The organism is Acinetobacter lwoffii, assembly GCF_029024105.1.
Classification (GTDB): Bacteria; Pseudomonadota; Gammaproteobacteria; order Pseudomonadales; family Moraxellaceae; genus Acinetobacter; species Acinetobacter lwoffii.
This window is the reverse complement of sequence record NZ_CP118963.1, coordinates 173,014-230,684: the sequence shown is the minus strand read 5'-3', so window position 1 is coordinate 230,684 and position 57,671 is coordinate 173,014. Positions and strand designations below refer to the sequence as shown.

Below are 57,671 nucleotides of genomic sequence, written 5' to 3'. Positions count from 1 at the left end.
AAAATTATATTTAGATCAAGAATTTTCATCTAATCAGATCATCAGGAGTTCAATCATGTCGAATTCAGTGCTGTATTCTGTGGTTTCAGTGACATCCCGGCTTGATCTGAAAGATCCTTTTATTTTTACCGTTCATCATCAAGATCATTATCCACAAGGCAATGCCGAATTAGGCCCAGTTTCCCCGCCACAGCAGCATGAATATGACATGTATTATGGCGAGAGTATTCCCGGTTTTCCGGAGCATCCGCATACTGGCTTTGAAACCATTACCATTGTCGAGCGCGGTTATGTCGATCATTTTGACTCGCTTGGAAATTCGGGACGTTATGCCGCAGGTGATGTGCAATGGCTGACCACTGGCAATGGAGTACAGCACTGCGAGATGTTTCCTTTGGTTCATCAAGATCAGGACAATCCGCTGGAGCTGTTTCAAATCTGGCTCAATTCCTCACCGGAGCAGAAAAAACAGCCTGTCGATTATAAAATGTTTTGGCGTGAACAGATTCCGCATGTATTTTCAGCAGATACGGCCGGACGTAAAGCGGATATCCGGGTCATTTCAGGACAATTTAAACAGACTCAGGCACTGGACCGCCCGCCACATTCATGGGCAGCCCTTCCAGAGAATCAGCTCAATATTTATTTAATCACTTTAGGGCCTGAAGCAGAATTAACCATTCCTGCCACTACTGCTACTGCAACGCGTTTTTGTTATTTTTATCAGGGCAAAAGCCTGGAACTTGAAGGACAGAAGATAGCGCCAAAGCATCTACTGGAACTTAAACCCGATGCAGATATTCAGCTCAAAGGTGGGCTGCTGGAATCACATATTTTATGGCTGGAGGGTGAACCGATCGGTGCACCAGTTGCCACACATGGGCCTTTTGTTTTGAATAGTGCGCAAGAGCTAGATACTGCTTTTCGCCGTTATCGCGAAACTCAGTTTGGGGGCTGGCCTTGGCCAAGTGCTGAACCGTCATTTCCACCAGAACACCCACGTTTTGCCAGTTATGAAGGCGGCAAACGTGAAGAATATCCAGACTAACCAAACAAAGAAGCCACTGAATAGTGGCTTCTTTGACATTAGATCGTATTATTTTTTCGGGCTTTTGACGACGACCAGTTTTTTCTGCACAAATTCTCTGAAACCATCAATCGACAGTTCATGCCCATAACCGGAATTTTTGATTCCACCAAATGGCAACTCAGGTGTGGTGTCAGTAAACCAGTTGATCCAGATCATGCCTGTTTCCACCCGTGACGCCAGTTTTTTGGCACGCTCGATATCCTGTGAATGAATCACGCCACCTAGGCCATAATTGGAATCATTGGCAATTTCGACAATCTCATCATCATTCTTCGCCACATAAATTTGCGCCACCGGACCAAAAAATTCTTCATACCAAGCTTCATTTTCACGCGTGATATTTTCCAGAATGGTCGGTGCATAGAAATTGCCTTGATGTTCTACAGCCTTACCGCCAGTAACTACGGTCGCACCTTGTGCTACGGCCTTTTCGACCTGCTTGCTGAGTTTTTCCAGTGCGTCTTTTGAAGACAGCGGTCCTAAAGTGGTTTCAGGATCGAGCGGATCACCCAGTTTTAACTGTTCAAAAGCTTTCAGCATGCCGGCCTTGAATTGTTCGGCAATTTTTTCATGCAAGATAAATCGCTTCGCCGCTGTACATACCTGCCCGGCATTATTGACACGCGCCTGACAGCCTAACTTGATCGCGCGTTCCAGATCTGCATCATCGAGTACGATAAATACATCATTACCGCCCAGTTCCAGCGTTGATTTTTTAAGATGTTTTCCGGCCTGTTCAGCGACTGCACTGCCCGCACCTTCTGAACCTGTGAGTGCTACACCACGCACACGCTTGTCTGCAATTACTTCAGCGACCTGATCACTGCTGATAAATAGATTGGTCCAGACACCTTTGGGTGCGCCTGCATCCAACACCAGTTGCTCAAAGGCTTCGGCACATTGCGGCACAATGCCGGCATGTTTTGCCAGAACCGGATTACCAATCGCACAGTTCGGCGCAAAGACCCGCATCAGTTGATAAAACGGGAAATTCCACGGTTCTACCGCCATGATAATACCCAGTGGATGATGCTCAACCCAGGCCTCACCCAGTTCCGTTTCATAGGATACGGGCGCTAAAAATTCTTTGGCATGATCAGCATAATATTCTGCAATTTTGGCGCAGGTTTCGATTTCACCTTCACTCTGCTTGATCAGTTTTCCCATATCCAGCGTCATGAGCTTAGCCAGTTCAGCTTTTTGCGCTCGCATATTGCTGGCCAATTTGCGCAGTACTTCAATACGGGTATCGACCTGTTGTGACCATTCTGACTTTAGGATTTTTTCTGCGGTATCGAGTGCATGTTGAATATCTTGATCGCTATGCGATGGGTAGTCTTTCAATTTTCGATTGGTAAATGGATTAATAGATTGATAAGCCATGGTTTTCCCTTTTTTCAATTATAAGTTTTGCCTGTTCTAAACTTCTATCGTATTAAGCTATAACAAGCGAAATCTGTTCGAATCATTTAACTTATCACTGATTTTTTTATGGCGTGTGCAGGTTTACAGATTGGTTCAAAACATTACTGAGAAAGGGTAAAAGTTATATCGAGTGGTACAAATTAAAATTTATTTAAGAATCGGAAATGTAAAACCAACACTCTCAAGATCGATACTTGCAAAAATTCCAAGCTAAAACAAATAATCTAAATCAGCTGTTTTAAGGTGATGCTAAAAATATAAATTTCAAATTTTCAGGTGTGTAGTACATTATTCTATATAGTAGAAAAAAGAAAATTCATAATGAGTCAAATACCATCTAATATCATTCAAACAGCAGAAAACTATTTTGATAATACAGTTTTAGAAACGACTGATACTATTTTTCAAGAAATTTTAAAAGCTTTTCCAATAGCATCTTCAGGTTTAGCGATTTATAAAGTTTTCAGAAGCTATAACGAAAAGCAAAAATTAAAAAATATCCTGGAATTTATAAAGGAAGGTGAAAAGTTAGCATCAGGAACATTACTAAAAATCTTCAAGAATCAAAACAACTTAGAAATAGGTGGTGAATTACTCAATGCTTTAGATAAAGTCTATTTAATCCATCAATCTAAAATGCTCGCTCGTTTAGCTCTTTTATATGATGCGAAAGAAATAAATCGTGAAAATTTTTTAAGATATGCTCATATTATTCCTCAATTTACATCGTTTTTATTAGAAGGGTTAGAAAAAGCCTACTTATCATTTGAAATGAACAAATCCAAGAAGGATTAGTACCTTACGAATAATGAATGTAACTTTTCAGCATCTGAATTAGAAAAGTTTGGTTTTTTGTACGTAGTAGCTACATTTGGTTCTGGCAATAATTATGGTAGAGAAAAAGACTTAATCTTTTTTTATGAACACATATATAAAAACAAACATGATAAGAACCTATGAACCATAAAAAAACCACCCTTTCGGGTGGTTTTTTCAATCTCAAACCGTCTCTTATTGAGCGCGGTTTTTGATTTTGCGGATCGTTTCCAACTGTGCAGCAGTTTCTGCAAGAGCAGCCAAAGCAGCAGCAGAGTCCAAATCGCTCTTTTGATTCGCAAGCAATGCTTCAGCGTGTTTACGCGCTTCAACAATAGCTGCTTCATCTAAGTTTTCTGCACGGACTGCAGTATCTGCAAGAACCGTAACAACATGCGGTTGAACTTCTAGAACACCACCAGATACATAGATCAACTCTTCTGTACCGTTTTCCAAAATAACGCGGATCGCGCCAGGTTGGAGCAAAGTTACCAACGGAGCATGGCCAGGCATAATACCTAACTCACCGCCAGCACCTTTTGCAATTAGCATAGTTATAGTGCCTGAGTACAAAGACTCCTGAACACTTACAACATCACATTGCATAGTCGCCATGAGAATCTCCTAAATTAGAGTAGCTAATTAAAGTTTCTCGGCTTTAGCAATAACTTCGTCAATACCACCAACCATGTAGAACGCTTGTTCTGGGATGTGATCGTATTCACCAGCTAGAAGACCTTTAAAGCCACGAATCGTTTCTTTAAGAGATACTAATTTACCAGGAGCACCAGTAAATACTTCAGCTACGTGGAACGGTTGAGAGAAGAAACGCTGGATTTTACGCGCACGGTAAACAACCAGTTTATCTTCTTCAGCAAGCTCGTCCATACCAAGAATCGCGATGATGTCTTTAAGCTCTTTATAACGTTGCAATACGTTCTGTACAGAACGTGCAATTTCATAATGCTCTTGACCAACAACTAACGGATCTAACTGGCGTGAAGTTGAGTCTAGTGGATCGATCGCTGGGTAAATACCAGAAGATGCGATGTCACGGCTCAATACAACAGTTGCGTCTAAGTGAGCAAATGTTGTAGCAGGCGATGGATCTGTCAAGTCATCGGCAGGTACGTATACCGCTTGGATTGACGTAATAGAACCAGACTTAGTCGATGTAATACGCTCTTGAAGAACACCCATCTCTTCTGCAAGTGTAGGCTGGTAACCTACTGCAGATGGCATACGACCTAGAAGTGCTGATACTTCAGTACCCGCTAGTGTATAACGATAGATGTTATCTACGAACAATAGTACGTCACGGCCTTTACCGTTTTCGTCTTTCTCGTCACGGAAATATTCAGCCATAGTCAAACCAGTCAACGCTACGCGTAAACGGTTACCCGGTGGCTCGTTCATCTGACCGTAGACCATTGCTACTTTGTCTAGAACGTTAGAATCTTTCATTTCGTGATAGAAGTCGTTACCTTCACGAGTACGCTCACCAACACCAGCAAACACAGATAAACCTGAGTGAGCTTTCGCGATGTTGTTGATCAATTCCATCATGTTTACAGTTTTACCAACACCGGCACCACCGAACAGACCAACCTTACCACCTTTCGCAAACGGGCAAAGTAAGTCAATGACTTTAATACCAGTTTCTAAAAGGTCAGTAGAAGCCGCTTGTTCTGCATAAGAAGGCGCTTGACGGTGAATTGGTAAACGCGCTTCAGTCGCAACAGGACCAGCTTCGTCGATCGGGCGACCAAGAACGTCCATGATACGGCCTAGAGTCGCTGTACCTACTGGTACAGAAATCGGCGCGTTAGTGTTAGTTACGTTCAAACCACGCTTAAGGCCTTCAGTAGAACCCATTGCAATAGTACGAACTACGCCATCACCAAGCTGTTGCTGAACTTCTAAAGTAGTTTCAGTACCATCTACTTGGAGAGCGTCATAGATCTTAGGAACGCTATTGCGTTCAAACTCGACGTCGATAACCGCGCCGATGATCTGAATGATACGACCGCTATTCATTGCTGTCTCCTCAATTCAAAATAATGTTAAACGGCAGCGGCACCACCAACGATCTCAGAAATTTCCTGAGTAATCGCGGCTTGACGCAGCTTGTTATAAATAAGTTGCAGGCTCTTAATGATCTCGCCTGCGTTGTCTGTCGCTGCTTTCATAGCGACCATACGTGCAGACTGCTCACATGCGATGTTTTCAATCACACCTTGATACACCACAGACTCGATATAGCGAACCAACAAGCCATTTAAAAGCTCTTCAGCTTCAGGCTCGTAGATATAATCCCAACCGTATTGACGGTTCAGATTCTTGTCTTCTTCAGCAGCAGCCAAAGGAACAAGTTGTTCGATCTTTTGATTTTGAGTCATGGCATTGACAAAGCCGTTTGACACTAGATAAATACGATCTAACTCGCCTTTATCATAAGCATCCAACATCACCTGTACAGAACCAGATAACTGCTCAAGACTTGGAGCATCGCCGACTTGCGTCGTCGCACCAAGCACTTTACCGCCGTAGTTTTTAAAAAACGAAACCGCTTTTTGACCAATTAAAGCAAATTGAACTTCAATTGACTGCTCTTGTTGCTGTTGAACGTGTTTAACCACTTTCTTGAACAGGTTAATGTTCAAACCACCAGCAAGGCCACGATCTGAAGACACAATGATATAGCCAACGCGCTTAACCGGGCGTTCAACCATATAACGGTGTTTATATTCAGGATTCGCTTGGACCAAATGAGCAATTACACGGTGCATATTTTCGGCATACGGACGGCCTTGAGCCATGCGCTCTTGCGCACGACGCATCTTAGAAGCTGCTACCATTTGCATCGCTCGAGTAATCTTCTGCGTGCTCTTGATACTAGCTACTTTGGCGCGAATTTCTTTTAAATTTGCCATACGCTTAACCTAGTATTCGAAAGCCCTTGCGAGCTTCCGAAGGTTGATTCCGTGAACCAAACCGACACTAAATTCAACAGAGGTTGAAATTAGTAAGTTTGAGTCGCTTTAAAGCTTTCAATACCTGCTTTGATTGCAGCTTCGATGTCTTTGTTGTAATCACCAGAGGCATCGATTTGTTGCATTAACGCAGCATGTTCTGAACGGAAGTAAGAAATCAACGCAGCATCAAAGTCTACGATTTTCTTAACGTCTACGTCAGCCATGTAGCCTTCGTTAGATGCATAAATTGAAACAGCTTGGTCAGCAATTGAGTAAGGAGCATATTGTTTTTGCTTCATTAACTCAGTTACACGTTGACCATGTTCAAGTTGCTTACGAGTTGCTTCGTCAAGATCAGAAGCGAACTGAGCAAATGCTGCCAATTCACGGTATTGCGCCAAAGCAGTACGGATACCACCAGACAATTTCTTGATGATCTTAGTTTGCGCTGAACCACCAACACGAGATACAGAGATACCCGCGTTCACAGCAGGACGAATACCTGCGTTGAATAATGATGTTTCAAGGAAGATCTGACCATCAGTAATCGAAATTACGTTGGTTGGTACGAATGCAGATACGTCACCCGCTTGAGTTTCAATAATCGGCAATGCAGTTAATGAACCAGTTTGGCCTTTAACTTCACCGTTAGTGAATTTCTCAACGTAGTCAGCAGATACACGAGAAGCACGTTCAAGTAGACGCGAGTGTAGATAGAACACGTCACCTGGATACGCTTCACGACCTGGTGGACGGCGTAAAAGCAATGAAATTTGACGGTAAGCAACAGCTTGCTTAGACAAGTCATCATAAATGATTAACGCATCTTCACCGCGGTCACGGAAGTATTCGCCCATTGTACAGCCAGAATACGGAGCTAGATACAGCATTGCTGCTGGATCAGCTGCAGCTGCAGCTACAACAGTTGTATACGCCATAGCGCCAGTTTCTTCTAGCTTGCGTACCACGTTAGCGATAGTCGATTGTTTTTGACCGATTGCTACGTATACACATTTAATGCCAGAGTTTTTCTGAGCGATGATCGCGTCGATCGCCATTGCTGTTTTACCAGTTTGACGGTCACCAATGATCAACTCACGTTGACCACGGCCTACAGGGATCATTGTATCTACTGATTTATAACCAGTTTGTACAGGTTGATCCACTGATTGACGCCAAATTACGCCTGGTGCTACTTTTTCAACAGCATCAGTTAATTTTGCATCAATAGGGCCTTTACCATCAATCGGGTTACCCAAAGCATCTACTACACGGCCTAAAAGTTCTGGACCAACCGGAACTTCTAATACACGACCTGTGCAACGCGCTTTTTGACCTTCTTGAAGGCTTAAGTAGTTACCTAAAACAACGACGCCCACTGAATCCTGTTCTAGGTTCAGTGCCATACCGTAAAGGCCGCCGTCGAATTCGATCATTTCACCGTACATAGCGTCAGCTAAGCCGTGAATACGCACAATACCGTCGGAAACCATAACAATGGTTCCTTCGTTCTTAGCGGTTGCGCTGGTGTCCAGATCGCCGATACGCTGTTTAATGAGCGCACTGATCTCGGATGGATTCAGTTGTTGCATTGCGCTATACCTCAATCTTTTTAAAGTTCAGTCTTCTAAATGCAATTAAGCAAGAAGACGAGTACGCATTTTTTCAAGCTTGTTAAGCGCAGAATCATCTATCACTTGGTCGCCTGCACGAATAACTACACCAGCAATCAGCGCTGGGTTAACTTCTACAGAAACATTTACCGCCGCTTCGAATTTTTTCTCTAATGCGTGAGTAAGAAGTTGTTCCTGTACAGAAGTCAATGGGAATGCTGATTCAATCACAACATCCACAGTATTGTTATTCTGTGATTTAAGCTGCTCATATTCTGCTGCAATCTCAGGAAGAAGAACCAAACGGTTATTCTCTGCAAGCAATGTCAGGAAGTTAGACACTGCTGCAGTTTGGTCTTCACCTAAAACTTTCGCAAAAAGAGCCACCTGCTCAGCAGGTGTAAGCTCAGGGCGATTTAGATAAGCTGAAAATGCTTCGTCTTGCACCGCAGCACTGAGCAATTCAAGTGCTGTTGACCAAGAGTCAGTTGCACTTTGCTCAGAAGCGTAAGCAAATGCTGCTTTAGCGTATGGGCGTGCCAACGTCAAGAGTTCAGCCATAATCCGCCTCTCTTAAAGTTTAGCAGCCAGCTGAGTCAGCATGGCATTGTGAGCTTCTGCATCAACTTGCTGGCTAAGAATTTTCTCAGCACCAGTTACTGCAAGAGCAGCCACTTGTTGACGCAATTCTTCGCGAGCAGCATTGATTTCAGTATCAACAGCTTCTTTAGCCTGTTGACGAATACGCTCACCTTCAGCCGCAGCTTGGGTACGCGCTTCTTCGATCAATTGTGCACCACGACGGTTCGCTTGTTCGATCAATTGAGCCGCTTGTGCTTTTGCCGCGTCTAACTCAGCTTTCACTTGTGCTTGCGCATCTGCAAGGTCAGCCTTCGCTTTTTCAGCAGCATTTAAGCCATCAGCGATTTTACGCTGACGTTCACTAATCGCATTGATTAGTGGTGGCCATACAAACTTCATGCAGAATGCGACAAAAATCGCAAACGCAATCGCTTGGCCAAACAATGTGAGGTTGATATTCATTGCAAATTCCTCAAATAGTGAATTTCGGAATTAAGCTGATTAACCTACAAATGGATTAGCGAAGATGAAGAACAAGCCAATACCAACACCGATCATAGGCACAGCATCAAGAAGACCCGCGATTAAGAACATACGAGTTTGAAGTTGTGGAGCCAATTCTGGTTGACGAGCTACAGCTTCAAGGAAACGGCCGCCTAGAAGACCAAAACCAATCGCAGTACCTAAAGCACCGAAAGCGATCAAGATAGCAGATGCAATTGCAACTAGACCTAAAGTGAGTTCCATGATAATTCCTCAGAGGTTAGGTTTTATACCAAATTAAGTTAAAAAATTGTGTGCCCAACCATCCGTTGACAGTTAGGCAATACCATTAATGCTTTTCGCTTGCCATACTCATGTACACGATAGTCAACATCATGAAAATGAATGCTTGTAGCGTAATAATCAAAATGTGGAAAATCGCCCAAGGCACAGACAACGCCCACTGGATCCAGAACGGTAATAACGCGATAAGAATGAAGATTAACTCACCCGCATACATGTTACCGAACAGTCGTAGAGCCAATGAAACTGGTCGCGCCAAGAAAGTAGTCAATTCCAACAATAAGTTGAATGGAATTAAAAGCACTTTAGCAACTGGATTACTTGGGTTAAATGGGTTCAGTGCTAACTCACCAACGAAGCCGCCAACACCTTTCTCACGAATACTATAGAAAATAATTAAGAAGAATACAGAAATAGACATACCGAGGGTAATGTTTGGATCTGTAGTCGGAACAATTTTAAAGTAAACCTGATGAGGGTCTACACCCAGCATAGAAGCAATCGCGTGTTGAGCTACATAAGGAATAAAGTCAACAGGGATCAAATCCATCAAGTTCATGAGGAAAATCCACACGAAAATGGTTAATGCTAAGGGTGCAATTAATCGAGACTTCCCGTGGAAGGTATCACGTACACTTGAATCTACAAACTCGATAATCATTTCAATTGCAGACTGGAACTTGGTAGGAACACCAGCATTAGCTGCTTTCGCAACCAACCAGAACAACAAACAGAAAATCAGACCCAGTCCGATAGACCAACCCATTGAATCCAAGTGAATAGCAGTGAACCCCATCTGTTGAGCTTCAGCACCGCTCTCGGCCAATTTCCATGTACCGTCCGGCATTTTGCCATAGGTCATGTTGGTCAAGTGATGCTTGATATACTCGGTCGAAGTAAGGGCATGTTCTTCAGCAGCCATAAATCACACCTGGTCAATGTCAAAAAACTAATAGAACAAACGAATATCGCGTGCTGCTTGATATCTCGCCTGCTTCTGAAAAACTTTTCAATTTCTTGTTGTGCTTATACTCATTTTTGTAGACGTGACGCCCAAAACGGAGCGACCCACGACATGGCTTGAACAAGTATAAAACCACAAAACAACGCCACCGCTGACAACGGTTTAACATTGCTTAAAATTAAAATGAAACCAACAATCACAATGGCAAACTTTCCCATCAAGCCTTTATACATGTTCGAAAGAACTTGTTTAGACGCGCGGGCTCCTGCTGCTCGAAACGATTGCCACGAAAAATAACAAGTCGCGAGCCAACATACCAGTGCACCTAATGCTGCACTCAAGGCTGCGGTTGAGTCTTTCACGACCCAGCCGATCAAGGCTGAAACAGGGATCATACAGGCTTGCAGGAGGACCAAAGCTTTCGCTAATCGTCGGTCAATCAAGCGACTAGTTCGGCTCATTATTTATTCACTCACAGCAATCATGCTTGACAAGTTTAACAGGTGATTATTTTTAATCGCAGGCATTATAGAGTTACACCCCTGAACATGCAATCTTTTCCCGACCTTAGTCGTGTTTTTTTAAATCGGGTCACTGCTGTTAAACTAATCAAAATCTGTCTATTTTTTAAATCATTAGCGTGCATTTAGTACACATTTCTGGGTTTCGGCGGCCAATTGCTGCCAAGCCTGCACAAAGTCCCCTGCCCCGCTCATGCTTTCATCGACATGCTGGAACAGTACCGGATTGAGTTTGCGGTACTGGTTTTCACTGGCATGACCTTCGGCCAGCAGACACATTTTGCGCTGTGGACGATGATCCTGTAAAAACTTGATTTGCGCCACCGTTGGTGAAACATGTGGATCATCGGTCAATGCCCCCATGAATTTTAAATTGAGTGGGCGCTCAAGATACTGGTAGGCATCGTGATAAGACCAATAAGGTTTGGCTTTGTTACTTGAACTATAACGCTGAGCCGTAGCAAACATGTTTTGTGCAAAGTCACGGGCATTTTTCCAGTAGCGTTCACGATGTTCCGGCAGTTGTTGCGAACGTAACGCCGCAATAAAGAAGCCAATCCGTACGGCATTATTCGGATCGAGCCAGACATGCGTGTCTACCGTATTTTTCAAGGCCTCGCCACGCGGATTACGCATCGGCAAGGTGGTCAATATCCCCGAGTCTAACAGTGCAATGCCTTTATTACTTTCATTCAGCACTTTGGCCAAGGGTGCTTCATGCGCCTGACCCAGCCAGATCACCAGACCTGCATTCTGAATAGTTTTTCGATGCGCCGGAGTCAGACTCACATCATGTCCACTTTGGTTGGCCAGCAATAAAGTCGGCTGTTCCACACCTTGGGTAATTTTCTTGGCAATCAGATAGATCGGCTGCGTAGACACCACCAGACTTTGTGACCAACTGAGTGTACTGAACAATGCCAGCAGACTGATTGCAAGGAGACGGAACATGAGTAGAAATCACTTAAAAACGATAAAATCAGGAAGTGTTATAATATAACAAAAATACAAAAATACCTATGCCTAATCGAAACTCAGAACGCTTCATGTTAAGATTTGAAATCTATTAATTTTCAGTTTCGCACTTGAGGTGAACTATGGGTTCCTGTTCGCACGAACACCACAACGCATTGCACGGCGTGCACGACCATCCCAATGTCGCACAACGTCTTGCTGAAGCGGAAAGTCTTTGTGCAGCAAGCGGCGCACGCCTTACACCTTTACGTAAAGAAGTGCTGGAACTCATTCTAAATGCGCATGGCCCGATGGGCGCCTATGATCTGCTGGCACAAATGAAAAATGCCAGTGATCGTCCTGCAGCCCCACCAACGGTGTATCGCACTCTGGATTTTTTATTAAGCAAAGGGCTGATTCATCGCCTGACCTCGATCAATGCCTATATCCCCTGTTGCCATCCGCGTGAAGGTCATCAGGCTGCTTTTTTAATCTGCACCGAATGTAAAGCCGTGAAAGAAGCGTCGGCTCAGGGCTTACTCGATCAACTCGATGCACTGGCCAGCTCGGACGACTTCACGGCACATCACAGCATTATCGAAATTTCAGGAATTTGTCAGCAGTGCCGCAACAAAGCTTAAGTGCCTCTCCCTTGATTCAGCTTTCCAAGATCTGGGTCAAAATCGATGAGCGCGATATCTTAAAAGCCATTGATTTCTCGTTACAAGAGAAAGAAATTGTCACACTGATTGGTCCCAATGGTGCTGGTAAATCGACCTTAATTAAAGTCATGCTGGGCATTTTGAAACCGCAATCAGGTGAGATCAAGACTGCGCGCAAACTCAAATTCTCTTATGTGCCACAGAAATTCAATCCCTCACATAGCTTGCCGCTACGGGTGAAAGATTTATTGGCACTAGAAAAGTGTCCGTCCGAGATTAAAACCGAAATTATTCGCGATACCGGCATTAGTAAACTGCAAGATTCTAAAGTGCAGCAGTTGTCTGGCGGTGAACGTCAACGGGTGCTACTGGCCCGCGCCTTATTACGCCAGCCGGATATTTTAGTCCTCGATGAACCGATGCAGGGTCTAGACATTCAGTCCGAAGCTGAACTGTATGAATATGTGCGTAACTTGCCGGAAAAATATGGCTGTGCCGTACTGATGGTTTCACATGACCTGCAATGGGTGATGCAAGGTACGACTCGGGTCGTGTGCCTGAACAAGCATATCTGCTGTAGTGGCCTGCCGGAAAGCGTGCAGCAACATCCCGAATATCAGGCGATTTTTGGCACCAATCGGGTGTTCTATCAACATCATCATGATCATTGCGCGCACGGCGATTCTGCCACCCCCTGTCAGCATGATTCACGCCCTCATATTCACCCCGAGCCGGAAGCTTAAACCATGATGGATTGGTTACAACTCCTTTTACCTGCATGGATCATGGGAACGCTATTGGTATTTCTGACTGCACCGCTGGGCTGTCTCATGCTCTGGCGGCGTATGTCATTTTTTGCCGATACCATGGCACACGGTACTTTGCTCGGTGTTGCCATCGCTGGGGCTTTAAGTTTACCTCTCTGGATGGGAGTCACTTTTATTGCCTTATTATTGGTAGGGGTTTTGTGGGTGCTGCATGATCCGCGCCTGCCGAATGATGCCTTGCTGGCGCTGTGTTCAGCAACACTGCTTTGCTCAGGTCTATTGTTCATTCAGCATTTACCGAGTTTAAGACCGGAACTTCTCAGCTATCTATTTGGTGATCTACTGACGATTTCTTGGACGGACTTACCCACCTTTGCTATCGTGATTATTCTGGCCTTAGCCGTCCTCTATAAGAGCTGGCAAGCGCAGATTCAAATCGCGATTGATCCGGACATGGCGGTCAGTGAAGGTGTAAATGCCAAATGGCAACGCCTGATCTTTATGTTGTTATTGGCATTGTTTACCGTGCTTGCCCTGAAAGCAGTGGGTTCATTACTCATGGGGGCATTACTGGTGATCCCTGCTCTGACTGCACGACTCCTTGCACATTCACCAAAACAAATGGTGATCTGGGCATTCGTGATTGCGCAAATTGGGGTGACCGTGGGCCTATGGTCGAGTGCAGGTCTCAATACTTCGACAGGTTTAACCATTGTCCTGACCATGGCGGTGCTATTTGCACTGATCTTCTGTGTGCAGAAGTTTAAAAAGCTGAATTAATCTTTCTGTTAAATCATGATGATTTTCTAATGATCTATTCAGCCTCTCTCCTTTAAGGAGAGAGCAAACACTCGTTATTGATGCACCAAACTCAATAAAAATGCAGCACCTGCAAATAAACCGGCAAAAGTCCGGTTCATGACTTTTTGTTGTTTCGGTGATTTTAGTAGCCTTAAAACTTTAGCAGCCAATCCGGTATAACCCGCCATCACAATCAGATCAATCGTCACCATTGTTGCAGCCATAATCAAATACTGAATCCATTGTGGTTTGGACAAATCCAGAAATTGCGGCAAGACGGCCAGTAAAAATACGATGGCTTTAGGATTAGTGATATTAACCAAGAAACCATGCAGTACCAGTTTTCCTCTCGATTTTCGCGTCAATTCATGTTTAATTTCGATGTTCTGTGCAGGTGCTTTCCATTGCAAAACTGCCAAATATAACAGGTAGCCAACACCAAACCATTTCACCACTAAAAATGCCCATGGGGTTGTCGCAAACAAAACTCCCACGCCTGCTGCAACCACTGCAATCTGTACCAGTAAAGCCAGTTGCAGACCCAGCGCATTCCAGTAACCATGCCGAAAACCATAATTCAATCCGCTCGACATCGATGCAATTGCACCAGCACCCGGAGAGACACTAATCACCCAGCAGGCCAACATATAGGCAAACCACATTTGATAGGACATGAATATTTAACTCAGCAAAACTTGCCCAATATTATATGAATTTTCCAATAAAATCAGGCTAAAAACTTGCTTAAATATAAGGCACTGCACTATTCACTCTGTCTAGCTTCAGGCACAATATGTACATTAAAAAACAGGATCTATCCTTATAGGAGCCATGAATGACAGCCCAATCGGTAATCTTGCCACTTCCTTCAGATCATGCTCGCTTTATTGTGTTACGTCTTAAAGATTTGAGTATTGAAAAATTAAAAGAACAACTCGAACATTTGTTTACTTCTCGTGATCGGCTGATCACGCAACACCCTCAAGCACAAATTAAAACAGGCGTAGCTTTTGGTCCTGAACTGTGGACAAAACTTTATGATCAAGCTCCTGCAGGCTTTAAACAGCTTGAACCCATTCATGGTTCGTTTGATATGCCGGTTGTTCCAGCAGATGTACTGATTCATATTGCCAGTGCCCGTGCTGATATCTGCTTTGCGCTCAGTCAAGCTTTTTTTGAAGGAATTCAGGACCAGGTTCAGGTGCTGGATGAGCGAGTTTGCTTCCGCTACTTTGATGGTCGTGATATTACCGGCTTCATCGATGGTACTGAAAATCCACAATTCCCGGATGATCGTGCTGAAGTCGCATTATTAGGTGAAGATTCAGGTATTTTCCAAGATGGTTCATTTATTTTTGCCCAGCGTTACGCGCATAACCTGGAAAAATGGAAAAAGCTAAAAGTTGATACTCAGGAACAGGTTATGGGTCGCACCAAGCTTGAATCCATTGAATTGGATGATGAAGTCAAACCTGAAAATGCGCACGTGGCACGTACTGTAGTTGAAGATGAAGAAGGCGAAGAAATGGAAATTCTACGTCATTCTCTGCCTTATGGTGACGGACGTGGTGACCAGGGTCTATTCTTTATTGCCTATACCAAAGACCTGAAAATTATTGATACTATGTTAGAACGTATGTTCGGTACCTCTGGCGATGGAATTCATGACGGTCTGCTGCATTTCGTAACACCTCTGGATGGTGCCTATTACTTTGCGCCAAGTGAGGAGCTGCTGGGAGAGGTTTTGGAAGGGTAAAAGAAAAAAGCCGGTGGAAGCCGGCTTTTTAAATTAATTATTCTTAGAATGAGAATTCTTTTTTATTATTTCCTTCAAAATATTTTATGTTTAAATCACCATCAATATTTACATTTTTTCCTGCATAAATATATTTTTCTGAAATTAAATTAAAATTTTTAACTTTCATAATCCTTAAATTAGCTCCCCCTTCATCAAAAAACGGAGATACTATTAAAAAGAAATCTTTTTCCCCTTTCAGAAAAACACTCATTCCATCTTGAGGGTTAATAAAATTATACTTATTTAATATTTTTTGCGAAGATATTAATCTCAAGTTATTACATTGATTTAATTTAATATTATTTATACACTTAAAATGAATATCAGATGAATAGGGCAACTTAGAAAATTCTTCAATACCATTTAATCTTAAGCCCTCTATTTTATTTACACGTCCTTTTTCAAACTTATAACATTCATTTTCAATATTAATATTATTATTTTCTAAAAAGTAGGTAGTCCCTGATAAACAAACTTTATTATCTTTTTTATTATATTTTATAATAGCAGGATCATCATTAATTTCCCTTAAATTACCATCGACAAAATTACCTACCATCTGAGGCACAGGAATTACTTTTTTTTCTAGAGGATCTAATATAACTATCAGCTTAACAACTCTACTTTCACCTTTACCTGTACTTCTATTATGATTTAAAATTAATAATATTTTATCATTTGAAAAATTAGGCAAATCTTTAATATGTTGATTATAGATTTCAATCTTGTTTCTAGAACAAAAATCAACAACTTCACTTTCAAAATAACATCTTGATACATTATTTGATGTTATTAATATATTTTCTTTTGGGTATGTACAACTTGAAAATAATAAACCATTAAAAAACAATGATAAAATTAATTTGGATTTCATATTTAAAACCTATTTATTTGAATGATAAGCATGAATTTTTTCAAATATAACTTTAACTTTTTCGGTAGAATGTTTATTTGCTTTATTCGTTTTAGATTCATGATAACCGATACTACCATCAGAAATAATTCCATATTTATTCTTTTCTCCCTTCGGTAAAGCAATTGAAGCCCACTCTTTCGAAGCATCAACCATGGCCTGCTCTACAGTTTTATCACCTTTAATAATCAAGCTGTAGATAGATGAACGACCTCTTAATAAATGCTCCTTAAAGACTCTTTCTTGCATAGCAGGATCATATAATTCATTACCACTCAAATTTAGTCTCGCTTTAGCTGCTGCTAAAGTAGAAGGAATTGTTTGATATTTTCCAGTGGCAAATCTTCTTCTATTGTCATCCCATCTATATTTTTTCGCAGCGTCTAAAATTTCATCAATAGTTTTTTCAGTGATTGTACCTGGCAAGTCATTCATTTTTCCGTATTTAACTCTTTTTCCTTCTGGAGCTCCTGCATTCCAAGCTTCATAGCTACCTTCACCACTAGCAATCGCATCACCTAATTCTTTTACCAGAGCCTCAATAGTTTGATCTGTTATTTTAGAAATAGTAGAAGTATTTACGATTATTCCTGCACAATTTAAAATAGAATTCATATTTAGTGATTTAATAATCTCAACTACCGGATTTCCATTGAGATCTTTAATTTCTTTTTTGAAGTATTCATCATTAAAGTAAATACTTGAGAATCTTGTCACATCAAAATGAACCCAAGTAGTTGCTCCATTTGCTCCACTCTTAAATTTTTTTGGTTCTAAATATATTTTATCAGAAGCCCTTTCTTCACTTGCTCTCATTTTTATAGTCATAATTTTTTTTCTAATAAACTCTATATCTTCTATAGCCTTAGTCCTCTTCCCATTTTTATTAATATGTATATCTAATGCTAAACCCATATGATTTACTGTAGTTCTGCCTTTTTTCTTATTATCATTTATACATCTATAACCAGATTCTATATAAGCCACTTCAAGACCTTTATATTTAAATTCATTTTTTAAATAAAAATTTAATGCTTTTAATATCCATATTAAAGATCTATGCAATCCTGGATATTCATTAGCAGTATTCAAACCAGATTTAATACCTCTTCTATTATTACCATAACCTGAACACTGACCACAGGGACAACTAGCTTTAGTCATAAAATTTGCAATTCCATATTCATCACGGAACTTATCTAAAGCTGCTAAAAAACTTCCGCATATTTTTCCAGTTTCAGGAACCCCCATATAATCCCGTTGAAATTGCTTTATACATTCCGCTGTTAAAGGAGTAAATTCATCTGTAGGTAATGCGCCACCAAAGCCTGCTAGCCTGATATTAACCTCTCTAATAAGTTCACTTTTGCCTTGAGATATACATTGAGGATTAGTTTTACATAAATTGGAAGTATCAGTTTTCGGTGTTCCGCCATCCTGACTGCGATCCTCTTTCATATCAATTTTTATTGCATCCGATAAAGCTTTCTTACCTTCTTCATACCATTCATTAAGCTGCTCTAATGCTTTCTTCTCATACTCTTCAACTGTATTCACAATTCCTTTATCAGCCTGTTTAGTCTCTTTTTTACTTTTCTCTGATGATTGAGACTTATTATTTTGAGAAGCATTTTTTTGAGGGTTTGGCTTTCTATCAATACTTGTATTATTTCCTGTAGCAGGCATATTAATTGGAAGTTTAATTACTTGTCCTATGCTGATTTTATTGACATCTTTTATCCCATTCAGCCTTTCGAGCACTCGGATTGTGGTGTGATACTGTTGTGCAATAGATGATAAAGTTTCACCTTTTTTAACCTTATGTGTTTTACGTTTATAACTTCCTTTATTTTCATTATTTTCTAATGTTTTTAAATCCAAGAGAATTTTAGGACTTATAACCGTAACCAGCATACGGTCTTTCGCCATTATGAAAGTCTGAACTTTTTTCATACCTCCACCTAAAAGGCTTTTGACATATATATCTAAAACCGTTCCTTTGTCTCTTTGAATTTCATAAAGGCACCCCTTGGAATTGGTAGAACCCCGTACTACATGTTGACCTGTCTTACTATTTTTGACTTCATATTGAACTTTAGGAATTGGATTTCCTAACAAATCTAGAATTTGTACTGTTGCTAAAGACTTATTTGTCATTTTTATTTTTATCTCCTATTTATTATTCTGCTCAATCAGGTCATCAACATCATAACCTTGGACACTTAATCCCCATTCATCATTGAGCCCTACCAAAATTTCTACTTTAGAGGAATCAGCTGTAGTAATTTTTCCAGTACGACCGTGCGCATCAAGCTGACCTGAAATATACGAATTAGTATCAGGAATAAAAGCTTTATAATTTATTGAACTGAAATCGGACTGCCAAAATAGATCATATATATCCAGCCTATTGCTATATAAAGCATTATTCGGAAGCTGAGGTATTTCATAAGAGACTTTAGCCCCTCCCATAAAATTATGTTGCCCCGCCTTACACTCAAATTTTCCGCCAGTCGTGAAAAATACCCCGCCACTATTTACCTTAATTTGAGACCCTCCAGCGGTCAGTACAATCTCCTTCAGACTAGTGATTTCGATTTTGTCTTCAGTCGAAATGAGCTTGATTACCTTACGAGCGATCGCTTCAATTGCATCATCTTGGGCTTGTAGTTCAATTTTGCCTTTAGCGGCATAGACACTTGCGCCCTCTTGAGCAGCGAATAAACTGATCCGGTCCTGTGCATGAGCAACTAAAGACTTCTGTGTGGAAAAATGAATATTGTCCCCGGCACTCTGATTGATTTGCTGATCAGCGGATAAATGAATATTTTCATTTGTGCTCAGTGCAATCGTTTGGGGGGCAGTTAATAACATCACGGCCTGTTTAAATGCGATGGCCTTGGCTTGATCTTCAGCTTCAATCTGACTCAGAAACTGTTTTAAACTATCAAAAAATTGCAGCGGATCTGTCTGCTGTTGTTCAGCAATATCACTCAAGGCTTTACTATGATCGAGATTCGATTCAATCTGCTCTTTGGCACGACTCGCATCCAGGTGATTGCCTGCTGCTGAATCTTGCCGATAAGTGGAGATTAATAAGCCTTTTCCTGCACGTATGGCACCCCACTGGTCTGTCCTTAGTTCAAAACCTTCTCCTCGACCTTCGCTGCTTTCACTTTCTTTAGGATGGCTTAGATTTCCCAGATTGAGCTGACTGGCTGCATGACTACTTTGCAGCTGCGCACTAATCTGTTCAGGGGTATCATCGAAACGCAACTGGTTAAAGCCATCCCCATCGACCTCCTGAGAACGGATGCCACTGAGTTTTTTGGTCGCAGGAAGTTCTCCTTTTGCATCAAACATGGTCGGATGCCGTTCTGCTTCATGAATCCGTCCCACCACAAAGGGCCGGTCGATATCACCTTCAAAGAAGTCAATCACTACAATTTCGCCAATTCGCGGATGCAACCTGATGCCATAACCCTCACCCGCCCAAGGGGTCAAAACATCCACCCAAGCAGAATCGCTATCATTGTCATTGCTACCTGCGCCGCCATCATGCTGATGATCCTCACTCCGGGTAAACAGAAAACGAACTTTCACCCGCCCCCATGCATCGACATGAATCGTTTCACCTTCAGGTCCGACCACTCGAGCCCGTTGCGGATATGCAGCAGCAGGCCGATGAATGAAGGGGTGGTACTCAGGAACAACCTGGATTTCACGGCGCACCATCTGTAGTTCATTGGCCTGTCGTTCCTCCTGTGTCATCTGCCAGCCGCTCTTCTCAAGCAAACTGTCCAGCTGAGATAAGATATCTTTGGGTAAATTGTTCTGGTTATAAAACCGCTTAGCTAAAATCAGAAATTCACGTTGATGGGCAGGATGCTGATCAATTTCAGGATGCTGTTGCAGTTCAAACCAGTATCCAACCTGAGCATCTCGTACGCTGCTACTGGCTTTAAAATATTTAGACTGTAAAGCATGATAGTCACTGAGCTGCTGATTGAGTCGATCCAGTTGGGCTATACCAGATGCTGTCACCTGATCCTCATGATTTAAGTCGCCGGTCCAGGCCGGACTGATGTTCCACGCATCTTCAAGGTGAAGAGTGGCATTTGCATGGATATCACTTTGCTGATGATTACTGAATAAAGGCTGGCTTTGATCCTGGGCAAGTTGCTGGGCATGCCAGCGCTGGGTCCTGGTACTATTCGGATTGAGCTGACGTACCGCAATCAGACTGTTCAGCGTGTCGAGCTGTTCGGTGGCATGACTGCAATGAAACCGGATGGAGCGGCGTTTTAAAGCTGAAAAATATTGGGAATGATCTACCAGTTTTAAAAACTGAGCTTGAATCTCGCTGGCTGATACAGGCACAGTTAATTGCTTTTCATCGATCAACCAGTTAATTCCTTCGCTACGCCATAAACGGGTCAGAAAATCATAATCCGATTCATTCGACTGCATTACAAAAGGTCGGACATCATAGTCCCGGCTGAGTCCTGTCAAATCCAGGCTGAGACTGGCCGCGAATAATGCACTTCTGTTTTGCCATTCACTGAACAGGATTTCACTGATCTCGCGCACCGTCTTATTCATAAAAACCCGACTGTTACGGCGCTTCTGCCAGAGTGCAGTCGGATCATTTAGCGTCAATTTATACAGGGTCAAAGCTCCATCATTCTGCCCTTGACTGGCTGCAGTAATAATGCCCGTAGTCCGGAAAAGTTCACCCCGGTCTGTGACCTGATCAATGGCCACCCGACAGCCGATAAACTGTTTCAAGGCAATATGAGCATGAGTGGAAAGACAGATCAGTTCAGCCTGCAGGCCTTGATTGATCTGATGCTGACCCTCAATACGCTGAATCAAAACCTGATGATTTAAAGGAGGATGTGAAAACTGTAAATGTAGCGCACGATGCTGTCGCTTAAGCCCGAGCTGCTCCACCAGCATATGGATAGGTTTTGGCATTTTATAGTTATAATTTTAAGCTTTATTATTGTGCGGCAGATTTTAGGAAAAGTTATCCATTTCGTCCAGTTCACGATGCATTTCACATAATTAGGCCTTTAATTTATGGCCCTTCAATTAAAAATCTTAAATTGCATGTGGTACATCTTAATTAAAAATATTGCTCAATATTCCCTATTTTTCCGATTATCCTATACGGAACTTGCTGCTACACTCATTCAGATCTCATTCTTCAAGGCCAAGGACATGCTGGAACTCCCTTCTAAATTACCCGATTTGGGCGTGACCATTTTTAGTACCATGTCGGCCTTGGCACAAAAACTCGGAGCCTTGAATCTTTCTCAAGGATTTCCGGACTTTGCAGCGCCTCCTGCCTTGATTGAAGCTTTAAACCGGGCCAGCCAGAATGGATTTAACCAGTACGCACCAGGAGATGGTCTGCCAGTCTTGCGAAGTCTGGTGGCAGATCTCTATCAGCAACGTGATCAACTGATTATTGACCCTGTCGAGGAAATCACGATTACCCCTGGGGCGACAATTGCGATTTTTTGTGCCATTCAAGCCACGGTACGTGCCGGGGAAGAAGTCATTATTTTCGATCCCAGCTACGACAGTTATGGACCTGCGGTACAACTGGTCGGGGCAAAGCCAGTGCATATTGCTTTGCAGCATCCTGATTTTTCTGTGGACTGGAATCAGGTCAAAGATGCCATTAATGACCGTACCCGCATGATTGTCGTGAATACTCCGCATAACCCGAGTGGGAGTGTCTGGTCCAAGGCAGACTGGCAGCAACTGATCGAACTGATTCGCGAGCGCAATATTGTGGTGCTGTCCGATGAAGTCTATGAACATCTGGTTTTTGACGGCGTTCAGCACTATTCGGCCTGGTCATTTCCAGAACTTCGCGAGCGTAGCTTCGTGATTGGTTCTTTTGGTAAAACCTTCCATGTCACGGGCTGGAAAACCGGATTTTGTATTGCTGCACCGGCACTGATGAGAATGTTCAGACAGATTTATCAGTTTGCCAGCTTCTGCGGTGTAACACCCGTTCAGGTCGCTTTGGCGGAATATATGCAACTGCATCCTGAGCATATACGCGAACTGTCCCAGTTTTATCAAAACAAACGGGATTTATTTAACTCATCCATTAAAACATCACGCTTTAAGTGGACACCTTCTCAAGGGACTTATTTTCAGAACTTAGATTATTCGGAGATTCGCCCTGAGCTTGATGATCTGTCCATGTGTCATTTTCTGGCAGAACAACATGGGATTGTCGCGATTCCAGTCTCCGCGTTCTACCAGCACCCTCCTGCCGATTTACGTCTGCTCAGGTTCTGCTTTGCAAAAAAAGAACAAACTCTGATCCAGGCAGGTCAAATTCTTTCAAAGGTTTAACTCACCTTTTAACTAAAACTCTCATAAAATAAATGCCTTAGTTACTTAAAAGCTAAGGCTTTTTTTTATATTCTGCCGAATAATAGCTACATCAATAAATAGATGATAATTCAATCACAGGATGTCGCATGGCACAGCACTCACTGATTCATCAACAGAATTTATGGAAAGCCTTTCTGGTTTTTCTGTTGCCATTAATTGCGACCAATATCCTGCAAAGTCTCTCCGGCACGATCAATACAGTTTTTGTGGGACAAATGCTCGGAGTGAATGCGATTGCTGCTGTTGCCGTTTTTTTCCCAATCCTGTTTTGTCTGATGGCCTTTGTAATTGGTTTGTCTGCCGGTTCTACCGTACTGATTGGACAGGCTTGGGGTGGAAAAAATATAGAAAAAGTGCGCTGTGTGGTCGGTTCAACTTTATTTATGACCTTGATTGGCGGCAGCTTGATTGCGCTTTTCGGGGTAATTTTTGCTGAGAATATTCTTTTGGCCCTTGGCACAGATCCTGATGTAATGCATTTGTCCTTGCCCTATGTACAATGGATGCTGGCGGGTAGTCCCTTAATTTTTATCTATATTATTTATACTTCCATCTTGCGTGGCGTTGGGGATAGTACCACGCCCCTGTTTGCTTCCGCACTTACCATTGGGGTCGGTTTGGTGGTGACACCGGTCCTGATTGCCGGTTATTTTGGCTTTCCTAAAATGGGCATTATCTCACCGGCGATTGCCACCATTCTGGGAAATCTGGCGGTTCTGTTGTTTTTAATCCTGTATTTGAACTATAGGCAACATCCGCTCAAGCTGGACTGGGCCTTATTAAAAAATATTCGTCATCAACCACAGTTGAGCAGAATGATCTTGAAACTGGGGGTTCCTACTGGTGTGCAAATGGTCACGACTTCAGTTGCCGGACTGGTAATTGTCGGACTGGTCAACCGCTATGGCGCAGAAGCAACAGCGGCCTATGGCGCAGTCAATCAGGTCTTAAATTATATTCAATTTCCGGCTTTGTCGATTGCGATTGCCGCATCTGTATTTGGTGCGCAAGCGATTGGCGCAGGTAAATCAGATCTGCTGAATAAAGTTACTCGGACTGCACTGAGTATGAATATCCTGTTTACCGGCGGTTTGGTGATTCTGGCCTACCTGTTCTCCAAATATCTGATGGCGCTGTTTATTACCGATCCTAAGGTTATAGTACTGGGACAACAACTGCTGTTTATTGTGCTGTGGTCGATTCTGTTCTTTGGTGCCAGTGCCATTTTTGCTTCGATCATGCGTTCAAGTGGAACGGTGACCATGCCAATGCTGATTAATATTTTTGCCATTCTCTGTATTGAAGTTCCCGCCGCTTATCTGTTTAGCCGGTGGTGGGGTCTGGAAGGTATCTGGTATGCCTACGCGTTGGCCTTTGTCAGCCTGTGTATTTTGCAGGGACTGTATTACCAGTTGGTCTGGAAGAAAAAAACGGTTGAAGCGTTGATTTAGATGCAGGTTTTTTTACGTGCCTAAAGCATTACAGGAGTTAATACTCTCATTTGCAAAAAATTAGCCCCTATCACAGCGATAAAAAAACCCGCTTTCGCGGGTCTGTTTTACAATTTCTTAAGCAGACTTTTTCTTTCTTTTACCAAATTGGGTCGCCAGTGCAGTGACATGCTGATAACCGGTCGGCAAGATTCGCTGAATCAGGTCTATCGCTTTGGCATCATTGCCGATGAGCAGACGGCGCTTGTCTTTTTGTACCGCCTCCAGAATTTGACGGGCAGCTTCTGCAGGTGGACAACGCAATAATTTATTAAAATTACGGGCCGATTTTTCCGGATTCATACCTAAAGTCAGCAGGCTGTTATTCATTTTTGCTGCATTGGCAATGTTGGTACGGATACCCCCCGGATGCACACACAGTGCACTCACGCCACAATTTTCCAGATCCAGTTCCTGACGCAGGGATTCAGTAAAACCACGCACGGCAAACTTGGTCGCATTATAAGCAGACTGGGTCGGCTGAGCTGTTAAACCAAACAGGCTGGAAATATTGATGACATGACCATCGCCAGTTTTCTTGATCAATGGCAGGAATTCTTTGGTACCGTAAACCACGCCCCAGAAATTGATTCCGACGATCCATTCCAGCTCTTCATAAGATGCCCCTTCAACGGTTGAACCCAGTGCAACGCCGGCATTGTTAAAGATCATATTGATACTGCCATGATCCTGTTCGACCTGTGCCGCCCAGTTACGCACCTGTTCCAGTTCAGCCACATTCACTTTTTGCATGGTGACACGAACATCAGTCCCTTGGAGTAATTCTACAGTTTGTGCCAGACCCTGTTCATTAATATCACTCAGTGCCAAATGACAACCCTGCTGGGCCAGTAATACTGCCAGTTGCTGACCAATACCTGAACCGGCACCGGTAATCGCAGCAACTTTATTGTTAAAATTTTTCATTCAATTTCCTTATGTAAACCACTGCCATTCCATGACAGCAGGATCTTGTTCTGTTGTTTCAGGAGCTAGCACAGATCCTCAATATAGTTTTGACAATATAGATTGTCAATAATTATCCCATGTCCTTAGAGGCCAAATTTCAGGGGAGCATTTCTATATAGGTCTAAGCGTGATTTATTGTTAAGATATTCAAAATCTTCATGCAGATGAGCACACAGGCCTTATGACCGATTCAATCGACTCAGCAGCAAAATCACGACCCGCCAAAACCAAGGAACGTCAGTTTAAAGGCCTGTCGATGGCTGAACGGCAGCAGGCACGTCGTGAAAAGCTCATCGAAGCCGGGATTGAAGCCTATGGTAGTTATGGTTTTTTTTCAGTTACTGTCAAAGATATCTGCAATGAAGCCAAACTGACTGAACGTTATTTTTATGAATCCTTCAAGAAAAGCGAACATCTGTTTCAGACCATTTTCCTAAAACTGATTGATGAACTGCAACAGAATGTGATGCAGGCCATGATGCAGGCATCGAGTGATCCGAAAAAAATGATCGAAGCCGGTTTGAGTGCGCTGCTCACTACCCTGCGTGACAATCCGCGCATGGCACGGATCATTTATATCGATGCCATGCTGGTACAGGAGCTGCATAATCAGGCCACTATTCATGAAACCATGTCACGTTTCGACCGCATGATTCATGCCTTTGTCATGTTGATGATGCCGCAATTAAATCGCAGCGAGCAGGAAATTTCATTGGTGTCGACCGGTTTAAATGGCTATGTCACCCAAATTGCCATTCGTTGGGTGATGAGTGGTTTTAAGCATTCGCTTGAGGAAGTTTTATCGTCGTGCAGTGTGGTTTTTTTGGCGCTGCTCGAGTCATTTTCCGAGAAAAAATAGCTGTTAAATCCTGTGCTTAATCGGCTTTCCTGCATTTACCAGTGAGTTGAAGATTTATGCTGTACTACGGAAATGAGTAAAATTAATTTATGATTTTTTAACAAGTTTCTGCGCTATATTTGTCACAAATTTTTGCGAATATCAGCAGTTTTTCCCTTTCTGCAATGATACTGTCATAATTAGTCTTTGTAATAAGCCTGTCATAAATATAAAACGGTTCACCGTTTACATGAAATAGGGTATTGCGTTGTGAAAGATGACTACATATTAATCGTCGATGACGAGCTCCCGATTCGGGAAATGATCCATACCTCTCTGGATATGGCCGGTTTTCAGTGCTTACAGGCAGAAGATGCCAAGCAGGCGCATCAGATGATTGTGGACCAGCGTCCGGCATTAATTTTGCTGGACTGGATGATGCCGGGTGGTGTGAGCGGTGTGGACTTATGTCGTCGTCTGAAACGTGATGAAAGCCTGTCAGAAATTCCGGTGATCATGCTGACAGCGCGCGGTGAAGAAGACCACAAGGTACAAGGTCTGGATGCCGGTGCCGATGACTACATGACCAAGCCATTCTCGACCCGGGAACTGGTCTCCCGAATTAAGGCGGTACTGCGCCGCGCCAATGCCCTGAGCGGTGAAAAAACTATTGATGCCAATGGCCTGATTCTGGATCCGGTCAGCCAGCGGGTGAATTTTGGTAACAACATTCTGGAAATGGGGCCGACTGAATATCGTTTGCTGGCATTCTTCATGACCCATCCGGAACGTGCCTATACCCGTGCGCAATTGCTGGATCAGGTGTGGGGCGGTAACGTCTATATTGAAGACCGGACCATCGATGTACATATCCGCCGTTTGCGTAAAGTGCTGGAACCTTATGGTGTAGACCGTTTTGTACAAACCGTTCGCGGAACGGGGTATCGCTTTTCGACCCGTTCAGATGTCGCTTTAGGTTAATATCTTTTAAGGTAAATCTTGTTTTATGTATGAACCCTACCCTGTCCCCGAACTGGCACGCGAACATAAAAGAATCCGTTACAGTAGCTTATGGGATTTTGCGAAACAGGATTTACGCTTACTGGCTTTTTTCCTGATTATCGCCAGCTTTATCGGTTTTGGGATTGGGTATTTCTGGGTTTGTATCGTAATTGCTTTCGTGGCGTTCTTTGCGACCCAAATGCGTTCCTTATATCTGGTCAATGAATGGATTTCCAATCGCCCTTATGATGTTCCACCAAATATTGGCGGGATTTGGGGTGCGCTACTTTTCAATGTTTACCGCGCCCAACGTCAGGAACGGATTGTTCAGGCGGAAATGGTCGAACTGATTGATCGTGCACAGTCTTCACTGGTGGCCTTACAAGAAGCTGTGGTACTACTTGATGAAAACCAACAGATTGAATGGTGGAATCCGGCAGCCGAACGTCTGCTCGGAATCTCCAGTGATGACCGTCGCCGTAATATCCTGACCTTGCTACGCCAACCGAGCTTTATCGAATACTATCACCATATTGATGAATCTCCCGACGGCCTAAAAATGCGTTCTTCGCTGTTTGAAGACCATTATGTGCAGGTCAAAATGACCCGTTTTGGCGGAGAAAGTCGGGTACTGGTCGCTTATGATGTGACCCGGATGCACAATCTGGAACAGATGCGAAAGGATTTTGTCGACAATATTTCACATGAACTGCGCACTCCTTTGACCGTGCTCAGTGGCTATATTGAAACCTTTACCGATCAGGAAGATATCAATCCACGCTGGAAACGCGCTTTTGATCAGATGCAGTCGCAAACCCGACGCATGAATGCACTGGTCAACGATCTGTTGCTGCTGTCACGTCTGGAAAATGATAAAAATATTGCCAAAAACCAGATCATTGAAATGCCGAGTCTGATGAACCAGCTATTTGATGATGCCCAGGCCTATAATATTGATTATGGTCATACCCTAAATCTGGACATTGACAGTCATTGCGATCTGATCGGTTCAGATATGGAACTGGCCAGCGCCTTTAGCAACCTGATTACCAATGCCATCAAGTATACGCCTAAAGGCGGCACCATCACCATCGGCTGGCATGATGACGGTGAATCGGCCTATTTTGTGGTGCAAGATAACGGCATCGGTATTGATCCCAAGCATCTGCCACGTCTGACCGAGCGTTTTTACCGCATCGATTCAGACCGCAGCCGTCGTACTGGCGGTACCGGTTTGGGATTGGCAATTGTTAAACATGTACTCATGCAGCATCAGGCACATCTGGAAATTGAGTCCAAGGAAAACCAAGGTTCCACGTTTAAGGTAGTTTTCCCCAAAGAACGTCTCAGCTTTCCGGACTAATCTCACAAAATCAAAAAAGGTACCATCGGCACCTTTTCTTTTAAGCGTTTAAGAGCTGATCTGTTTTTCTTTGGACAGTGCACGCGCATAGGCAGCACGTTGCGACACCCGTTTAAGATAGGCTTGAATCGCTGGATAGCTTTGACCCGTCCGGCTCTGCATGGCCTCCAAAGGAAAACTCATCTGAATATCGGCAAAACTGAAATGCCCGGCAAAATAATCATGCTCACTCAAATAGCTTTCCAGAAACTGGATATGATCTTTTAAACGGCTCTGTACAAATTGCTTTTTCACCCCATCACAGATTTTCTTGGCCACAGGTCGAATCAGCAAAGGCGTATGTTTAGGCACTGTGGTCATTACCAGTTGCATCACCAGCAGCGGCATTAACGAGCCTTCCGCATAATGCATCCAGTAACGGTACTGGGCCTTGTCGGCAATATCTTCTGGGCGAAACTGCTGCTGTTCATCATAAGTTTCCTGCAAATATTCCAGGATCGCCGCAGATTCTGCCAGTACCTGACCCTGATCGACCAGAATCGGGGCTTTGCCCAACGGATGGATCTGTTTTAAGGCCGGTGGCGCAGAAAGGTTGGGCTGACGTTTATAGTATTTAACCTCGTAATCCAGTCCTAATTCTTCCATGGCCCACAGGATACGAAATGATCGTGATTGTTCGAGATGATGTAAAACACGCATATTAGACTCATGATTTTATTGTTTTTGCCCACTGAGCATAGCAAAAAGCAGCAGACTCTAGCTCATTTTTTGATGACTGTAATGATATATATCCTATGTTGCAGATTCATTATTTGAGTTCAACTCAGACAGCGTTCCATATTCCCATCATTTTTAGCATTTATCGGGAAGCCCGCATCTGGTCTGGAAGTGCGGGCGCTTCTAAACGTGGTCCATCATAGGCAGGAATGGAACCAAAACGTTCATGACCTTCAATCCATTGTTCCCGCGCAATTTTAAGTTCCTCTGTCGTGCGCCCGACCAAATTCCACCACAGTAAAATCGGGCTTTCAAATGGCTCCCCACCAATCAATAGCAGCCGGCTCCCGGCATGAACTTCAGCATTGACCTGCTGTAAGCCGGGCTCCAGGATCAGCATATTATCTTCATTTAGTTCATGCCCATTTATACTGGCCGTCCCCTCAAGCACCATAAAGCCATATTCAAATTTCGGATTCAGAGGCAAGCGCGCACTAGTACTTTGAGCTGCATACAGGTCTACTCCGAGTAGTTCGCTATGTACTTTAACCGGTGATCTCGTTTTTAAATATTCTCCGACCAGCACGGTAAATTCAATGCCTTGCTCATTGACGACCGGCAATTCAGGATAATGTTCAAAACCTGGTGCCATATTGATCTTGTCGTCCGGCAAGGCAATCCACAACTGTGCTGCATGCATATGCGTTTCACTTTCAGGAGAGACTTCGGTATGTGAAATGCCATAACCCGAGGTCATCAGATTGACCTGCTTGGGACGAATCAATTGCTGATTTCCCAGACTGTCATTGTGCATCATGCTGCCTTCGATCATCCAAGTAAAGGTCTGCAGACCAATGTGTGGATGAGGGCCGATATCCAGACCATCTCCTTGCGGGAAACTGGCCGGACCCGCATGATCCAGAAAACACCAGGCACCTATCATGCGCTTATGTCTGCTTGGCAAGGCACGTTTAATCACGGTGCCCTGTCCGATTTCCGCGCGACGTAAAGGAAACTCCTGAATAAACTGATTCACATACTTTTCGCAATCATCAGAATTCGACAGTTCAATATCACTATTATTCGACATGGCTGAGCTTACCTCGGCATTTTCATTCTACTTTTTGAGTGGGTGAGACATGTATTTGACCGATTCAAGATGCCTCTCTGTTCAGGACAATGTACAGGGTCTATGGGCAAAATCTATCCCTGGAAATATTTAGATACGTATAAAACGCCTCACTAGTCCCATCAATTTAAATTCTGAAAAGCTGATGAGATTTATATTCAAAGCCCCAAACTTGAGTTTTAACAAGTCAATCATGATTTAGGTACATGACGTTAGGAGTTTAAATAAACTGAAGATCAGGAATGTCATTTATGTTTCACGTGAAACGAATCCACAACAACTAAAGACCCCAATGAATAAGATGATTATTCATGTATTTCAATCACTTTCAATTTTATAAAACACAAATTTTGTTACGTTTTAGCTTTAAAAACTTCCCGGATACCCAATTTTTGGGAGGTTATTTTTTACTCAAACACGGCATAATAGGCACCTATAAAAATAATACTGGACCAGGACATGTCTGCTCAGAATGAGAATATATATTCAACGGCGAATGTATCTTTTCAAAATTCGACGACCGATAAATCACTGAAATTATCTGAATGTGATCTGCAAAACCGTCAGCTGATTGAACAGGCGCTGACAGATCCTCATGCCCGTATCCCTGCCCTGTTTCAGCAGTATTTTCATGATTATGTCTATACGCATAGTCATCATAACTTGCGTCAAATTAACTATCTGGCGCAAATTGCCTTTTTACTGTATTTCTTTGCCGATATCCTGATTATTCCAGACATGTTTTTTATTTCTGGTCTGATGCGCGTCGTTCTGGTTCTGGGGGCGATGTTTTGCTGTTATTACCTGTTTAAAAAATATAAAAATATTCAGATTTTGGACAGAATCTTGCCGATAGGCACCACTGTAGCTGCAGCGGCCTGGATTAGCTTACTCGCGCTTTCAACCAGTCCCCATGTTGCCACCTATATTTATGCCTCTGCGATCTTTATTCTTATCGCCAATCTCTGTGTACAGACCCAGTTTAAAGTCGCGGTCTATTGCTCCATCTTGATTGCCCTGTTTATCATGCTTGGTGTATCCCAGTTCATGAGTGCCTCTCAAGCCTTTATTTTTAGCGTGGTCTTTAGTCCACTGTGGTTTTTTAGCATTTATATTAACTGGAATAATATTCTGAATGTGCGGCGTTCTTTTCTGCGCTCCCTGCTTGATGAATGGAACTATCAAACCTTAAAGAATCTGGCACATACCGATGATTTGACCCAGCTCTACAACCGTCGCCATTTTGTCGATATGGCTGAACGCTCTATTCATCAATGGCCCAAACATGCCAGTAGCTGCCTGTTGATGTTTGATGTGGATCATTTTAAAAATATTAATGATAGCTATGGGCATGATGTCGGTGATCGGGTGCTACAACTGATTGCTGAAGTGACCCGTAAAGAAATGCGGCATAGCGATGTACTGGCACGTTTTGGCGGGGAAGAGTTTATCGCTCTCCTGGAAGATACTCAGCTACAAGACAGCCTGGTGATTGCAGAACGAATTCGTTGTGCAATTCAAAAGCAGTATATTTATGTTGAATCCAATCATGCCATCCGGTTCACCATTTCGATCGGTGTTGCAGAACTAGAATCCCATACCCAGACTCTGGAAGATCTGATCAAACAAGCCGATATCGCCTTATATCAAGCCAAGAAGTCTGGCCGAAACCGGATTGAAGTCTATCATCCGGATATGCTGAATAAGCCCAAGCCAGCAACAGAAAATCCCTGGAATGTATTTAAGCCAGACACTCAACCAGCCCAGTCAACGGCGAATTAAAGCTGAATCATTAGTCTGTTCTATAAGCTAGGATCATTCTTAGAATGCGTTAATCGGGGATTTCATTTTATAAAATAAATTTGATTCTTCCACTTTTAAAATATCCAACAAAAGAATAGAATATTTTTTATACAACTATATATAAATTTCATCTTATTCATTTTTATATATTTTAATTTGGGAAGGCTGCATGCCGCATGATAACGAAAAAGAATCACGTACCCTGATTCAGGAGGCTCTTCAAGATCCGCTTGTTCGTATTCCTGCACCTCTAAAACCGGCCTACTATACTCATCAGAAAAAACTCACTTTAAAATACTTATTACAGGTCAATTTATTCGCACAGCTGGCATATGCCTCTTATACCCTCGCCGATATTCTGGTGCTGAATGATATTCTCAAGTTACTCATTTTGACCAAAATCAGCTATACCATCCTGATCGTACTGATCACGATCTGGATGTATCACTCTTACCGCAATCTGCCTGTCTTTGATCTGCTCTTGCCTACCTCGATTATTGGTGCAAGTGCCATCTGGTTTTTTAATCTGAATCAGTCTGAAAGTGCTTATACCCTCATTTATCAATATGCCTCCTTAGTCTTTATTGTACTGGCCAATTTATGTGTGCAGATCCGGTTCTGGCCGTCTTTGATTACTTCAAGTCTGATTACCCTGATGATTTACATCGGTGTATATTTCAATACTCGGTCTGACCTGTACCAGATGTTTTTATTTTCCCTGATTTATCTGCCAGTATTGACCTTCAGTCTATATATTAGCTGGAGCTCGACCTTAAAATCACGCATGGTATTTTTGCAGCATACCCTGAATGAATATAATCGGCAGGCCTTTGAAAATATGGCTCATACCGACTCACTCACTGGCCTGAATAACCGTCGCTGTTTTGAATATCTCGCGCAACAACTGGTACAACAGAATTTTGATCAACCGGTGCCTATGAGTTTACTGGTCTTTGATGTCGATCATTTTAAGCAGATTAATGATCGTTATGGTCATGATATCGGAGATCAGGTCTTACAGACGATTGCCCTAAATACACACAGCGAAATGCGGCAGCATGATATTTTGGCACGCTATGGAGGCGAGGAATTTATTGCATTTTTACCTGAAACCTCTCTGGATGAAGCGCTAAAAGTTGCCGAGCGTTTAAGGCATAAAATTGAAAATATTGTGATCGATCTGGACAGCCAACATCGTTTCAGTTTTAGTATTTCGATTGGTGCTGCCATTCTGGAAAGCTGTGAAACGGATTTGATGACCCTAATTAAGCAAGCCGATATTGCCTTATATCAGGCTAAAGCCAATGGACGGAATCGGGTTGAAGCTTATGATCCAGATCTGGAGCAAAGTTTAGCTGGAGAGATGCAAAACTGGCAGGTTAAACCGGCTTAAGCATCTTTTCCGAAAAGCATAAAAAGAGCGCCGAAGCGCTCTTTTTAATTTGGAAAGTTTATATTTCTAAACTGCCATGCATAGCGTTTAGCATAAAACTTTCAAGCAGCGATGCTGCTTGAAAGTCCTTACTGCCGCGCGCCTAGCGCTTGGCGTAATTTAGGCGGACAGCAGTGCTGTCCGAAACCCCTAAATTACTCCCATTCAATCGTTGCAGGTGGCTTAGACGATACGTCATAAGTCACACGAGAAACGTCAGCAATTTCATTCATGATACGCGTAGAGATTTTGTCTACTAGTTCATATGGCAGGTGTGCGAAACGAGCTGTCATAAAGTCCACCGTTTCTACCGCACGCAATGCAATTACCCATGCATAACGACGGCCATCACCGACTACACCCACCGATTTCACTGGCTGGAATACCGCAAATGCTTGAGCAGTCTTGTCATACCAGCCGCTGTCACGCAGTTCTTGCATGAAGATGTCATCTGCAAGACGTAAAATGTCTGCATATTCTTTTTTCACTTCACCCAAGATACGCACACCTAGACCTGGGCCTGGGAATGGATGACGATAGATCATGCTGTGTGGCAAGCCTAAAGTCGTACCCAATTTACGTACTTCATCTTTAAACAAGTCACGTAATGGTTCAACCAGTTCAAATGCTAGGTCTGCTGGTAAGCCGCCCACATTATGGTGTGATTTAATCACATGCGCCTTACCCTGCTTGCTTGCAGCAGATTCAATCACGTCCGGATAAATCGTACCTTGTGCAAGAAATTTTACGCCATCTAATTTACGTGCTTCTTCAGCGAAGACAGCAATAAATTCACGGCCAATAATTTTACGTTTTGCTTCAGGATCAACTTCACCTGCAAGCGCAGTCAAGAAACGCTCTTCAGCATCAGCACGAATCACGCGGATACCCATGTTGTCAGCAAACATTTGCATCACTTGATCGCCTTCGTTCAAACGAAGCAGACCATTGTCTACAAATACACAGGTCAGCTGATCACCGATCGCTTTATGCAACAGCGCTGCTACTACAGATGAATCCACACCACCAGAAAGTCCTAGTAATACTTTTTCATCACCAATCTGTTGGCGAAGCTGTTCTACACGTAGATCAATAATGTGTTCTGGCGTCCACAGACCGCGACAGCCACAAATTTGATGAACGAAGTTCGACAGTAATTCTGCACCTTTAGAAGTATGTGTAACTTCAGGATGGAACTGAATACCATAGAAACGGCGAGTTTCGTCAGAAACCATCGCAATTGGACAGCTAGGAGTTTGTGCAGTGATCTGGAAGCCTTCTGGAATACGGGCAACCTTGTCACCATGACTCATCCAGACATGCAGCTGGTTTTCACGGTCCTGTAAATTACCGATCAGCTTGTCACGTACAACAATATCTACTTCTGCATAGCCAAACTCATGCACAGTACCTGGCTCAACTTTACCGCCAAGTTGTTCGCACATGGTTTGCAGACCATAACAAATACCCAATACCGGCACACCCAGCTCGAATACCACTTGTGGCGCACGCGGGCTGCCTTCAAGGTGAACGCTCTCAGGTCCACCAGACAAGATGATACCATTTGGATTAAATGCACGAATGTCTTCTTCAGACATATCATAGGCATACATTTCAGAATATACACCAGCTTCACGAACACGACGTGCGATGAGCTGACTATATTGAGAACCGAAATCCAGAATCAGGATACGATCTTCAGTAATTTGAGTATTGGTAGTCATGACGAACAACTATGAAAGGCAAACGAAAGATAAGCGCCGTATTCTAACATTTTTCAGCGCATTAAGCACACAATTCGCATTAGGTATGCATTTAGTTGATTGCATTATATTTCTAGCACCATAAAGCATCCCTTCGGATGCCTTTCTTAGTCTGTCATTTTTATATTTTTAAGCTCAAGATTTAATCCAACTCAGCCTGTTTTTATAAAAATCTGAAGATAATATGTAAGAGAAATTTTTGCTCAATTCAAGATGGATGAAGCGTTAATTATTTTACTTTCTGGTACTGACTTTCATGCCCCGGGCTGTTAGGATTTGACCACACTTTTGCTTGTACTGGGCTCATGGAACTGATTGATTTTATCTTGCATGTTGATGATCACTTGCTTGAATTTATCACTAATTACGGGATCTGGATTTATGCCATTCTTTTCCTGATTATCTTTGTAGAAACAGGTCTGGTGGTCATGCCGTTCCTGCCTGGCGACAGCTTGCTATTTGCAGCAGGTGCACTGGCAGCCTCTACTGGTGCAATGGATCCATGGGTGCTGATTCCACTCTTGTTTGTTGCGGCAGTTCTGGGTGACACCCTGAATTATCATATTGGTAAATATATTGGTCCTCGGGTTTTCGAGATTGAATCGCGCTTCATCAATAAAAAACACTTATTGGCGACCCAGCAATTCTTTGCCAGACATGGTGGTAAGACCATTATTTTTGCGCGTTTTGTTCCTTTTGCCCGTACCTTTGCACCCTTCGTTGCCGGTGCTGGCAGCATGAATTACAAATATTTCCTGACCTATAATGTAGTAGGTGCATTTGCCTGGATTAGCTCATTTGTCATTTTGGGCTATATGTTTGGCAATATGCCGATCGTCAAAGACAACTTCACCTATCTAATTTTTGGCATCATTATTTTAAGTGTATTGCCAGGTGTGATTGGCTTTATTCAACAAAAGCTCAAAAAAAGTAAAACAGCTTAAGAACTTTTTACATTAAGATTCTTTTACAGCCTGTGCGTTTAATCCCAGAGCTTGATCAAGAGTGGGATGAGACAAAGCAGGACAAATAGAGCCGCGCCTTTATAAATGAGGCCGGCTTTTATTTTTTCAGATGGACTGGTCAATATGGCCTGACCAAAGACCATCCAGAATATCCCGACCGGAACGGTACTCAAGCTAAAGGCAGCAAAAACCAGAACGAAGTTGGTCGGGCTTTGCCAGGTTTCCATCGGTAAAATTCCAGAGGCCAACAATGCTGCTTTAGGATTTTTTAGGGTAGTTGTAAACATTTGCCAGGGGCGAATCTGCGGATGGTTCTTGCTGTAGCGTTCTAACTGCTGGGCCTTATATAAATGCAAGGTCATCCAGCCCACACAGATGGTACTCAGCACATAGACCAAGCCTTTAAAATTTGGCCAGATCGGTGACGCCAGATGAATCACCAAGGCCCATACATTAATGGCATAAAAATAGCCGAGCAAAATGGCAGGAAGATAGAGACTGGTTTTGGCCTGCCCCTGCTGATGAGCAGAACTAGCCACCAAGGCATTGGCGGGCCCTGGAACCATCATTACAGCAATGAGTCCTAAAACAAATAACCAATTTTCAATCATCGCAATGAACTTTTCCGGGCCAAGGTTGTAGCTTAATCAATATGAGAGTGTGATAACAAGCTTATAAATTTCAGATTTATATACAGTCTGGTCAATTTCCCGTGAGTTTTATCTTAATGTAAACCGCCCTATTCTTGGTGAAAGCAATAAAAAAATGCCGACCCGAAGTCAGCATTCATCCGTTTAATGTTGAATGATTTATTTAGGCGTCGCCTGCCGAACGATGATCGGACAGTTCTTATAACGCGCGGCCTGTACAATCGCTTCCTGCTCGCCTAAAAGCCGTGCCAGTTCGGTTCTTTTGGTATCGGATGATTGTCCCATATTGACTGAAACACTCGGGCCAATACCCCAGCCACCGCGACTGCCCCAGCCACCGCCAAGACCAACGCCCACACCGACGCCAGTACGTTTCGGTGGTTCAACGCCATTGTCGATATACTGCTGAATACGATTATATTCACCCTGTAATTGCGAACAACCCAAAGTCTGATACAGGGTGGGCGACACATAAGTCGGTTTTACCGGCGTTGCACAGGCACTCAGTAATGCCAGTGCAGCAATACTCAGGCTTACTTTCACAAGTTTCATAGCTAACTCGATCTTAATTCTGCTCTATCTCATTGAACAACGATTGATAGGCCTGAGTCAATTTATGATCAGTAGCCAAATAAATCAAAGGCAGATTTTTCTGATGAGATTCTTTCATCAAGATTGACGGTGGCAACATACTGTCGAGGACCGGCAACCCTTCATCTTTGAGTTGCTGTACCACTTCACGCGGTAATTTGGCCTGTGCCTGAAACTGGTTCACGACAATCCCTTCGATTTCCAGCCCTTCATTATGGTCATCCTGGGTTTCAATGACATTTTCAATCAGGGTCTGTAGGGCACGTTTAGAAAATACATCACAGTCAAATGGAATCAGCACGCGGTTCGCCGCAATGAGAGCAGAGAGGGTAAAGAAATTGAATGCAGGCGGTGTATCAATAAATACCCGGTCATAATGCCCCGACAGTTGTTGCAAGGCATCTCGTAGCTTATAAATCTTGTGCTTGGACTCCAGTGCATGGGCCAATGCACCCAGCGTTGGACTGGCCGGAATAACATCCAGATGTTTAAAAGAGGATTGATGCACATAACTTCCCAAGCCTTTGCTACGACTTTTTAAAATCGAGCCAATCGCATTGCCGAGTAGGCCCTTGCTTTGCTGATTACCGAGTACATCTTCAAAATAGTTTTCGATATTCGGTTCGAGTGCCGGCTTGTCACTAGAATACGTCGCATCATCACCCAGCACATACTGGCTAGAGTTGGCCTGCGGATCCAGGTCAATCAATAAGGTTTTTAAACCCTGATGTGCACTGATCGCTGCCAGATTGACAGTAATACTCGACTTGCCTACCCCACCCTTTTGATTAAATACCACACGTGTACGCATGTCCCCCTCCTCACATTTTTAATTACTTTTACAACATTTGTATTTTCTAATTATTTGCATGGACTGGCTGTGCTGATCATCACAGCCAGCCTGCTTTTAGCCAAAATTCGGCTTGATCATCACCAAAGCCAGAATAGACACCAATGAAACTACAGCAATAACTAAGCCAGCCCGACGCTGCGATAGCAAGATAGAATCATCTTTTTTATAGGCTTTGCCTAACGAGGACACCAGTACCAAAAATAAAATGACTTTGGCATAAAACCAAGGCTGTACATCAAAGTCTTTGAGGACGAGCGACACAATGCCGGTCAGTGCAATCACCGTGATAGCTAAATGCTGTAAAGCGACTAGCGCTATACGTGCCACCGGATTAGGTAAATTCCCTTGTGTACCGACAAACAAGGTCAAGGCACGGGCAAAAATGGCGACAATGGCCAGTCCTGCTGCCGACATATGAATAATCTTGACTAAAAGTTGGGTTTCCATCATGTCCTCTTAGTTTTTAGGTGCATGTGCACAAGCCGGACTGGTGGTGTCCTGACCAGCCCATTCTTCAGGCAAAAATGCATGAATGGCCAGCGCATGAATTTTGTCTTTTGACAGCAGATCACCTGCAGCAGCATAAACTTTCTGATGACGCTGGACTGGACGTAAACCGGCAAAAGCCTGACTCACAATCACGGTTTTAAAATGCGATTCTTTTCCCGGGAAATAACCGCCATGACCCGAAGATTCATTCACCACTTCCAAATAGGTTGGGGATAATTGCGCCAAACGGTCTTTCAGTTGTTGTTCTAAGCTCATGGCCTGACTCCGATCTGCAAAAATATAATCCCAGTATACCTTGTTCTGCCGAGTATTTCGGTAATCTGTTCAGGTGCAATCCGTTGATTGTGGCGAAATTTCATTGATTTCTATATGGATATTGGTTATTTATTGTCTGGTCTGCAGCATTTTGCTTTTATTTTATGCAATTGATGCAAGATTTTTAACAAAGGTGTTGACCACATTTTTGCATGCTGTATTATACACGGCATGCGGGAATAGCTCAGTTGGTAGAGCATAACCTTGCCAAGGTTGGGGTCGGGAGTTCGAGTCTCCTTTCCCGCTCAAAATTTTTTCATTTAGTTTTTTCATTTAAAAAACTTTATAGACTCCGCGGGAATAGCTCAGTTGGTAGAGCATAACCTTGCCAAGGTTGGGGTCGCGAGTTCGAGTCTCGTTTCCCGCTCCAGAATTTTAAAAGCCTCAGTCGAAAGATTGGGGCTTTTTTTGTTGATTTTAAATAGTATTATTATCTATCAGAATTTCTGATACTTAAAAAAGCAAGTTAACAGAACATTACATTTAAAATTGGTGACCAAATGGTGACCAAAAAGTGACTCTATTTTTTTACGCGCTACTTTCTAAGTTGGCCGAATCTGTATGACCAAGCCCCTATCATGTAATTACACAAAAAATTATTGATTATCTATTTTATTATTCATCATCGGTATCTCTATTATTTGACTGCGCTAACAAATCATTAGTCCGCTCAAATATAAATAACTCCCCAACCTGTATATCTAAAAAATCACATACCCGATCAATAGTATCAAAATCTATTCGTGTCAAATCTCCATTATAAAGCTTATGCAATGTGGTTTTATTAATACCAGTACCACGGATAAGATCTGCTACTCTCATCCTTCTTTCAGCCAAAAGAGTTGGAAGTTTACAAATAATCACAATAAATTCCTCTAATCCGATTACTTTTTCATTGCATTTGAGCAATTTTAGAGTTAATTTATCTTCAAGGATGTAATTTATCTCCACATCCGATGAAGTTTTACAGGAATATCATTATGACATACACCTATATGACAGCCCAACAGTTGGCTGAAAAAATTCATTACGACCCACGTACCATCCGTAACCAACTTAAGGACAGTATTTTCCTTGAGGGCATTCATTACATCCGCCCATTCGGTGGACGCAAAATTTTGTTTGTATGGGAACGTATCGAAGAAGATATGTTGAAATTCACCAGCCTAGGGCTAACCACTTTGCAATAAGGAGTCCTGCATATGGCGAATATTCAAGAACGTTATGGAAAGCTCGTTGTCGACTTCCGCTATCAAGGTGTACGGTGCAGAGAAACAACCAATCTCGAAGATACGGCCCAAAACCGTAAACTTTTAAAGAAACGTTTAGAACAGCTTGAAGCAGAAATTACTTTAGGGACTTTCGAGTATGCAAAGTATTTTCCTAAAAGCAAACGAGTTGCACAGTTTAGTGAGATACAGCAACGTAAAGCTGTACTGAGCTCATCAACACCCCTATTTAAGGATTTTGCGCATATTTGGTTTGATGAGAAAAAAATTGAATGGCGCAGTTCCTACCAGGAAAAGGTACTGATTATTTTAAATAATTATTTGATCCCTGCATTAGGCCATCAGTGCTTAGATCAGATAAAGAAGCCAGACTTGCTTGAATTCCGTTCCTCTCTCGGCAAAGTGAATTACGGTTTAAAACAAGCAAGCCTGAAGGCATCCCGAATCAATCAGATCATGACACCTTTACGTATGATACTTAATGAAGCAGCGGAACGATACAACTTTGTTTCGCCTTATAAAAATATTAAGAATCTCAAGGAAAGTCGCATTGACGTTACACCTTTTACCCTACAAGAGGTGCAAAAGATCATAGAGACTGTGCGTGATGACTTTAAACCGTACTACACCGTTCGCTTCTTCACAGGTATGCGTACCAGTGAAATCGATGGTCTACGTTGGCAAAACGTGAATTTTCAACGGCGTGAGATCTATATCAAAGAAGCATTAGTCAACGGCAAACTTGGTGATACCAAAACCTTTGGATCAGACCGTGGCATTCAAATGAGTGAGCGTGTGTATCAAGCACTCTTAGAACAAAAGAAAATGGTCAAGAACCGCTCTGAATTCGTTTTTTCTATGCGAAATGGCAACCCATTGGACTATCGCTTAGTGAATCGACGCGTATGGCATCCATTATTAAGATTTTTAGGTTTGAAAAGTCGTCGTGCATATCAAACACGGCATACTGCAGCGACATTGTGGCTCTCAGCTGGTGAAAATCCGGAATGGATTGCCAAACAACTAGGACATTCTACGACTGAAATGCTGTTTCGTGTTTACAGTCGCTATGTTCCTAATATTACCCGTCGTGATGGCAGTGCTTTTGAGCTGATGCTAGAAAAGCTCAATGAGATGGAGAATGAATATGACTAAATCATTCTTTGGTGGGGTTGTGGTGTCACAGGAAGTTGATGCAATTGCACGTGAGCTGATTGAGGAGTTTCAAATTCCCAAACTGCACAACCTCGCTTTCATGCTCAACGTCAACAAATGTTTTAATGATCATCAGGCTTTAAGGCTTTGGTTACAACGACAATTGGATGATGGGCAAGCCAATTATGCAAATTTGGCAATGAAAGCCCGCCTTTACTTAACCAATCTTGCTTACACATAAATCAAAAAACTAAGGTCATCTAATTGATGACCTTAGCCCTTTTACACCAATTAAAAGGTAGAAAACAAATAAGAGTTTTTCGTTTGGAAACCTGTCGACATCGGTGATTGAATAGCCACCAAAATTCTAGACACACATAACCATCTTTTGATGGGCCTTTTCATAATCTAATGGAGAACGCTGACCATTGGAACCATGTCTGCGTTTTGAGTTATAGAACATCTCTATATATTCAAAGATATCCGACCTTGCTTCAGTTCTTGTCACATAGATTTTCTTCTTGATCCTCTCTCGCTTTAACAGCTGAAAGAAGCTCTCAGCAACAGCATTATCATGGCAGTTTCCACGCCGGCTCATACTGCTTTCAAGGTTGTGATGCTTGAGAAATGTCTGCCATTCATGACTGGTGTATTGGCTACCTTGATCAGAATGAATCAGGACTTTGTTCTTTGGGCTTCTTCGCCACAAAGCCATCAGTAGAGCATCTAAAACCAGATCTGTTGTGATTCTCGACTTCATAGACCAGCCAACGACTAGCCGTGAGAATAGGTCGATTACTACTGCAAGATACAGCCATCCTTCATGAGTGCGAATATAAGGGTGAGTAGACCAAGGGAGTCTCACCCTTAGCCCCTCGCAGAACCGGACGTGAACCTCTCAGCTCATCCGGCTCCCATTATCCAACCGATGGTAAACATCCCATTTTCCAGTGCACAAAGGCATTTGGAAAATCACGCGCAAGTCGCCCTAAGGCATATCTAGCCCGTCTTTTATGACGGGCCAAGTTTTTATACTTACGCCTCATCCAGCGTATAAGATAAGCATTCATGTGTTGCCAGATCGTTGACATTGCTGAACCATGGAATCGACCATAGTATTGCTGCCAGCCTTGAAGAATTGGATTAAATATTGCAGATAAATCACTTAATTCGCGATTACACATCAGATGTAGATGCCATTTCCGAATAGTCTGTCGCATTGTTTTAAGTGCATCACGACTGACTGCAGGAGAGAAATTTACATAAACTCTTTTATACTTGTCCACAGCCTTACGGGGCCTAAACGTGTACCCGAGAAAAGTAAATTGAACATCTGGATATGCTTGGCGACGATTCACATCTTGGCAATAAACAATCTTTGTCTTATCTGGATGCAATTCGAGTCCACATTCACGAAATCGTGCACCAATCTTTTGTAAAACAAGTTTGGCTTGAGATAAACTTCGGCAATGAATTACTCCATCATCCGCATAGCGGCAGAATCTTACACTCGCAAGATTCTTGGTAATCCACATGTCAAAAGCATAATGCATAAATAAATTAGCCAATAGAGGACTGATAACTCCACCTTGCGGTGTGCCGTGATTCCTTTCTAAAACTTGACCATCTACATTTTGCATAGGTGCTTTTAACCAGCGTTCTACATAGAGAAGAATCCATGGAATTTCGCAGTGTTTCTTAAGTGCACGCATGAGTAGATTATGGTCAATGTTATCAAATAGACCTTTGATATCAAATTCCACAACCCAGTCATACTCCCAACTTCGTCGTCTCACCACAGCTATCGCATCATGGGCTGAACGCCCTGGACGATATCCATAAGAGTTTGGATGAAATAGAGGATCAATCTGTGGCTCCAATATAAGCTTGACAGCTGTTTGTGCTACTCGATCCGCTACTGTTGGAATGCCTAACATACGTACCCCACCTGATTTCTTTGGAATCGGAACGCCTTTGACTGGCGGTGGAAAATAACTGCCTGAACAAAGTCGATTCCATAGTTTATACAGGTTGCCTTTTAAGTGGTGTTCGAATTGCTCAATAGATTCATGATCGATGCCTGCAGCACCGCCATTCTCTTTGACTTTCTTGAATGCCTCCCAAATTAACGCTTTAGGAATGTTAAATGGTTTGGTCATAAAGCCTTGTTCCTCCTGCTTGTGCAGTTGACAAGACCGCAGACCTGGATAATGCAGCCCCTTCGCTCCATTACCATTACAGTAACTTCAACACTACTACGAGCTGCTCCGCCCCTTGGTGACGCATTGCTATTATCGGCCTTGCCTTTTGAGCTTGTACCTTTCGCTTGACATCGCCACCGAAGGTTCCCGCAGTTCAACGTAAAAGCCTGAATTAGGATCGCGCTGCCTCTACGCCGGACACCGAATGGCCCGTAAGCAGGTAACGGCCAAACTGATCGCGGGGCAACATCCATCCCCGGTTTTGATGTCATTTGAGTACTTTCGACACTTGAACGGCAGTTCACTGGTGTTCGCCTTCCTAATTCTTACCTGACGCCTTTACAACGCCTTTTCCATAACGCTCACGACCGGGACTTTTGATCCAAGCCGCTTATGGTGGTTTGCTACCTGCTCCTGCAAGCCGATAGCGAGGGGCCATACCCTCATCTCTTACGCCGCTTGCTGCGGCACACTGATGTCAGTCACCCACAACTGGTTGGGCTGGGTGGGGTTAAACTGTCTGTCTAAAGTATTTCGAGCCACAATCGATGGAGTACTAACATTAGCTCTAGGTTTGCGATAGCCACGCTGTGACTTGAGACCATTCGCCTTCATGAGTCGATGTACTCGATTGATACCGCAACTTTCGCCAACGTCTTTCAAATCACAATGAATCTTGCGATAACCGTAGACTCCGCCAGATTCCAACCAGAACTGTTTAATTAATCCTGAAAGCTGTTGCCGCTTCCTCGCAGTTATACTGGTAGGTTTCTTTAACCAGGCGTAATAACCACTGTGATGAACATCTAACGTTGAACATAAACGACGAACAGACCATATATGTTGGTTGTCCCGAATAAAGGCGTACCTCATTTGGACTGGCTTGCGAAGTACACCGCGGCCTTTTTTAATATGTCCCTTTCTTCAGTGACCCTTTGCAGCTCTTTTTTTAATTTCGCTAATTCTGTAGTTGGATCACTAGATTCTGTTGTCTTGGGCTGCTGTGGATCATAACGTTTGATCCAAGCATACAGACTATGTGTAGTGGTTCCTAAACGTGTAGCAACTTCAGCCACACTATGACCTTTCTCAGTGACTTGTTTTACTGCTTCAATTTTGAATTCTTCAGGGTATCGTTTACTGCTCATAAGCACCTCGTTAATTAGCCATTTTATCTAACTAAAAGGTGTCTACAAAATCGGTGGCTATTCATAGTGACTTTTGTCATCAAGCCATTCAGAAAGCGTTAATACTTGATTGGTTTCATGCTCATGCAAGTAGCTCACCAGAAGATCTATGCACTTGTAGACATCAATAATTGCTATGTCAGTTGTGAACGTGTCTTCAACCCTAGTCTGAACAAAAGCCTGTCATTGTGCTATCCAACAATGATGGCTGTGCTGTGGCACGTTCCCAAGAAGCCAAAGACTTGGGCATCAAGATGGGTGTTCCTCTCTTCCAGATTAAGGACATCGTCGAACAGCATCAGGTACAGGTGCTATCGAGCAACTATGCACTGTATGCAGAGATGTCTCGCAGATTCATGAAAATCCTAGCCGATTTTGTATCGCCAAAAGAGCAAGAGATTTACTCTATTGATGAGTGCTTTCTGGATCTGACAGCTCATGCAGGGAATTACGACTTGACTGAATATGCTCATCAGATTCGTCAGCGTTTGTTTTCTTGGCTTGGTTTACCTGTATGTATTGGCATAGGACGCTCAAAGACAGAAGCGAAACTCGCAAACCATATTGCCAAGAAGAACGATTACTTCAATGGCGTATGCAACTTGGTTTCAATGGATCCATGCTCAGCCGAGAGCGTCTATCAAGCAATTGATGTAAGTGAAGTATGGGGCATTGGTCGAAAGTATACGAAGAAGCTCAACAGTATGGGGATTCATTCAGTGATGGATTTTGTCTTGGCTTCCCCTCTGATGATCCGAGACCAATTCTCTGTAGTGATGCACAGAACCTTATTGGAACTCCATGGAATTGCTTGCATTGAATTGGAACATACGCCTCCTGCAAAGAAGCAAATCATTGCTAGTCGCTCCTTTGGGCAGAGGGTCTATCACATAGATGATCTCAAGGAAGCCATGTCGCTGTATGTCATGGATGCTGTTAGCAGACTGAGAGATGATAATTTGTTGTGTGGTTGTCTGATTGGTTTCGTTCAATCAAACCCATTTGATAGCTCAAAGCCCTGCTACAACAAGTCTTTATCATTAGCTTTACCAGAACCTACCGACAACTTATTAGTGCTCTCTAAACTCGCTACAACGATGATTGATGGCCTGTATGCAAATGATATAGCATTCAAGAAATGCGGCGTGATTCTGACGTGTCTCGAACCAAAGGAAAACCATGTGTATGACATGTTCATTGATATGAAACACATCGAAGTCAGCAATGCCTTGATGGATTCCCTTGAAGCGATTCATCTTAAGTATGGCAAAACCAAGATTGCCTTGGGCGCGAGTTTAATGCCGAACAGAACATGGAATATGTCACGAGATCGGCTAACACAGAACTACTTTAAGTGGGATCAACTGCTAACAATTAAAGATTAATCCTTAAAGCTTTCATTCAATGCTTGTTGTACTGCATCAATGCGTTGCTTACAGTTTTTATAAGCTGCCATGGATTCTTCAACAACTTTCATCAGGTTATCAATGTCCGGCTCCTCTTGAGACTCTAGAAGCTCAGCATTCTTCTTTAAGATGTCATAGCCTTCTTTAAATGTTAGTTGTTGTTCACTCATTTGGTTTCACCTGTAAAACTTGTGTATTTGTCAACGGCATTCTAAAATTGACCCCTTTTACCTTACAAATGGCAAAGTAAAATTGACCCCTTTGATCTCGTATTAAGTTTCAACCTGGGGCTGAATCCCAATTCTTTTTTTATCCTTCAAACGATAACTCTCACCCGATATTTGTACCACATGACAGTGATGTAATAGCCGATCTAACATCGCAGCGGTCAACCTAACATCATCCGCAAACGACTTAGACCATTGGCTAAAGGGTAAGTTACTCGTCAATATTGGACTGCCTTTTTCATAACGCTTGGTAATCACGTTAAAGAACAGATTCGCTTCTTCACGTCCAAACGGTAAATAACCAATTTCATCGATTATCAGTAATTTCGGGGCGAGTATCACCCGTTGCATATAGGTTTTCAATTTACCTTGCTGATAGGCTGTACTGAGTTGCAGCATGAGATCGGCGGCGGTAATAAACTTGGTTTTGACATTGTTTATGATGGCCTTATAGTCTAATGCCATGGATAAATGCGTTTTCCCTACATCACTAGCACTAAGAAACACCACATTTTCTGCTCTCGAGATAAAGCTCAAGTTGAACAACTCGACCACCTGTGATTTTGGAGCACCTAGTGCATAATTAAAATCGTAACCTTCCAGTGTTTTCATTTGAGGCAGGCCTGAGAGTTTCATCAGGACCTGCTGGCTGCGCTGTTGCCTGGCAGCATATTCATGCGTCAAGATCGCTTCAACAAAGTCGGCATAACTTCCATCTTGACCTAATGTTTGTTGTGCATGATGTGACCATTGTGATGCGATGGCAGGCAGATTGAGCTTTTGGCAAAGTTGCTCTATACGGTCGTATTGCAGATTCATCAGGAAACTCCTAGCAACTGGTCATATACCGATAAGGGATGCTGCAAACTCTCGTAGGGCATGACATGCTGTGCTGCTGCAACAGGTACAGTGCTAGAACCTGTATCTGATTGCGGTAATGGCGTAAATTTTTGCTGCTCCTGTTGCAGTCGAACAGCCGGTTTTTCTTGCGTGGTGGCATGAATCCGCTGATTGGCGGTTTCATGCAGCCACCGGCCAATGTGGGCATTGGCGACATCAACATCTAACAGTAAACCCGAAGTCTTCAGGCTTGCTTTCAATGGCACAATAAAGCTTGATTTGAGGTATCCATTAAAGCGTTCAACTTTGCCTTTGGTCTGTGCGCGGTAGGGCTTACATACGCGAGGACGAAAGCTGTACTTCTTGGCACAGTCGAGCAGTTTGGGGTTCCATTTATGCTGCCCCTCCTGATAGGCATCCCGTTCAATCATGATCGTTTTAGCGTTATTAAACAGGATTTCTTGAGGTACTACTGCAAAGAACTGAAATGCATTTTCTAGACCATCGATCCATGCATCCGTACGTTCATGATCATAAAATTTCACGAAAGTCGCTCTGGAATACCCTAATGTTGCGACAAAGGCTTTTAAAGTCGTGTTGTTGCGTCGAATTGTCGTGAAATCTACCTGCATTTGTTGGCCAGGTTGGGTTTCAAAACGAATGATCGGTTCTGGTTTAGCAACTGGTTTTAATGTTGCAAGATATTCCCTCAAGATCCTGATCTTTCCTGGATATCCCAACCTTAAAATTTCCTGGTAGAGCACAACAGCAGGAATCCATTCAGGATGAGCTGCGTTTACACGTTGGAGTAAATAGGGTTTATATGGGTCAAGGATACTTATTCTAGGCTGTATACGCTGATACTGAGGTGTGGTGTTTTGCCGTAAATATTTACGTACGGTATTTCTGGACACCCCCAGTTCACGACTAATGGCTTTAATAGATTTACCTTGTTGATGAAGTATTTGGATTGTCACTGCTTGCTCCAAAGTTAACATGTTGAGCAGTCCAAAATGACCGCTATATTAACCAAGGGGGTCAGTTTTTAAATGCCGTTAGGGGGTCATTTTTACACTGTCGCTAACAGCAGCAATCTGATGATCATTTAATTCGATACCATCCTGTGCCACTTTAGCTGCGAGTGCTTTCAAACGCTTCTTAAAGTTCTCTAAATCATAGCGTAACCAAATAGAGCGAACACCGCTACCTGAAACAAATACACCCTTCTTGCGTAATTCGTTACTAGTACGATGCTGCCCATAAGCTGGATACTGAGTTGCGAAATCAATGACTGCTAGTTCTGTAGCATCATCTACACGATTTTTTAGATTAGGTACTCGACGGGATTTATTGATCAATGCATCCATGTCCCCAGACTGTACTAGCTCCTGATAGCGATGAAAAGTATCTCTAGAGACACCCATCACTTTGCATGCTCTAGAAACATTTTGAAGCTCTTCAGCTAAATTGAGTAAGCCTACTTTGTGTTTGATGATTTGATTGTTAGTATGCAACATAAGAAAGTTACCTTTGTTTGATTAAGATTTCGACACCTTTATCAAAATGGGTAACTTTCTCTTTTTCAAGAGTTATGTCCGATCAAGTCTGAACTAATACATCTGATGAATAAAAAAATTTGCTAGAGGTGCACTATGAAAAATATTGCTTATCATTCTTTTATATGCAGTCTATACTTTTTACTACATGGATGTTCAAATTCACAACCACAACAGCCTTTGCAGCATCAATCAAATAAAACCATTGCAAAATCAACAACGATACCCACTCAAAAAAATCCTCAACAGACTTTAGCCTCTTTTGACAAAATCTCTTGTGATGACATTAAAAATCCACAATATCAGCAAGCCGTTTTAAATGCCATTAACGTGATTCGGCATCAACCGCAACAATGTGGAAAAATAGCTTACTCGGCTACCCACTCGCTAAAATGGAATAATCAATTACAAACAAGTTCAACTGCACATGCGCTGGATATTTCGCAACGTCAGATTTTAAGTCATGTCGGTCGAAGTGGTGAAAATCTGAGAGCTCGTATTAAAAAAACAGGATACAAAGGTGGTGGTGGGGAAAATTTAGCAACAGGTCAAAGCAACCTAAAACAAGTTTTAGAAAATTGGCTGGCGCTCAGTCCTGGACATTGCGATAACTTAATGAAACCCCAATTTAAAGATTATGCGATTACCTGCGTTCGAAATGATGTAACTCATCGAACGTATTGGGTGCAACATTTTGGCACTGGAAAAAACTAAAAATGAATTTAGATTTTTTATCTGCTTCAATAAAATGTAAATTTCGCGCGTTTAAAATTTACTTTATAAATCAAAAATCCCTCTTTTCAAAAGAGGGATTTTAAGAGATTTCGGTTTTTATTCGACTTAACGTTCGGTTAAGGCATTATTTTTCGCTTTAAGAATTGGTTTAAGCAGATAAGAAAGAATAGTTTTCTTCCCTGTCATAATATCCAATTGAACGGTCATGCCGGGAATCACGGATAATCCTTTACCAAACGTTGGTTTATCAGTCACTGCACGGACGATATAAAACATATTGCCTTTTTCATCGGTAAATGTGTCTGGGCTAATATGTTTTACTTTCGCATTCATTCCGCCATAGATTGAAAAATCATAGGCCGTAAATTTAATCACCGCAGGCAAATCTGGTCGTACAAAAGCAATATCTTTCGGAGACACTTTTGCTTCAACAATCAATTGTCCATCTAAAGGTACTATTTCCGCGACTTGATCGCTTGGTTTCACAACCCCACCAATGGTATTAAAGAAAATTTTCTGCACGATACCATTGGTCGGTGAACGAATATCGGTGGTTTTCACTCGGTCTGCTACGCCTGAAATACTTTCTTTTAAACTCACTAGCTGAGCTTGCGCTTCTGCCAGTTCATTGCGCCATTGATTTTTTAAACTCACCGCAGCCTCAGAAGTGCGTGATTGCGCTTCCCCAATAGATGCCTGCGTAGCTCTTAAATTCGCTGCCGCCTGCTTACGTTCACCATCGGCATTCGATACGTCACGTTCAAGGCGCAAAATATCCATTTCCGACACCGCACCAGTCTTTAACAAAGGTCGTGTGGTATTGAGTTCACGCACTGCAAGTTGATAGGCTCTTTCAGCTTGTCCGAGTGCAGCTTGAGCACGTTGCGATTCCTGTTGACGAGTCGAAACCGTACCTTGATTGGTCATCGTTCTTTGGCTCAGTTCGCGCAAACTTTCCGCATAATACTGGCTTTCTTGCGCCATAATGTTTGCAGCTGCATCAGGTGAAACCCCCGCAGGGACACTGCCTGAGGTATAGCCCGAGCCATTTAATTGTGCACTTAAACGTCTAACTTTGGTTTGCAAGGCAAAAATCTTGGCATTAACTTCATTCAAATTTGAGGTGAACCGTGTCGGGTCAATACGAATCAATAGATCGCCTTTTTTGACGTGCTCACCTTCCTGCACATACACCTTTTCAACCACGCCACCATCAACCGATTGAATCACTTGCATCTGTTGAGATGGAATCACTTTTCCTTCACCACGAGTAATTTCATCGACTTTAGCAAAACCTGCCCAAATAATTAAACAGATAAACAACACTACAATCACATAAAGAATGACTCTTGCCTGAATTGGCTTTTGTGATTGAGTTACTTCTTGTACCTGACTTTTCCAGTCATTTGTATCAGCAGGTTGATATTTTTTAAATAAATTTAAACGCCCTAGCACTGGACTCAGAACTTTTTCTGATTGTTCAATACTTTTACCTACGCCCCCAAACATCTTCTCTCTTTGGGTTTTATTGTGTTCTGTGCTCATGATACAGCTCCTGCAACTTTAGCTTGTTGGGGAAACATGGCTTTCATTACACTTTCCTTATCACCATCAGCAATAATCTTTCCATCTTCTAAAATAATAATTCGATCAACCAATGTAAGTAATGCAGGTTTATGTGTGACCAAAATTAAAGTATGTTGAGCTGTCATATAATGTTTTAGATGATGAATCACATGATTCTCAAGGGGAGTATCCATCGCACTGGTCGGTTCATCAAAAACCAAAATTTTAGCATTCTGGGCAATTGCACGTGCCACGGCAACCGCCTGCCGCTGTCCGCCAGATAATTTATGACCACCCTCACCCACTTGTAATGACAAACCATCTTCATGTGCTTTTAGAATCTGGCTTAAACCAGAAACAACCAAACTTTGTTCCAAAGCAACACGGCTAGCATGTGGATTACCTAAGACAATATTTGATAATACTGTACCGTTCAGCAATTGTATGTCCTGGGGAATATAACCAATCTGGCTACGTAATTCTGCTGGATCAATCTGACTAATATTGGTTTGATCAATAAATACTGACCCTTCAGTCGGCTTATAGAGCGACAATAGTATCTTTTCAATTGAGCTTTTACCTGAGCCTACTTTTCCTAGAATCGCCACTTTTTCTCCTGCTCGAATAGAGAAAGAGATATTATTTAAAGCAGAATGTGATTCATTTGGATAACATAAGCTGACATTTTTAAATTCGATATGTCCTATAAGATGTGGATGACTCACCCAACCTTTTAGATTCTCTCGTTCCTGTTCAGCGTCAACAGTTTGATTCAGCATATTTAAGGCACTGGATGCCTGATAATATTGGGTTAATAAACCTGCAATTTGTGCAATTGGAGCCAAGGCACGAGTTGATAATAAATAACAGGCAATCAGTGCACCTTGGGTCAACTTTCCATCTACAATAAGATAAACTCCAACCAGGATAATTACAACGCCTGCTGTTTGTTGTACCCATCCAGCAAAATTACCAACAGTGCCACCAATAAAACGTAATTTAGAAGAATACTGTACGGTAAAACGAGTGGCTTTTTCCCATAAAGTTTGCATTCGTCCAGCAGCATTAAAACTTTTAATCGTTTCCTGATTATTTAAGGTTTCTATCAATAATCCCTGACGCTGTTGAGAAGCTTCTGACATCGCATCAGATAATTTTTTTAAACTAATATGAACTGATAATGCATAGAGTAAAATAATGATTGCAGCGATGACTAAAGGAATAACGAAAACCCATGAAATAATACAGATAACAGCTAAGAATAGAACAAAAAATGGCAAGTCAATCAGTGATACCACAGTCATAGAACTGGTAAAAGAACGAATTGCCTCATAGGACTGAATATTGGAGGCCATCATACCAACAGACATATTATTCTGTTCCATACGCCGACCTAATACTTTTTCCATAATATAGGCAGATAGCTTGTTATCAGCACGGGTTGCAGCCAAATCAACAAAATAACTACGGACCAGTTTTAAAATAAAGTCAGCCGTAATAATAATCATGATTCCAAAGGCGAGTACCCATAGGGTATCTGTAGCATGGTTGGGAACAACACGATCATAAACATTCATTACGAAAAAAGGTGCACACAAAGCAAAGATATTGACGAACAGGGCTGCTAATAAAATATCTTTGTACATGGAACGGTGCTGTCGAATTACGCTCCAGAACCAATGCTGATTTGTCTTTTCCAGCTTAACCTTGTTATCCGCCACAAATTGACGTTGTTGTAAATAAATCACTGAACCCAGATATTTTTCTTGTAACTGGACAATTGGCACTTCTGTCACAGTGTCCAACATTTCAGGAAAATATACTGTTGCAGTCTGTCTTTCTGTATCAAAACGATATAAAACACAAGCTGTATTATTATTCAATATTAAAATGGCAGGAAAAACAAAATGGTTCAGTTGATCCAGATTCTGCTGTACCATATTACTTGTCAAACTTACCCGATCAGCTGCACGTGAAAAAAACTGAGGTATTAGCTTTCCATTGGGTAAAGGCAAACCTGATAATAAACCTTCTTGTGTAATACTAATTTCATAATCTTTAGCCACCCGAATCAGGCATAAAGCTAAAGGATCAAATATTTGTGTTGTCACTTATTCACCATGAATCAAACAAGCATAAAAGGTTCATTATTCCTAAACTCAGAGTTATATCATTGAGTTAATAGAATAATTGTAAATTCACCTTACCCAAAAGAGTTGGAGCATCTATAAAAACAGGGTGCAACAGCACCCTATTTTATTTTAACTGATTAAAAAATTATTCAGCTTGTGCATTTGCCGCTGTACATACATTTGCTGCATTCAGTTCACGTTTACTTACTTCTGATACTTCTGGTAAATTATCACGTTGAATACCGAGCGCAGGCAATAATTGACCCATGCTATACAGTGTTTGGAATTGTGCAATTTTCAAATCATATTGCGCACTGACATAAGCACGATTGGCCTGAAAGGCTTCATTTTCTGAATCAAGTACATCAAGCAAAGTACGACGACCAATATCAAACTGATCATTATAAGCTTTTACAACGGATGCAGATTCATCACGATGACGCTGTAACCATTGCAACTGGTTGCTATAGTTATTGACATTGTTATAAGCCACGGCTGAAGTTTGGCGAATATCGACACATGCTTTGTTTTTCAAATCATCGGATTGTAAAACACGTGCATTGGCAGCATTCATGGCTGCTCTATCAGCAAAACCATTAAATATATTATAATTGAGTCTTAACTCAACTGCGCTATCTTGCCCATATTTATCATTATCGGGATTGCTACGCTCATCAAAACTGTTACGGTTTTGATATAAACCTGTACGCGCCACAAATGAAAGTTTTGGGTACATATTGGCTTTAAACTCTTGCGCACTCGCACGTGCATATTGCATTTCGCTTAACGCCGCTTTTAGGCTGTTGTTATTGTTATAAGCAGAAGCAATCACTTCTTGTGCACTGTTCGGAAGTGCTGCATTAATACTTACTGGCGAAAGATTATTACTTGGCTCAACCCCAACAATTCGTGCAAAACGTGCAGATACATCATTTAAATTGGCTTGTTCTGTCATCAAGTTGGTTTGAGCAAGCGATAAACGACCTGAAATTTGTGACAAATCTGCTTTATTGCCTACACCTTGGTTGGTCCGTTGTAATACTTGATTATAAACGCGCTGGTGATTGGCAAAATTTCCTTCTGCAAATCTAACCAATTCACGATAACGCTGTACATCTAAATACGCTTGAGTCGCTTCAAGTGCTTTTTGTTCAATACCTGCATTCAAGTCATAATAACGTTTTAACGCAGCATAATCGCCTTGTTCAACTTTGCTTTTAATACGAAAACCATCGAACAACACTTGCGTTAACGCAATTTCTGCCTGACCTTGATTGAACCAACCACGATCGCCATCGAATTCACGATTGCCTTTGCCATAGGCTGCGTTCAAATCTAACGATGGTAAATAGCCAGCACGTGCTTGTTTTTGATTTGCTGTTGCTTCAAGGAAGCTAAACCATTGAGTTTGTACTTCTGGATTATTTTCAATCGCAGTTTTGGTCACCGAAGTCAAATCGGCTGCCGAGGCAGTATTCAACATAACCGCACTGAATAAACCAGCCAGTACGGTTATTTTATTGAGCGCAGAAGCGTTACGTTTAATCACATGTTTCCCCTGTATTTTACTTCGTAATTATTACCTATTTGGCTTGTTGCTTTTAAATGAACAAGCCGTTGTCAATTTTTTTGATCTTGGCAACCGTCCAGTGATGACAAAATTCGTTTCCTCTTTTTGTTTACTCGCTGATCGGCTGCCTGATTAATCACTGAACTAAACCACAAAGAACGTTCAGCCATTAATCAGATCAAACCCTTTTCAGTTCGTTAAACAATCAGTTGATTATTAGTAATCATGTCATTGAGGCTAGCCCATGTATTGTTTTCAATCACAATCGTGACAGTATTCGCACCATTGCCGACTACTAAGTTTGTGTCTGTACCTGATGTGAAATCAATATAATTGGACAGAGTACCTGCCTCACCATCCCAACCCAGTTGATCCAGCAACCCACTCACATCAACCACATCATCAGCTTGAACAAAGTCTTTGATGACATCTGTACTATTGTCATTATCACCTGTACCCCAGACAAACAAGTCTGCGCCTGTGCCACCAAACAGAAGGTCATTGCCTATGCCACCATGCAGAATGTCATTAGCAGCATCACCATACAGATAGTCATTACCAGCACCACCCAACAGAATGTCTTTGTCATTGCCACCATGCAGCTCGTCATTGCCTAAACCACCGACTAGACTATCCTCACCGTCAGCACCAAAAATGATGTCATTACCTGCATCAGCATTGATATAGTCATTGCTGCTTGAACCTGTGAGGTCATCATTACCTGCTGTCGGAGTGGCTGGCGAACCAGAACTGGTATCTGTAATTATTGCAGTAGTGCCTATCACATTCAGATTAAAGTTCTGCACACCAAACAAACCACTGGTATCAATAATCGCACCTGTATCTACATCCACTTCATAAGTTTGTGCATTAACAGTAATCGGATCAAGTCCAGATGTTGGCGTGTGCAAGATTTGCAGTGTATCCAGCTCTGATTGGGTCAAGCCCTCAATGGTATGCGTACCTGCATTGTAAGTAATCCGTGATGGATTAATCATGGCATTGTTGGCGAGGAATACCGCATTAGCCCCATCTTGAATGCCAGTAAATATCAACCGTGTCAACTCACGATTGCCATCAGGCGCACCAACCACAATCAATGCAGGGTCTTCCATCCCTATATTCAAGTTGAGGGACACTGGTTTGCCAACGTTACTGAAGCTATAAGTTGGCGCAAGCGCGAAGATACCATCCGCAACTGGTGTCACGATAAGGTTAAATGGGAAATCTGTGACATTGGCTGGTAAACTCGCTTCACCACTCACAAGCGAGAACTTGACACTACTCAATGTTCCACTCCAGTACGCAGGTGGCTTAATGCTGATGTACGGCGGTAAATCATTGCCAGAAACAGGAATTAACCACGTACCATCACCTGCATTAGTTGCCAAGGTTGCCGAATTCTGATTTGCCCCGTAGTACACCAAGAAACCATTTGGCAAATTCTGAATCAATGCAGAATATAGATTTTCATTCACATCCGCAGGCATTAAGGTTTTGGTGATTGCCAACTGAATACTACCAACTGCCATCGCACCTGAACCATCATGTTCATTATTAGTCGCCACGATGCTAATGTCTGGTGGGGTATTCACCTTGTTCACCGTCAGCGTCGTCGTACCATCAGAGAGTAACTCTAAATTACTGCCATTCTCTTGGTTAATCGTCCACGCCTTCAGGTTAAAGCTACCGCTTTCATATTCAGCAGCATCATCAATCACATATTGCAGATTGACCAATGTATCTGGCGTAGCACCTGTAATGTAGTAATACGTGCCAGATGGTAGGCCAGCAGGGTCAGTAACCGTAGATAAAGGCGTACCATTGGTATATTGCAACTCACCAGCAATCACCGCACTTGTACCAGCACTCAATTGGAAGTAGACAGTGCCATCTACAATATCCCAGTCACCTGCTTCATCGGCTTCATTCGATACAGTGATACTGATTGGGATAGTACCGCCCTCATTGGTGGTCGCTGTTTGAGTAACGGTCAAGGTAGCTGGGTCAGTCACAGGCGTGATGATCACAATGCCTGCATCATCATCAGCACCCGCTACATCAACAGGATTATCATTATCATAATCCGTAGCACCACCAACACGATCACCACGCCCGACACCACTGCTATTGAACACCGCAGAAACATCGATAGGTACAGTGCTATTCAGATTATTGATGTTACCATTCGCATGTTCTGCGGTATGCACTCTGATGTCGTCCAAGATACCTTGCAATGTCGACTGTGCATTGGCATCAGTGACAGTTGTCGTCACAATCCACAAGGTCACGACCTGTTCTTGTGGCGTACCTGCATTTTCAATCACTGTAATTGGACCACTAATGCCTGCACCTGTGAATGTAGTGTCATCCCCTGGATAAGTGCGTAT

51 protein-coding genes, 2 tRNA genes and 4 pseudogenes (1 of these 57 running past the window's edge) are annotated in these 57,671 nt (G+C 42.5%); 21 read left to right on the top strand and 36 right to left on the bottom strand.

All coding sequences use genetic code 11. The features are described from left to right. Positions 1-55: 55 nt before the first annotated feature. A complete protein-coding gene (locus PYW33_RS00935; protein ID WP_004644868.1) occupies positions 56-1,048 on the top strand; it encodes a pirin family protein in 993 nt (330 codons plus the stop codon). Between the two features lie 48 nt (positions 1,049-1,096). On the opposite strand, the gene PYW33_RS00930 is transcribed toward PYW33_RS00935, so the two are convergent. Further along, on the bottom strand, positions 1,097-2,473 hold the full coding sequence (locus PYW33_RS00930; protein ID WP_004644867.1) for an NAD-dependent succinate-semialdehyde dehydrogenase: 1,377 nt from the start codon (positions 2,471-2,473) through the stop codon (positions 1,097-1,099). 363 nt (positions 2,474-2,836) lie between these two features. Between PYW33_RS00930 and PYW33_RS00925 the strand changes: the two genes are divergently transcribed. Next, positions 2,837-3,310, top strand: coding sequence for a hypothetical protein (locus PYW33_RS00925; RefSeq protein WP_004644866.1), 474 nt, complete (start codon positions 2,837-2,839; stop codon positions 3,308-3,310). 216 nt (positions 3,311-3,526) lie between these two features. Here PYW33_RS00925 and PYW33_RS00920 read toward each other — a convergent pair whose 3' ends face one another. The 10 genes from PYW33_RS00920 to PYW33_RS00875 form a co-directional block, all read right to left on the bottom strand. After that, complete coding sequence (locus PYW33_RS00920) at positions 3,527-3,946, bottom strand: F0F1 ATP synthase subunit epsilon (protein ID WP_004644865.1); 420 nt, start codon at positions 3,944-3,946, stop codon at positions 3,527-3,529. Positions 3,947-3,973: 27 nt separating this feature from the next. Beyond that, the gene (atpD, locus tag PYW33_RS00915) at positions 3,974-5,368 is read right to left on the bottom strand and encodes a F0F1 ATP synthase subunit beta (protein WP_004644863.1); all 1,395 of its coding nucleotides are present in this window, start codon (positions 5,366-5,368) and stop codon (positions 3,974-3,976) included. 26 nt (positions 5,369-5,394) lie between these two features. Continuing rightward, positions 5,395-6,264: a F0F1 ATP synthase subunit gamma gene (atpG, locus tag PYW33_RS00910; RefSeq protein WP_004644862.1), complete on the bottom strand. Its 870-nt coding sequence runs from the start codon at positions 6,262-6,264 to the stop codon at positions 5,395-5,397. An 89-nt stretch (positions 6,265-6,353) separates the two neighbouring features. After that, complete coding sequence (gene atpA, locus PYW33_RS00905; protein ID WP_004644861.1) at positions 6,354-7,898, bottom strand: F0F1 ATP synthase subunit alpha; 1,545 nt, start codon at positions 7,896-7,898, stop codon at positions 6,354-6,356. Between the two features lie 45 nt (positions 7,899-7,943). Beyond that, the gene (locus PYW33_RS00900; protein WP_004644860.1) at positions 7,944-8,480 is read right to left on the bottom strand and encodes a F0F1 ATP synthase subunit delta; all 537 of its coding nucleotides are present in this window, start codon (positions 8,478-8,480) and stop codon (positions 7,944-7,946) included. A 12-nt stretch (positions 8,481-8,492) separates the two neighbouring features. Then, positions 8,493-8,963: a F0F1 ATP synthase subunit B gene (locus PYW33_RS00895; RefSeq protein WP_004280990.1), complete on the bottom strand. Its 471-nt coding sequence runs from the start codon at positions 8,961-8,963 to the stop codon at positions 8,493-8,495. Between the two features lie 39 nt (positions 8,964-9,002). Further along, positions 9,003-9,248: a F0F1 ATP synthase subunit C gene (atpE, locus tag PYW33_RS00890; protein WP_000424060.1), complete on the bottom strand. Its 246-nt coding sequence runs from the start codon at positions 9,246-9,248 to the stop codon at positions 9,003-9,005. 85 nt (positions 9,249-9,333) lie between these two features. Then, positions 9,334-10,209 (bottom strand): F0F1 ATP synthase subunit A, encoded by an 876-nt coding sequence (gene atpB / locus PYW33_RS00885; protein ID WP_004644859.1) that lies wholly within the window; start codon positions 10,207-10,209, stop codon positions 9,334-9,336. A gap of 110 nt (positions 10,210-10,319) precedes the next feature. Next, on the bottom strand, positions 10,320-10,712 hold the full coding sequence (locus PYW33_RS00880) for an ATP synthase subunit I (RefSeq protein WP_004280982.1): 393 nt from the start codon (positions 10,710-10,712) through the stop codon (positions 10,320-10,322). Between the two features lie 174 nt (positions 10,713-10,886). Next, positions 10,887-11,723, bottom strand: coding sequence for a metal ABC transporter solute-binding protein, Zn/Mn family (locus PYW33_RS00875; RefSeq protein WP_004280981.1), 837 nt, complete (start codon positions 11,721-11,723; stop codon positions 10,887-10,889). A 146-nt stretch (positions 11,724-11,869) separates the two neighbouring features. Between PYW33_RS00875 and PYW33_RS00870 the strand changes: the two genes are divergently transcribed. The 3 genes from PYW33_RS00870 to znuB are packed head-to-tail and all read left to right on the top strand — an operon-like array spanning position 11,870 to position 13,935. Beyond that, positions 11,870-12,367 (top strand): transcriptional repressor, encoded by a 498-nt coding sequence (locus PYW33_RS00870; RefSeq protein WP_004280980.1) that lies wholly within the window; start codon positions 11,870-11,872, stop codon positions 12,365-12,367. After that, positions 12,349-13,131 carry a zinc ABC transporter ATP-binding protein ZnuC gene (gene znuC, locus PYW33_RS00865; protein WP_004644858.1) on the top strand — a complete coding sequence of 261 codons (783 nt, stop codon included), beginning with the start codon at positions 12,349-12,351 and terminating at the stop codon, positions 13,129-13,131. Before PYW33_RS00870 ends, znuC begins: the two co-directional genes overlap by 19 nt. Before the next feature lie 3 nt (positions 13,132-13,134). Further along, on the top strand, positions 13,135-13,935 hold the full coding sequence (znuB, locus tag PYW33_RS00860) for a zinc ABC transporter permease subunit ZnuB (protein WP_004644857.1): 801 nt from the start codon (positions 13,135-13,137) through the stop codon (positions 13,933-13,935). Between the two features lie 74 nt (positions 13,936-14,009). Here the strand turns inward: znuB and PYW33_RS00855 are convergent, their stop codons facing one another. Continuing rightward, on the bottom strand, positions 14,010-14,630 hold the full coding sequence (locus PYW33_RS00855) for a LysE family transporter (RefSeq protein WP_004644856.1): 621 nt from the start codon (positions 14,628-14,630) through the stop codon (positions 14,010-14,012). Between the two features lie 161 nt (positions 14,631-14,791). On the opposite strand from PYW33_RS00855, the gene PYW33_RS00850 reads away from it, so the two are divergent. Beyond that, entirely contained in the window at positions 14,792-15,712 is a 921-nt protein-coding gene (locus PYW33_RS00850) for a Dyp-type peroxidase (RefSeq protein WP_004644855.1), read from the top strand. 43 nt (positions 15,713-15,755) lie between these two features. Here the strand turns inward: PYW33_RS00850 and PYW33_RS00845 are convergent, their stop codons facing one another. From PYW33_RS00845 to PYW33_RS00835, 3 genes are read right to left on the bottom strand one after another with little or no spacing between them, the layout of a single operon-like run. Next, positions 15,756-16,628, bottom strand: coding sequence for a hypothetical protein (locus PYW33_RS00845; RefSeq protein WP_004644854.1), 873 nt, complete (start codon positions 16,626-16,628; stop codon positions 15,756-15,758). Between the two features lie 9 nt (positions 16,629-16,637). Continuing rightward, the gene (locus PYW33_RS00840; RefSeq protein ID WP_004644852.1) at positions 16,638-18,824 is read right to left on the bottom strand and encodes a LysM peptidoglycan-binding domain-containing protein; all 2,187 of its coding nucleotides are present in this window, start codon (positions 18,822-18,824) and stop codon (positions 16,638-16,640) included. A gap of 15 nt (positions 18,825-18,839) precedes the next feature. After that, positions 18,840-21,644 carry a type VI secretion system Vgr family protein gene (locus PYW33_RS00835; protein WP_016806912.1) on the bottom strand — a complete coding sequence of 935 codons (2,805 nt, stop codon included), beginning with the start codon at positions 21,642-21,644 and terminating at the stop codon, positions 18,840-18,842. Between the two features lie 246 nt (positions 21,645-21,890). Between PYW33_RS00835 and PYW33_RS00830 the strand changes: the two genes are divergently transcribed. Continuing rightward, a complete protein-coding gene (locus tag PYW33_RS00830; RefSeq protein WP_016806913.1) occupies positions 21,891-23,045 on the top strand; it encodes a methionine aminotransferase in 1,155 nt (384 codons plus the stop codon). Between the two features lie 128 nt (positions 23,046-23,173). Continuing rightward, positions 23,174-24,538 (top strand): MATE family efflux transporter, encoded by a 1,365-nt coding sequence (locus PYW33_RS00825; RefSeq protein WP_004644849.1) that lies wholly within the window; start codon positions 23,174-23,176, stop codon positions 24,536-24,538. Between the two features lie 117 nt (positions 24,539-24,655). Here PYW33_RS00825 and PYW33_RS00820 read toward each other — a convergent pair whose 3' ends face one another. Further along, positions 24,656-25,504 carry an SDR family NAD(P)-dependent oxidoreductase gene (locus PYW33_RS00820; RefSeq protein ID WP_004644848.1) on the bottom strand — a complete coding sequence of 283 codons (849 nt, stop codon included), beginning with the start codon at positions 25,502-25,504 and terminating at the stop codon, positions 24,656-24,658. Between the two features lie 223 nt (positions 25,505-25,727). Here PYW33_RS00820 and PYW33_RS00815 point away from each other — a divergent pair, with 223 nt between their 5' ends. The 3 genes from PYW33_RS00815 (at position 25,728) to phoR (ending at position 28,749) form a co-directional block, all read left to right on the top strand. Next, complete coding sequence (locus PYW33_RS00815; RefSeq protein WP_004644847.1) at positions 25,728-26,405, top strand: TetR/AcrR family transcriptional regulator; 678 nt, start codon at positions 25,728-25,730, stop codon at positions 26,403-26,405. A gap of 249 nt (positions 26,406-26,654) precedes the next feature. Further along, a complete protein-coding gene (gene phoB / locus PYW33_RS00810) occupies positions 26,655-27,365 on the top strand; it encodes a phosphate regulon transcriptional regulator PhoB (protein WP_004280972.1) in 711 nt (236 codons plus the stop codon). Between the two features lie 25 nt (positions 27,366-27,390). Then, positions 27,391-28,749, top strand: a complete 1,359-nt coding sequence (gene phoR, locus PYW33_RS00805; protein WP_004644846.1) for a phosphate regulon sensor histidine kinase PhoR — start codon at positions 27,391-27,393, stop codon at positions 28,747-28,749. 48 nt (positions 28,750-28,797) lie between these two features. Here the strand turns inward: phoR and PYW33_RS00800 are convergent, their stop codons facing one another. Together PYW33_RS00800 and PYW33_RS00795 are read right to left on the bottom strand one after the other, a co-directional pair. Beyond that, the gene (locus tag PYW33_RS00800) at positions 28,798-29,448 is read right to left on the bottom strand and encodes a glutathione S-transferase family protein (protein WP_004644845.1); all 651 of its coding nucleotides are present in this window, start codon (positions 29,446-29,448) and stop codon (positions 28,798-28,800) included. 160 nt (positions 29,449-29,608) lie between these two features. Next, the gene (locus tag PYW33_RS00795) at positions 29,609-30,556 is read right to left on the bottom strand and encodes a pirin family protein (protein ID WP_004644844.1); all 948 of its coding nucleotides are present in this window, start codon (positions 30,554-30,556) and stop codon (positions 29,609-29,611) included. A 498-nt stretch (positions 30,557-31,054) separates the two neighbouring features. Between PYW33_RS00795 and PYW33_RS00790 the strand changes: the two genes are divergently transcribed. Together PYW33_RS00790 and PYW33_RS00785 are read left to right on the top strand one after the other, a co-directional pair. Next, the gene (locus PYW33_RS00790; protein WP_004644843.1) at positions 31,055-32,377 is read left to right on the top strand and encodes a GGDEF domain-containing protein; all 1,323 of its coding nucleotides are present in this window, start codon (positions 31,055-31,057) and stop codon (positions 32,375-32,377) included. A 190-nt stretch (positions 32,378-32,567) separates the two neighbouring features. Continuing rightward, positions 32,568-33,791, top strand: coding sequence for a GGDEF domain-containing protein (locus tag PYW33_RS00785; protein WP_004644841.1), 1,224 nt, complete (start codon positions 32,568-32,570; stop codon positions 33,789-33,791). A 194-nt stretch (positions 33,792-33,985) separates the two neighbouring features. On the opposite strand, the gene guaA is transcribed toward PYW33_RS00785, so the two are convergent. Further along, positions 33,986-35,554, bottom strand: a complete 1,569-nt coding sequence (gene guaA, locus PYW33_RS00780; protein ID WP_004644840.1) for a glutamine-hydrolyzing GMP synthase — start codon at positions 35,552-35,554, stop codon at positions 33,986-33,988. Positions 35,555-35,898: 344 nt separating this feature from the next. On the opposite strand from guaA, the gene PYW33_RS00775 reads away from it, so the two are divergent. Then, positions 35,899-36,537 carry a DedA family protein gene (locus PYW33_RS00775; RefSeq protein WP_004644839.1) on the top strand — a complete coding sequence of 213 codons (639 nt, stop codon included), beginning with the start codon at positions 35,899-35,901 and terminating at the stop codon, positions 36,535-36,537. A gap of 38 nt (positions 36,538-36,575) precedes the next feature. Here PYW33_RS00775 and PYW33_RS00770 read toward each other — a convergent pair whose 3' ends face one another. From PYW33_RS00770 to PYW33_RS00750, 5 genes are all read right to left on the bottom strand, one after another. After that, positions 36,576-37,169, bottom strand: coding sequence for a hypothetical protein (locus tag PYW33_RS00770; RefSeq protein ID WP_016806914.1), 594 nt, complete (start codon positions 37,167-37,169; stop codon positions 36,576-36,578). Positions 37,170-37,367: 198 nt separating this feature from the next. Continuing rightward, positions 37,368-37,760, bottom strand: coding sequence for a hypothetical protein (locus PYW33_RS00765; RefSeq protein WP_004644837.1), 393 nt, complete (start codon positions 37,758-37,760; stop codon positions 37,368-37,370). 13 nt (positions 37,761-37,773) lie between these two features. After that, positions 37,774-38,610 (bottom strand): ParA family protein, encoded by an 837-nt coding sequence (locus tag PYW33_RS00760; protein ID WP_004644836.1) that lies wholly within the window; start codon positions 38,608-38,610, stop codon positions 37,774-37,776. Between the two features lie 96 nt (positions 38,611-38,706). Then, positions 38,707-39,099 carry a SirB2 family protein gene (locus PYW33_RS00755; protein ID WP_004644835.1) on the bottom strand — a complete coding sequence of 131 codons (393 nt, stop codon included), beginning with the start codon at positions 39,097-39,099 and terminating at the stop codon, positions 38,707-38,709. A 9-nt stretch (positions 39,100-39,108) separates the two neighbouring features. Next, the gene (locus tag PYW33_RS00750; RefSeq protein WP_004644834.1) at positions 39,109-39,417 is read right to left on the bottom strand and encodes a BolA family protein; all 309 of its coding nucleotides are present in this window, start codon (positions 39,415-39,417) and stop codon (positions 39,109-39,111) included. Positions 39,418-39,650: 233 nt separating this feature from the next. Here PYW33_RS00750 and PYW33_RS00745 point away from each other — a divergent pair. Both PYW33_RS00745 and PYW33_RS00740 read left to right on the top strand, forming a co-directional pair. After that, positions 39,651-39,723, top strand: a tRNA-Gly gene (locus tag PYW33_RS00745). Between the two features lie 48 nt (positions 39,724-39,771). Then, positions 39,772-39,847 (top strand) — tRNA-Gly (locus PYW33_RS00740). Between the two features lie 245 nt (positions 39,848-40,092). Here PYW33_RS00740 and PYW33_RS00735 read toward each other — a convergent pair. Beyond that, complete coding sequence (locus tag PYW33_RS00735; protein WP_004644833.1) at positions 40,093-40,341, bottom strand: helix-turn-helix domain-containing protein; 249 nt, start codon at positions 40,339-40,341, stop codon at positions 40,093-40,095. Positions 40,342-40,457: 116 nt separating this feature from the next. On the opposite strand from PYW33_RS00735, the gene PYW33_RS00730 reads away from it, so the two are divergent. The 3 genes from PYW33_RS00730 to PYW33_RS00720 are packed head-to-tail and all read left to right on the top strand — an operon-like array spanning position 40,458 to position 42,102. Continuing rightward, the gene (locus PYW33_RS00730; protein ID WP_004644831.1) at positions 40,458-40,667 is read left to right on the top strand and encodes a hypothetical protein; all 210 of its coding nucleotides are present in this window, start codon (positions 40,458-40,460) and stop codon (positions 40,665-40,667) included. 12 nt (positions 40,668-40,679) lie between these two features. Then, positions 40,680-41,861 (top strand): Arm DNA-binding domain-containing protein, encoded by a 1,182-nt coding sequence (locus PYW33_RS00725; protein WP_004644830.1) that lies wholly within the window; start codon positions 40,680-40,682, stop codon positions 41,859-41,861. Then, complete coding sequence (locus PYW33_RS00720; protein ID WP_004644829.1) at positions 41,854-42,102, top strand: hypothetical protein; 249 nt, start codon at positions 41,854-41,856, stop codon at positions 42,100-42,102. The genes PYW33_RS00725 and PYW33_RS00720 overlap by 8 nt, the downstream gene beginning before the upstream one ends. A gap of 126 nt (positions 42,103-42,228) precedes the next feature. Here PYW33_RS00720 and PYW33_RS00715 read toward each other — a convergent pair. The 3 genes and pseudogenes from PYW33_RS00715 to PYW33_RS00705 all read right to left on the bottom strand — a co-directional run. Beyond that, positions 42,229-42,699 (bottom strand): annotated as a pseudogene (locus PYW33_RS00715) (IS3 family transposase); the annotation flags it as partial. Between the two features lie 79 nt (positions 42,700-42,778). Beyond that, positions 42,779-44,020, bottom strand: coding sequence for a group II intron reverse transcriptase/maturase (ltrA, locus tag PYW33_RS00710; RefSeq protein ID WP_004644827.1), 1,242 nt, complete (start codon positions 44,018-44,020; stop codon positions 42,779-42,781). Between the two features lie 513 nt (positions 44,021-44,533). Then, positions 44,534-45,210 (bottom strand): annotated as a pseudogene (locus PYW33_RS00705) (IS3 family transposase); the annotation flags it as partial. 117 nt (positions 45,211-45,327) lie between these two features. On the opposite strand from PYW33_RS00705, the pseudogene PYW33_RS00700 reads away from it, so the two are divergent. Then, positions 45,328-46,634, top strand: a pseudogene (locus PYW33_RS00700) (Y-family DNA polymerase). Here the strand turns inward: PYW33_RS00700 and xseB are convergent. The 4 genes and pseudogenes from xseB to PYW33_RS00680 all read right to left on the bottom strand — a co-directional run. Continuing rightward, positions 46,631-46,825 (bottom strand): exodeoxyribonuclease VII small subunit, encoded by a 195-nt coding sequence (gene xseB / locus PYW33_RS00695; RefSeq protein ID WP_004644823.1) that lies wholly within the window; start codon positions 46,823-46,825, stop codon positions 46,631-46,633. The pseudogene PYW33_RS00700 and the gene xseB sit on opposite strands and share 4 nt — an antisense overlap. Positions 46,826-46,927: 102 nt before the next feature. Next, a complete protein-coding gene (gene istB, locus PYW33_RS00690; RefSeq protein WP_004644822.1) occupies positions 46,928-47,701 on the bottom strand; it encodes an IS21-like element helper ATPase IstB in 774 nt (257 codons plus the stop codon). Next, positions 47,701-48,720 (bottom strand): IS21-like element ISAba8 family transposase, encoded by a 1,020-nt coding sequence (gene istA / locus PYW33_RS00685; protein ID WP_004644821.1) that lies wholly within the window; start codon positions 48,718-48,720, stop codon positions 47,701-47,703. The genes istB and istA overlap by 1 nt, the downstream gene beginning before the upstream one ends. A gap of 84 nt (positions 48,721-48,804) precedes the next feature. Beyond that, a pseudogene (locus PYW33_RS00680) lies at positions 48,805-49,239 on the bottom strand (helix-turn-helix domain-containing protein); the annotation flags it as partial. 135 nt (positions 49,240-49,374) lie between these two features. Between PYW33_RS00680 and PYW33_RS00675 the strand changes: the two are divergent. Further along, positions 49,375-49,992 carry a CAP domain-containing protein gene (locus tag PYW33_RS00675; RefSeq protein WP_004644818.1) on the top strand — a complete coding sequence of 206 codons (618 nt, stop codon included), beginning with the start codon at positions 49,375-49,377 and terminating at the stop codon, positions 49,990-49,992. A gap of 126 nt (positions 49,993-50,118) precedes the next feature. On the opposite strand, the gene PYW33_RS00670 is transcribed toward PYW33_RS00675, so the two are convergent. The 4 genes from PYW33_RS00670 to PYW33_RS00655 all read right to left on the bottom strand — a co-directional run. Beyond that, on the bottom strand, positions 50,119-51,558 hold the full coding sequence (locus PYW33_RS00670) for an HlyD family type I secretion periplasmic adaptor subunit (protein WP_004644817.1): 1,440 nt from the start codon (positions 51,556-51,558) through the stop codon (positions 50,119-50,121). After that, positions 51,555-53,645, bottom strand: a complete 2,091-nt coding sequence (locus tag PYW33_RS00665) for a type I secretion system permease/ATPase (RefSeq protein ID WP_275059844.1) — start codon at positions 53,643-53,645, stop codon at positions 51,555-51,557. Before PYW33_RS00665 ends, PYW33_RS00670 begins: the two co-directional genes overlap by 4 nt. 211 nt (positions 53,646-53,856) lie before the next feature. Next, positions 53,857-55,260, bottom strand: a complete 1,404-nt coding sequence (locus tag PYW33_RS00660) for a TolC family outer membrane protein (protein ID WP_228713160.1) — start codon at positions 55,258-55,260, stop codon at positions 53,857-53,859. Positions 55,261-55,478: 218 nt separating this feature from the next. Beyond that, a protein-coding gene (locus PYW33_RS00655; RefSeq protein WP_130908668.1) for a DUF5801 repeats-in-toxin domain-containing protein crosses the window boundary here: on the bottom strand, positions 55,479-57,671 show its end. The gene runs 18,615 nt beyond the window's last position; only the last 2,193 of its 20,808 coding nucleotides appear in the window; its start codon lies off the right edge, out of view; its stop codon occupies positions 55,479-55,481.

Bases quoted from the DNA above. Each gene is read 5' to 3' on its own strand.
- PYW33_RS00935 (WP_004644868.1), top strand. From the start codon at position 56: ATGTCGAATTCAGTGCTGTATTCTGTGGTTTCAGTGACATCCCGGCTT.
- PYW33_RS00930 (WP_004644867.1), bottom strand. From the start codon at position 2,473: ATGGCTTATCAATCTATTAATCCATTTACCAATCGAAAATTGAAAGAC.
- PYW33_RS00925 (WP_004644866.1), top strand. From the start codon at position 2,837: ATGAGTCAAATACCATCTAATATCATTCAAACAGCAGAAAACTATTTT.
- PYW33_RS00920 (WP_004644865.1), bottom strand. From the start codon at position 3,946: ATGGCGACTATGCAATGTGATGTTGTAAGTGTTCAGGAGTCTTTGTAC.
- atpD (WP_004644863.1), bottom strand. From the start codon at position 5,368: ATGAATAGCGGTCGTATCATTCAGATCATCGGCGCGGTTATCGACGTC.
- atpG (WP_004644862.1), bottom strand. From the start codon at position 6,264: ATGGCAAATTTAAAAGAAATTCGCGCCAAAGTAGCTAGTATCAAGAGC.
- atpA (WP_004644861.1), bottom strand. From the start codon at position 7,898: ATGCAACAACTGAATCCATCCGAGATCAGTGCGCTCATTAAACAGCGT.
- PYW33_RS00900 (WP_004644860.1), bottom strand. From the start codon at position 8,480: ATGGCTGAACTCTTGACGTTGGCACGCCCATACGCTAAAGCAGCATTT.
- PYW33_RS00895 (WP_004280990.1), bottom strand. From the start codon at position 8,963: ATGAATATCAACCTCACATTGTTTGGCCAAGCGATTGCGTTTGCGATT.
- atpE (WP_000424060.1), bottom strand. From the start codon at position 9,248: ATGGAACTCACTTTAGGTCTAGTTGCAATTGCATCTGCTATCTTGATC.
- atpB (WP_004644859.1), bottom strand. From the start codon at position 10,209: ATGGCTGCTGAAGAACATGCCCTTACTTCGACCGAGTATATCAAGCAT.
- PYW33_RS00880 (WP_004280982.1), bottom strand. From the start codon at position 10,712: ATGAGCCGAACTAGTCGCTTGATTGACCGACGATTAGCGAAAGCTTTG.
- PYW33_RS00875 (WP_004280981.1), bottom strand. From the start codon at position 11,723: ATGTTCCGTCTCCTTGCAATCAGTCTGCTGGCATTGTTCAGTACACTC.
- PYW33_RS00870 (WP_004280980.1), top strand. From the start codon at position 11,870: ATGGGTTCCTGTTCGCACGAACACCACAACGCATTGCACGGCGTGCAC.
- znuB (WP_004644857.1), top strand. From the start codon at position 13,135: ATGATGGATTGGTTACAACTCCTTTTACCTGCATGGATCATGGGAACG.
- PYW33_RS00855 (WP_004644856.1), bottom strand. From the start codon at position 14,630: ATGTCCTATCAAATGTGGTTTGCCTATATGTTGGCCTGCTGGGTGATT.
- PYW33_RS00850 (WP_004644855.1), top strand. From the start codon at position 14,792: ATGACAGCCCAATCGGTAATCTTGCCACTTCCTTCAGATCATGCTCGC.
- PYW33_RS00845 (WP_004644854.1), bottom strand. From the start codon at position 16,628: ATGAAATCCAAATTAATTTTATCATTGTTTTTTAATGGTTTATTATTT.
- PYW33_RS00840 (WP_004644852.1), bottom strand. From the start codon at position 18,824: ATGACAAATAAGTCTTTAGCAACAGTACAAATTCTAGATTTGTTAGGA.
- PYW33_RS00835 (WP_016806912.1), bottom strand. From the start codon at position 21,644: ATGCCAAAACCTATCCATATGCTGGTGGAGCAGCTCGGGCTTAAGCGA.
- PYW33_RS00830 (WP_016806913.1), top strand. From the start codon at position 21,891: ATGCTGGAACTCCCTTCTAAATTACCCGATTTGGGCGTGACCATTTTT.
- PYW33_RS00825 (WP_004644849.1), top strand. From the start codon at position 23,174: ATGGCACAGCACTCACTGATTCATCAACAGAATTTATGGAAAGCCTTT.
- PYW33_RS00820 (WP_004644848.1), bottom strand. From the start codon at position 25,504: ATGAAAAATTTTAACAATAAAGTTGCTGCGATTACCGGTGCCGGTTCA.
- PYW33_RS00815 (WP_004644847.1), top strand. From the start codon at position 25,728: ATGACCGATTCAATCGACTCAGCAGCAAAATCACGACCCGCCAAAACC.
- phoR (WP_004644846.1), top strand. From the start codon at position 27,391: ATGTATGAACCCTACCCTGTCCCCGAACTGGCACGCGAACATAAAAGA.
- PYW33_RS00800 (WP_004644845.1), bottom strand. From the start codon at position 29,448: ATGCGTGTTTTACATCATCTCGAACAATCACGATCATTTCGTATCCTG.
- PYW33_RS00795 (WP_004644844.1), bottom strand. From the start codon at position 30,556: ATGTCGAATAATAGTGATATTGAACTGTCGAATTCTGATGATTGCGAA.
- PYW33_RS00790 (WP_004644843.1), top strand. From the start codon at position 31,055: ATGTCTGCTCAGAATGAGAATATATATTCAACGGCGAATGTATCTTTT.
- PYW33_RS00785 (WP_004644841.1), top strand. From the start codon at position 32,568: ATGCCGCATGATAACGAAAAAGAATCACGTACCCTGATTCAGGAGGCT.
- guaA (WP_004644840.1), bottom strand. From the start codon at position 35,554: ATGACTACCAATACTCAAATTACTGAAGATCGTATCCTGATTCTGGAT.
- PYW33_RS00775 (WP_004644839.1), top strand. From the start codon at position 35,899: ATGGAACTGATTGATTTTATCTTGCATGTTGATGATCACTTGCTTGAA.
- PYW33_RS00770 (WP_016806914.1), bottom strand. From the start codon at position 37,169: ATGATTGAAAATTGGTTATTTGTTTTAGGACTCATTGCTGTAATGATG.
- PYW33_RS00765 (WP_004644837.1), bottom strand. From the start codon at position 37,760: ATGAAACTTGTGAAAGTAAGCCTGAGTATTGCTGCACTGGCATTACTG.
- PYW33_RS00760 (WP_004644836.1), bottom strand. From the start codon at position 38,610: ATGCGTACACGTGTGGTATTTAATCAAAAGGGTGGGGTAGGCAAGTCG.
- PYW33_RS00755 (WP_004644835.1), bottom strand. From the start codon at position 39,099: ATGGAAACCCAACTTTTAGTCAAGATTATTCATATGTCGGCAGCAGGA.
- PYW33_RS00750 (WP_004644834.1), bottom strand. From the start codon at position 39,417: ATGAGCTTAGAACAACAACTGAAAGACCGTTTGGCGCAATTATCCCCA.
- PYW33_RS00730 (WP_004644831.1), top strand. From the start codon at position 40,458: ATGACATACACCTATATGACAGCCCAACAGTTGGCTGAAAAAATTCAT.
- PYW33_RS00725 (WP_004644830.1), top strand. From the start codon at position 40,680: ATGGCGAATATTCAAGAACGTTATGGAAAGCTCGTTGTCGACTTCCGC.
- PYW33_RS00720 (WP_004644829.1), top strand. From the start codon at position 41,854: ATGACTAAATCATTCTTTGGTGGGGTTGTGGTGTCACAGGAAGTTGAT.
- ltrA (WP_004644827.1), bottom strand. From the start codon at position 44,020: ATGACCAAACCATTTAACATTCCTAAAGCGTTAATTTGGGAGGCATTC.
- xseB (WP_004644823.1), bottom strand. From the start codon at position 46,825: ATGAGTGAACAACAACTAACATTTAAAGAAGGCTATGACATCTTAAAG.
- istB (WP_004644822.1), bottom strand. From the start codon at position 47,701: ATGAATCTGCAATACGACCGTATAGAGCAACTTTGCCAAAAGCTCAAT.
- istA (WP_004644821.1), bottom strand. From the start codon at position 48,720: ATGTTAACTTTGGAGCAAGCAGTGACAATCCAAATACTTCATCAACAA.
- PYW33_RS00675 (WP_004644818.1), top strand. From the start codon at position 49,375: ATGAAAAATATTGCTTATCATTCTTTTATATGCAGTCTATACTTTTTA.
- PYW33_RS00670 (WP_004644817.1), bottom strand. From the start codon at position 51,558: ATGAGCACAGAACACAATAAAACCCAAAGAGAGAAGATGTTTGGGGGC.